Annotated in this window: 52 protein-coding genes and 1 tRNA gene (1 of these 53 cut by a window edge); 28 read left to right on the top strand and 25 right to left on the bottom strand. The window is 42.8% G+C overall.

From position 1 onward, the window contains the following. Positions 1 to 285: 285 nt before the first annotated feature. From H6G86_RS07255 to H6G86_RS07235, 5 genes are all read left to right on the top strand, one after another. Positions 286 to 1269 (top strand): alpha-ketoacid dehydrogenase subunit beta, encoded by a 984-nt coding sequence (locus H6G86_RS07255; protein WP_012410204.1) that lies wholly within the window; start codon positions 286 to 288, stop codon positions 1267 to 1269. A 176-nt stretch (positions 1270 to 1445) separates the two neighbouring features. Further along, a complete protein-coding gene (gene secD / locus H6G86_RS07250) occupies positions 1446 to 2858 on the top strand; it encodes a protein translocase subunit SecD (RefSeq protein ID WP_190933830.1) in 1413 nt (470 codons plus the stop codon). Then, positions 2855 to 3841 (top strand): protein translocase subunit SecF, encoded by a 987-nt coding sequence (gene secF / locus H6G86_RS07245; protein WP_190933749.1) that lies wholly within the window; start codon positions 2855 to 2857, stop codon positions 3839 to 3841. The genes secD and secF overlap by 4 nt, the downstream gene beginning before the upstream one ends. A 72-nt stretch (positions 3842 to 3913) precedes the next feature. Then, positions 3914 to 4327 carry a hypothetical protein gene (locus tag H6G86_RS07240; RefSeq protein WP_190933748.1) on the top strand — a complete coding sequence of 138 codons (414 nt, stop codon included), beginning with the start codon at positions 3914 to 3916 and terminating at the stop codon, positions 4325 to 4327. Positions 4328 to 4424: 97 nt separating this feature from the next. Next, positions 4425 to 4895 carry a GNAT family N-acetyltransferase gene (locus tag H6G86_RS07235; protein ID WP_190933747.1) on the top strand — a complete coding sequence of 157 codons (471 nt, stop codon included), beginning with the start codon at positions 4425 to 4427 and terminating at the stop codon, positions 4893 to 4895. Here H6G86_RS07235 and H6G86_RS07230 read toward each other — a convergent pair. The 6 genes from H6G86_RS07230 to H6G86_RS07205 all read right to left on the bottom strand — a co-directional run bounded on the left by H6G86_RS07230 (position 4858) and on the right by H6G86_RS07205 (position 9788). Beyond that, complete coding sequence (locus tag H6G86_RS07230; RefSeq protein WP_190933746.1) at positions 4858 to 5796, bottom strand: sensor histidine kinase; 939 nt, start codon at positions 5794 to 5796, stop codon at positions 4858 to 4860. The genes H6G86_RS07235 and H6G86_RS07230 overlap by 38 nt on opposite strands. Positions 5797 to 5900: 104 nt before the next feature. Further along, the gene (locus tag H6G86_RS07225) at positions 5901 to 6503 is read right to left on the bottom strand and encodes an L-threonylcarbamoyladenylate synthase (protein WP_190933745.1); all 603 of its coding nucleotides are present in this window, start codon (positions 6501 to 6503) and stop codon (positions 5901 to 5903) included. A gap of 79 nt (positions 6504 to 6582) precedes the next feature. Next, positions 6583 to 7470, bottom strand: coding sequence for a peptide chain release factor N(5)-glutamine methyltransferase (prmC, locus tag H6G86_RS07220; protein WP_190933744.1), 888 nt, complete (start codon positions 7468 to 7470; stop codon positions 6583 to 6585). Positions 7471 to 7495: 25 nt separating this feature from the next. Further along, positions 7496 to 8305 (bottom strand): Tic22 family protein, encoded by an 810-nt coding sequence (locus H6G86_RS07215; protein ID WP_163929244.1) that lies wholly within the window; start codon positions 8303 to 8305, stop codon positions 7496 to 7498. Between the two features lie 581 nt (positions 8306 to 8886). Next, positions 8887 to 8960 (bottom strand) — tRNA-Pro (locus tag H6G86_RS07210). Between the two features lie 279 nt (positions 8961 to 9239). Beyond that, the gene (locus H6G86_RS07205; protein ID WP_114081160.1) at positions 9240 to 9788 is read right to left on the bottom strand and encodes a GNAT family N-acetyltransferase; all 549 of its coding nucleotides are present in this window, start codon (positions 9786 to 9788) and stop codon (positions 9240 to 9242) included. Between the two features lie 506 nt (positions 9789 to 10294). Between H6G86_RS07205 and H6G86_RS07200 the strand changes: the two genes are divergently transcribed. Then, positions 10295 to 11014, top strand: a complete 720-nt coding sequence (locus tag H6G86_RS07200; protein WP_012410214.1) for a hypothetical protein — start codon at positions 10295 to 10297, stop codon at positions 11012 to 11014. A gap of 158 nt (positions 11015 to 11172) precedes the next feature. Then, positions 11173 to 12084, top strand: a complete 912-nt coding sequence (locus H6G86_RS07195) for an alpha/beta fold hydrolase (RefSeq protein WP_190933743.1) — start codon at positions 11173 to 11175, stop codon at positions 12082 to 12084. 34 nt (positions 12085 to 12118) lie between these two features. Here H6G86_RS07195 and tsaD read toward each other — a convergent pair whose 3' ends face one another. Further along, positions 12119 to 13168, bottom strand: coding sequence for a tRNA (adenosine(37)-N6)-threonylcarbamoyltransferase complex transferase subunit TsaD (gene tsaD / locus H6G86_RS07190; RefSeq protein WP_190933742.1), 1050 nt, complete (start codon positions 13166 to 13168; stop codon positions 12119 to 12121). A gap of 267 nt (positions 13169 to 13435) precedes the next feature. On the opposite strand from tsaD, the gene H6G86_RS07185 reads away from it, so the two are divergent. The 3 genes from H6G86_RS07185 to H6G86_RS07175 all read left to right on the top strand — a co-directional run bounded on the left by H6G86_RS07185 (position 13436) and on the right by H6G86_RS07175 (position 14914). Next, positions 13436 to 13930: a Photosystem I reaction center subunit III gene (locus H6G86_RS07185; protein WP_114081157.1), complete on the top strand. Its 495-nt coding sequence runs from the start codon at positions 13436 to 13438 to the stop codon at positions 13928 to 13930. Between the two features lie 39 nt (positions 13931 to 13969). Further along, the gene (gene psaJ / locus H6G86_RS07180; RefSeq protein ID WP_012410218.1) at positions 13970 to 14119 is read left to right on the top strand and encodes a photosystem I reaction center subunit IX; all 150 of its coding nucleotides are present in this window, start codon (positions 13970 to 13972) and stop codon (positions 14117 to 14119) included. Positions 14120 to 14392: 273 nt separating this feature from the next. Beyond that, entirely contained in the window at positions 14393 to 14914 is a 522-nt protein-coding gene (locus H6G86_RS07175) for a photosystem I reaction center protein subunit XI (RefSeq protein ID WP_190933741.1), read from the top strand. Positions 14915 to 15008: 94 nt separating this feature from the next. Here the strand turns inward: H6G86_RS07175 and gmk are convergent, their stop codons facing one another. The 5 genes from gmk to tyrS form a co-directional block, all read right to left on the bottom strand. Further along, the gene (gmk, locus tag H6G86_RS07170) at positions 15009 to 15605 is read right to left on the bottom strand and encodes a guanylate kinase (RefSeq protein ID WP_175586660.1); all 597 of its coding nucleotides are present in this window, start codon (positions 15603 to 15605) and stop codon (positions 15009 to 15011) included. Between the two features lie 165 nt (positions 15606 to 15770). Then, positions 15771 to 16037 carry an extracellular matrix/biofilm regulator RemA gene (gene remA, locus H6G86_RS07165; protein ID WP_012410221.1) on the bottom strand — a complete coding sequence of 89 codons (267 nt, stop codon included), beginning with the start codon at positions 16035 to 16037 and terminating at the stop codon, positions 15771 to 15773. A gap of 765 nt (positions 16038 to 16802) precedes the next feature. Further along, positions 16803 to 17513, bottom strand: a complete 711-nt coding sequence (locus H6G86_RS07160; RefSeq protein WP_199338180.1) for a hypothetical protein — start codon at positions 17511 to 17513, stop codon at positions 16803 to 16805. Further along, positions 17510 to 18229, bottom strand: a complete 720-nt coding sequence (gene pyrF / locus H6G86_RS07155; protein WP_190933740.1) for an orotidine-5'-phosphate decarboxylase — start codon at positions 18227 to 18229, stop codon at positions 17510 to 17512. The genes H6G86_RS07160 and pyrF overlap by 4 nt, the downstream gene beginning before the upstream one ends. A gap of 42 nt (positions 18230 to 18271) precedes the next feature. Then, entirely contained in the window at positions 18272 to 19459 is a 1188-nt protein-coding gene (gene tyrS, locus H6G86_RS07150) for a tyrosine--tRNA ligase (RefSeq protein ID WP_190933739.1), read from the bottom strand. A gap of 173 nt (positions 19460 to 19632) precedes the next feature. Between tyrS and H6G86_RS07145 the strand changes: the two genes are divergently transcribed. Further along, the gene (locus H6G86_RS07145) at positions 19633 to 21558 is read left to right on the top strand and encodes a transglycosylase domain-containing protein (RefSeq protein WP_190933738.1); all 1926 of its coding nucleotides are present in this window, start codon (positions 19633 to 19635) and stop codon (positions 21556 to 21558) included. 71 nt (positions 21559 to 21629) lie between these two features. On the opposite strand, the gene H6G86_RS07140 is transcribed toward H6G86_RS07145, so the two are convergent. Both H6G86_RS07140 and H6G86_RS07135 read right to left on the bottom strand, forming a co-directional pair. Next, the gene (locus tag H6G86_RS07140; protein ID WP_190933737.1) at positions 21630 to 21953 is read right to left on the bottom strand and encodes a DUF1825 family protein; all 324 of its coding nucleotides are present in this window, start codon (positions 21951 to 21953) and stop codon (positions 21630 to 21632) included. A 126-nt stretch (positions 21954 to 22079) separates the two neighbouring features. Beyond that, positions 22080 to 23003 carry a J domain-containing protein gene (locus tag H6G86_RS07135; RefSeq protein ID WP_190933736.1) on the bottom strand — a complete coding sequence of 308 codons (924 nt, stop codon included), beginning with the start codon at positions 23001 to 23003 and terminating at the stop codon, positions 22080 to 22082. Positions 23004 to 23186: 183 nt separating this feature from the next. On the opposite strand from H6G86_RS07135, the gene H6G86_RS07130 reads away from it, so the two are divergent. Both H6G86_RS07130 and H6G86_RS07125 read left to right on the top strand, forming a co-directional pair. Beyond that, positions 23187 to 23561: an NINE protein gene (locus tag H6G86_RS07130; protein WP_012410228.1), complete on the top strand. Its 375-nt coding sequence runs from the start codon at positions 23187 to 23189 to the stop codon at positions 23559 to 23561. A gap of 14 nt (positions 23562 to 23575) precedes the next feature. Continuing rightward, entirely contained in the window at positions 23576 to 24109 is a 534-nt protein-coding gene (locus H6G86_RS07125; protein WP_190933735.1) for a ComEA family DNA-binding protein, read from the top strand. Between the two features lie 127 nt (positions 24110 to 24236). Here H6G86_RS07125 and lepB read toward each other — a convergent pair whose 3' ends face one another. Beyond that, entirely contained in the window at positions 24237 to 24809 is a 573-nt protein-coding gene (gene lepB, locus H6G86_RS07120) for a signal peptidase I (protein ID WP_190933734.1), read from the bottom strand. Between the two features lie 1701 nt (positions 24810 to 26510). Between lepB and H6G86_RS07115 the strand changes: the two genes are divergently transcribed. Then, on the top strand, positions 26511 to 27428 hold the full coding sequence (locus H6G86_RS07115) for a polysaccharide deacetylase family protein (protein ID WP_190933733.1): 918 nt from the start codon (positions 26511 to 26513) through the stop codon (positions 27426 to 27428). Positions 27429 to 27618: 190 nt separating this feature from the next. Here the strand turns inward: H6G86_RS07115 and gltB are convergent, their stop codons facing one another. Beyond that, the gene (gene gltB / locus H6G86_RS07110) at positions 27619 to 32304 is read right to left on the bottom strand and encodes a glutamate synthase large subunit (RefSeq protein ID WP_190933732.1); all 4686 of its coding nucleotides are present in this window, start codon (positions 32302 to 32304) and stop codon (positions 27619 to 27621) included. A 761-nt stretch (positions 32305 to 33065) separates the two neighbouring features. Here gltB and H6G86_RS07105 point away from each other — a divergent pair. The 9 genes from H6G86_RS07105 (at position 33066) to H6G86_RS07065 (ending at position 42690) form a co-directional block, all read left to right on the top strand. Continuing rightward, a complete protein-coding gene (locus tag H6G86_RS07105; RefSeq protein WP_190933828.1) occupies positions 33066 to 35078 on the top strand; it encodes a phosphodiester glycosidase family protein in 2013 nt (670 codons plus the stop codon). A gap of 329 nt (positions 35079 to 35407) precedes the next feature. Then, positions 35408 to 35827: a cupin domain-containing protein gene (locus H6G86_RS07100; RefSeq protein WP_179075585.1), complete on the top strand. Its 420-nt coding sequence runs from the start codon at positions 35408 to 35410 to the stop codon at positions 35825 to 35827. A gap of 228 nt (positions 35828 to 36055) precedes the next feature. Then, positions 36056 to 36385, top strand: coding sequence for a HesB/IscA family protein (locus tag H6G86_RS07095; RefSeq protein ID WP_114081150.1), 330 nt, complete (start codon positions 36056 to 36058; stop codon positions 36383 to 36385). 125 nt (positions 36386 to 36510) lie between these two features. Then, positions 36511 to 36894 carry a 30S ribosomal protein S12 gene (gene rpsL, locus H6G86_RS07090; RefSeq protein WP_012410236.1) on the top strand — a complete coding sequence of 128 codons (384 nt, stop codon included), beginning with the start codon at positions 36511 to 36513 and terminating at the stop codon, positions 36892 to 36894. A gap of 526 nt (positions 36895 to 37420) precedes the next feature. Continuing rightward, entirely contained in the window at positions 37421 to 37891 is a 471-nt protein-coding gene (rpsG, locus tag H6G86_RS07085) for a 30S ribosomal protein S7 (RefSeq protein WP_012410237.1), read from the top strand. A gap of 138 nt (positions 37892 to 38029) precedes the next feature. Next, complete coding sequence (gene fusA, locus H6G86_RS07080) at positions 38030 to 40108, top strand: elongation factor G (protein WP_190933731.1); 2079 nt, start codon at positions 38030 to 38032, stop codon at positions 40106 to 40108. Positions 40109 to 40131: 23 nt separating this feature from the next. Beyond that, the gene (tuf, locus tag H6G86_RS07075) at positions 40132 to 41361 is read left to right on the top strand and encodes an elongation factor Tu (protein ID WP_100899834.1); all 1230 of its coding nucleotides are present in this window, start codon (positions 40132 to 40134) and stop codon (positions 41359 to 41361) included. Between the two features lie 179 nt (positions 41362 to 41540). Beyond that, positions 41541 to 41858, top strand: coding sequence for a 30S ribosomal protein S10 (rpsJ, locus tag H6G86_RS07070; RefSeq protein WP_008232935.1), 318 nt, complete (start codon positions 41541 to 41543; stop codon positions 41856 to 41858). A 184-nt stretch (positions 41859 to 42042) separates the two neighbouring features. Beyond that, on the top strand, positions 42043 to 42690 hold the full coding sequence (locus tag H6G86_RS07065) for an LON peptidase substrate-binding domain-containing protein (RefSeq protein ID WP_190933730.1): 648 nt from the start codon (positions 42043 to 42045) through the stop codon (positions 42688 to 42690). Positions 42691 to 42782: 92 nt separating this feature from the next. Here the strand turns inward: H6G86_RS07065 and pheA are convergent, their stop codons facing one another. Continuing rightward, positions 42783 to 43658 (bottom strand): prephenate dehydratase, encoded by an 876-nt coding sequence (pheA, locus tag H6G86_RS07060; protein WP_190933729.1) that lies wholly within the window; start codon positions 43656 to 43658, stop codon positions 42783 to 42785. 627 nt (positions 43659 to 44285) lie between these two features. On the opposite strand from pheA, the gene H6G86_RS07055 reads away from it, so the two are divergent. Beyond that, positions 44286 to 44873 (top strand): DUF1997 domain-containing protein, encoded by a 588-nt coding sequence (locus tag H6G86_RS07055; protein ID WP_190933728.1) that lies wholly within the window; start codon positions 44286 to 44288, stop codon positions 44871 to 44873. 8 nt (positions 44874 to 44881) lie between these two features. Here H6G86_RS07055 and H6G86_RS07050 read toward each other — a convergent pair whose 3' ends face one another. From H6G86_RS07050 to H6G86_RS07035, 4 genes are all read right to left on the bottom strand, one after another. Further along, a complete protein-coding gene (locus tag H6G86_RS07050; protein ID WP_190933727.1) occupies positions 44882 to 45538 on the bottom strand; it encodes a ribonuclease HII in 657 nt (218 codons plus the stop codon). An 8-nt stretch (positions 45539 to 45546) separates the two neighbouring features. After that, positions 45547 to 47706: a ribonuclease E gene (gene rne, locus H6G86_RS07045; RefSeq protein WP_190933726.1), complete on the bottom strand. Its 2160-nt coding sequence runs from the start codon at positions 47704 to 47706 to the stop codon at positions 45547 to 45549. Positions 47707 to 48558: 852 nt separating this feature from the next. Then, positions 48559 to 51216 carry a TIGR03960 family B12-binding radical SAM protein gene (locus H6G86_RS07040; RefSeq protein ID WP_190933725.1) on the bottom strand — a complete coding sequence of 886 codons (2658 nt, stop codon included), beginning with the start codon at positions 51214 to 51216 and terminating at the stop codon, positions 48559 to 48561. Positions 51217 to 51354: 138 nt separating this feature from the next. Continuing rightward, on the bottom strand, positions 51355 to 51705 hold the full coding sequence (locus H6G86_RS07035; protein ID WP_190933724.1) for an STAS domain-containing protein: 351 nt from the start codon (positions 51703 to 51705) through the stop codon (positions 51355 to 51357). A gap of 471 nt (positions 51706 to 52176) precedes the next feature. Here H6G86_RS07035 and H6G86_RS07030 point away from each other — a divergent pair, with 471 nt between their 5' ends. Continuing rightward, on the top strand, positions 52177 to 52380 hold the full coding sequence (locus H6G86_RS07030) for a hypothetical protein (protein WP_094331166.1): 204 nt from the start codon (positions 52177 to 52179) through the stop codon (positions 52378 to 52380). 347 nt (positions 52381 to 52727) lie between these two features. On the opposite strand, the gene H6G86_RS07025 is transcribed toward H6G86_RS07030, so the two are convergent. Next, complete coding sequence (locus H6G86_RS07025; protein WP_012410248.1) at positions 52728 to 53072, bottom strand: hypothetical protein; 345 nt, start codon at positions 53070 to 53072, stop codon at positions 52728 to 52730. Between the two features lie 282 nt (positions 53073 to 53354). Here H6G86_RS07025 and clpS point away from each other — a divergent pair, with 282 nt between their 5' ends. From clpS to H6G86_RS07010, 3 genes are all read left to right on the top strand, one after another. Next, positions 53355 to 53636, top strand: coding sequence for an ATP-dependent Clp protease adapter ClpS (gene clpS / locus H6G86_RS07020; protein WP_012410249.1), 282 nt, complete (start codon positions 53355 to 53357; stop codon positions 53634 to 53636). Positions 53637 to 53702: 66 nt separating this feature from the next. Continuing rightward, positions 53703 to 54536, top strand: coding sequence for a CPBP family intramembrane glutamic endopeptidase (locus H6G86_RS07015; RefSeq protein ID WP_190933723.1), 834 nt, complete (start codon positions 53703 to 53705; stop codon positions 54534 to 54536). Further along, entirely contained in the window at positions 54533 to 55360 is an 828-nt protein-coding gene (locus H6G86_RS07010) for a pentapeptide repeat-containing protein (RefSeq protein WP_190933722.1), read from the top strand. The genes H6G86_RS07015 and H6G86_RS07010 overlap by 4 nt, the downstream gene beginning before the upstream one ends. 140 nt (positions 55361 to 55500) lie before the next feature. Here H6G86_RS07010 and H6G86_RS07005 read toward each other — a convergent pair whose 3' ends face one another. The 3 genes from H6G86_RS07005 to H6G86_RS06995 all read right to left on the bottom strand — a co-directional run. Beyond that, positions 55501 to 55734: a hypothetical protein gene (locus H6G86_RS07005; protein ID WP_190933721.1), complete on the bottom strand. Its 234-nt coding sequence runs from the start codon at positions 55732 to 55734 to the stop codon at positions 55501 to 55503. Positions 55735 to 55804: 70 nt separating this feature from the next. Beyond that, positions 55805 to 56443 carry a pentapeptide repeat-containing protein gene (locus H6G86_RS07000; RefSeq protein ID WP_190933720.1) on the bottom strand — a complete coding sequence of 213 codons (639 nt, stop codon included), beginning with the start codon at positions 56441 to 56443 and terminating at the stop codon, positions 55805 to 55807. Then, positions 56440 to 57671, bottom strand: the 3' portion of a protein-coding gene (locus H6G86_RS06995) for a DICT sensory domain-containing protein (RefSeq protein WP_190933719.1). Its footprint extends 166 nt past the window's final position; the window shows 1232 of its 1398 coding nt (coding positions 167–1398); the start codon falls outside the window, past its right edge; it ends in the stop codon at positions 56440 to 56442. The genes H6G86_RS07000 and H6G86_RS06995 overlap by 4 nt, the downstream gene beginning before the upstream one ends.

Below are 57671 nucleotides of genomic sequence, written 5' to 3'. Positions count from 1 at the left end.
AAGACGCAGGGTAGTGTTTTGGTGCTTGGCGTGAGACTTTTTTATACATTCCATCTAAGTTTTATTACATAAATAAATCAGCAGATTTGCCAGAGTGAGAGGCGATCGCTCATAAAACCTCTAAAATCTAAATTAAATAGCTTTGATATAGTTATGGCAATTACTCGCTCTATGTTTGGGGTAGTTCGTTTAAAAAACCCAATCTCTAACTAGTGCGATCGCTCACCGTATTTGCGACAGCAGCACGATAAAATTCTAAAACCATAATCGTACTAAAAGGTCTAAATGGCAGAAACACTATTCTTCAACGCCTTACGCGAAGCCATTGATGAAGAAATGGCACGTGATTCCAGCGTATTCGTTCTCGGTGAAGACGTAGGACACTACGGCGGTTCCTACAAAGTTACCAAAGACCTGTACCAAAAATATGGCGAACTCCGCATTCTAGACACCCCCATCGCTGAAAATAGCTTCACTGGCATGGCTGTAGGGGCAGCCATGACAGGGTTGCGTCCCATCATCGAAGGCATGAATATGGGCTTTTTATTGCTCGCCTTCAACCAAATATCCAACAACGCTGGGATGCTGCGCTATACTTCCGGCGGTAACTTTAAAATTCCGATGGTAATTCGCGGCCCTGGTGGTGTAGGAAGGCAGCTAGGTGCAGAACATTCCCAACGATTAGAAACTTACTTCCAAGCTGTGCCAGGCTTGAAGATTGTTGCCTGCTCGACACCAAGAAACGCTAAAGGACTACTAAAATCAGCTATCCGCGATGATAATCCCGTGTTGTTCTTTGAACACGTTTTGCTTTACAACTTGAAAGAAGATTTACCAGAAGAAGAATATTTACTACCCTTAGATAAAGCCGAAGTTGTGCGCCAAGGAAAGGATGTCACAATTATCACTTATTCTCGGATGCGGCATCATGTGCTGCAAGCAGTAAAAACACTTGAAAAACAAGGTTACGATCCAGAAGTTATTGATTTAATATCCCTCAAGCCATTAGATTTTGATACAATTGGTGCATCAGTACGTAAAACCCATAAAGTCATTGTTGTGGAAGAATCCATGCGAACTGCGGGTATCGGAGCAGAAGTCATCGCCTCAATAAACGATCGCTTATTTGATGAATTAGATGCGCCAGTACTGCGGCTTTCTTCTCAAGATATCCCCACGCCTTACAACGGCAATCTGGAACGACTAACAATCATCCAACCAGAGCAAATCGTAGAAGCTGTGGAAAAAATGGTGGCGTTGCGGGTTTAAGGGAATAGAGAAGAGATTCAACTACTACTTCTGACTTCCCATCCATTACTTAGGGAGTAGGGAATGGGGAAGAAATTCAACTACGACTTCCCACTCCCAACTTCCCACTCCCTATTTCCCATTCATAACTCCTCAAAAGAGCGCTATTATAGCGTTTGTCAGTTGCGAGTTATGGTATGCAAAGACAGCGATCGCTATTAATTTTGATTTTAGTCCTGATAATCGCCGCTTTTACGGTGATTGCGACAATTCCGATACCCCTGGGACTGGACTTGCGGGGAGGTTCACAGCTAACAATTCAGGTGAAACCATCAGCAGAAATTCCCAAAATCACCGAACGAGAATTGGAAGGTGTGAAGAAAGTTGTCGAAGGCCGGATTAATGGTCTGGGTGTTTCTGAGCCACTGATCCAAACAGTCGGCGCAGATAAAATATTGGTACAATTGCCAGGGGTTAACGATCCAGAACAAGCCGAACGGGTGTTAGGGGGGACGGCGCAGTTAGAATTTCGTACCCAAAAGCCAAATACAGAAATCCCACTGCGTGCTTTCCAAACATCTAGAGCCGAATTGAAAGTCAAGCAAGAAGAGTTGAGAAAGAGTAGTGACAAAGCAGCAATAGCTAAAAATCAAGAAGATTTACAAAAAAGTAATCAAGCGATCGCAGAATTGTTTGAAAGTACTAATCCACCACTAGGTGGCAAATACCTCAAGGATGCTTATGGTGAACCCACTCAAGGTAACAACTGGCACGTTACCATTCGCTTCGACCAAAAGGGTGGTGAACTGTTTGCCAATTTGACGAAGAATCTTGCCGGTACTGGGCGGAGTATTGGTGTTTTTCTAGACAATGAACTGATCAGCGCTCCTAGTGTAGGTATAGAATTTGCCGCCGCAGGTATTACTGGTGGCTCTGCCGTAATTACAGGAAGATTTACCGCACAAGAAGCTAATAACTTGGGTGTACAGCTACGTGGTGGCGCATTACCCGTACCAGTAGAAATCGCAGAAAGGCGGACAGTAGGGGCAACATTAGGTAAAGATAGTATTCAAAGCAGTATTTATGCTGGGGTTGGTGGTCTGACTTTAGTATTAATCTTCATGGTGTTTTACTATCGATTACCAGGACTGATTGCGGATGTATCACTAGTGATTTATTCCCTTTTAACTTGGGCAACCTTTGCTTTATTGGGTGTCACCCTAACTTTGCCGGGAATTGCCGGTTTTATCCTCAGTATTGGGATGGCAGTTGATGCCAATGTACTAATTTTTGAACGGACACGGGAAGAATTACGAGCAGGTAAATCTCTGTATCGTTCTGTAGAATCTGGTTTTTACCGAGCATTTTCTAGTATTTTAGATAGCAACGTCACTACATGGATTGCTTGTGCTGCCCTGTTTTGGCTGGGGTCTGGTTTAGTCAAAGGTTTTGCTCTTACCTTAGCTTTGGGGGTGGCTGTGAGTATGTTTACCGCAATTACTTGTAGTCGGACATTGCTGTTTTTGGCAATTTCAATTCCCTCCTTGCGGAAGACAGAACTTTTCTGTCCAAACCTGCCAACATCGAATAAGGCAGAGGTGACTCCATGAAACTGAGTATTAACAAATCGCGATCGCTTTGGTGGACTATTTCTGCTGCGATTATTCTTGCCGGTATCATCTCAATGGTGATTTCTTGGCAACAACCCAATATTCACGCACCCTTACGCCCCGGTTTAGATTTTATCGGTGGTACAAGGTTACAGTTTGTCCGAGATTGCACCAAACCAGGCAATTGTGACAAACCAATTGATATCAATGCTGTTCGGGAAGTAGCAAAAGCGCAGGGACTGGGTGATAGCAGCATCCAACTTGTCTCTGAAAATGGTGCAGAAAATGGTGTACTAATTCGCACAAAAGATTTGACTGTCGATCAGCGCACCAAGTTGCAAAATGCTTTAAGCGAAGAAATTGGCGTTTTTGATCCGCAAAAAAACCAAATTGACTCTGTTGGCCCTACGCTGGGAAAAGAACTGTTGAGGTCTGGAATTTTAGCTCTGATAGTTTCCTTCATCGGTATTACTATCTATATGAGCTTCCGCTTCCAGTTAGATTATGCTGTGTTTGCGATCGTTGCCCTCTTTCACGATATCTTGATCACAGTTGGGGCTTTTTCAATTTTGGGTTTGGTAGCGGGCATTGAAGTAGATAGCCTTTTTATCGTCGCCTTACTTACCATCACAGGTTTCTCGGTCAACGACACAGTGGTGATTTACGATCGCATTCGAGAAACAATTAAAATCAATCCTGAACACCCAATTGCCGAAATTGTCGATGATGCGGTTAACCAAACTCTGACAAGATCCATCAACACGACCTTAACCGTGTTGCTGACATTATCTGCAATCTTTCTATTTGGCGGAGAAACACTGAGATTTTTCGCTCTAGCTTTGATTATTGGGTTCACGATGGGAGCTTATTCAAGTATTTTCATCGCCAGTACTCTCCTTACTTGGTGGCGAGAAAGGGATGAATCCCAAGTGTTAGAAAGCGTAGAGCCGATTGATACATCCGCCAGTTCTCAGGATAGTTAAACTCGTGTGCATTTCACAATTGGGTTAAAGCATTTTAAATTGCTCACCTATGCTTTGGAATTTTATTCTTCTATGGATCAACCTGAAGAACCATTAATCCCTAATCCAGAATTTGAGAACTCTGACGCATCCTTTATTCAACAAGTACAAAGGCTACATAAGCTGACATTATACGGTAGATGGCTGTTTGTCGGCTGTTTGTGGCTCACCATTGCACCTGTTAGCTTGTGGGGTCTACGTGCAGAAATTTCTCTGTGGCAACAATATTTTACCTGGGTAGCGGTGCGATATGGACTCTTCTACCATCCACTGTCTACCTTCGGTTTAGCCTTTTGTATTGGGATGACTGCTGCTGTTTTAGTTTGGCAAAGTCGGAATATCTTATTTGGACTCCCAAAGCCGGAAAAACAACGTTTAGAAAAACAAGTTTATCGGATACGTCAGCAGGGGCCAAGTCATCCCCTGTGGAAGTGGGTTTGTCATTAATTTTTCTTTTTCGTTGCATATACATATACACGTACAGCAATTTTTAGCAAAATATGACTTAAATATACAAAGATATTGCCAAAAGTGGATGCCATAAATGAACGAGTCTGAGATTCAATTTAGCGAACGCAAATCTGAAATTGACCTTTACCAACTCCAAGAACTGTTAAACGTTTCAGCTTTCTGGGCAAAGGGACGCAGTATTGAAGATTTAGGTATAGCCGTTGCCAATAGTGAACCAGTGATTTATGTCTTGGATAGCGATCAACTCATTGGCTTTGCTAGAGCAACATCTGATGGCATATATCGCGCTACTATTTGGGATGTTGTCATTCATCCAGATTATCAAAGTAGCGGGTTGGGAAGCAAGTTAGTAGAAACCGTTTTGTGTCATCCCCGCATGAGGTGGGTTGAGCGCGTTTATCTGATGACTACTCACCAGCAAGGCTTCTACGAAAAGATGGGTTTTCAAACTAACACCACCACTACAATGGTGCTACACAACCTAGCTAACCGTGTTTTTGTTGCTGCTACAGAAGTTCAGCTTCAGGAATCACTAGGGGGATAGAGATTTGTAGTCTGGTAATCTCCTGATGTGGTTCCTTGGCAATGGTCGAAGGTAGGATTTCTAACTTTCCTCCCATAACTTCCACTAAAGTCTGATTGATTAATAACCTCATTCCTGGGGAAAGAGCAGCCTTTTGATCAATTTGGAGCTGCTGCTCATCAGATTTGAGCAAATCAATCGGCTCGCTTGAGGGTATAGCATGAGTTGGAACATCCAGCCAAATGGTTACAAAATTATTTGTAGGTAAGATATTGCTAGAAATACAAATACTGCCTTCCTCCATTTGAGTAATGGCAGTGTCTATTAAACTGATCAATATTTGGCGGAGCCAGAGATAATCTGCTAAAACATAAATTTCTGGATCGGCGGGTAACAATTGCAAAGGAAAATTGCGATTAGCCGCCAGCATATAAGTTAATTTATGAACCTCTTCCAAAATTTGCGCTAACGGTCGGGGCTGAATATCTAATTTATTAGTACCGTGTTCCGTTCTCGCAACGGTGAGAATTTCATCTATCAGCTTGAGTAGCTTCAGCGTTCGTTCGTGAGCTTGGCCAATAAATTCTCTTTCTTCAGCCGGATCTTCACATAAATCTGACAAAATTAATTGATGCAAGCCAATCAAACCATTGAGAGGCGATCGCAATTCATGGGTAGTTCGTGCCAAAAAACCAGCTTTAAACTGGCTCATTTCCCTTGCCATAAAGTATGCCAGCTGCGTTTGCTGTAGCTGTTGTGATATCGATGGCATCTCTTCTTGATCTAATGGCGCTATTAGGGATGAGCTAGATGAAACATTTGCTGATGCCTGCTGCGGGCGTAGCCATAGCATAAATAACCTATAGAAAATTATACCTAGTGCGAGTCCTGCTCCTAGATATATCCAGTTGATCCAATTCATAATTTGGCAATTATTAACTTGTTAATTGACCACAACAGCGCAGACTAAAGTTCCAGATTTCTCTGTTGTGAAAATCAGGAAAACAACATTATAACGACCTATATCTATTTATCACTCGAAATATCTAACTTTATCGCACCTTGTCGTAAAATCTGCCAATTTATGCCTGTCCATTTAGCAACGGTGGAAGGTATACCCATTGCTGCTGTTTCACCCTGAGATTCTGTCGTTGTTAAAGTCAAAACCTGGGGAAACTGGGTCTCAATTTCTGCCATCGTTTGCAAAGGTGGCTGACCGGAAAAATTAGCGCTAGTGGTAGCAAGCGGGCCTGTTTGCGCCAAAATAGTTCGAGCGATCGCACTGTTCGGGACTCGAATGCCAATTGTCGTTGGATCGATAGGGTTCATAACTTTTGGCAATCGTTCACTTGCTGGCAAAACTAATGTCAGCCCTCCAGGCCAATGTTTCTCAACTAGTTCTTGCCAAACTTTATACTCGTTTTCACTACCTTTAACATAGAGCCACAAATCTTCAGCACTAGCAGCCATCAAAATCAAAGGTTTGTCTTGACTGCGTTGCTTCGCCGTAAAAATTAACCCAGCTTTTTCTGGTATCGCTGCAAGTGCAGGAACAGTATCAGTAGGAAAGCTTACCAAAAGACCAGCCCGTGCACCAGCTATTAGATTTGTTAAAGAAACTTGTGTCATTTTTATGGGTACAGGTATAGAGTATGGAGCATTTTCCCTATGCGCTATGCCCCATGCTCCATACCCCATACCCTATTTCCTAACTTTTGTAGGCAAGGGCAAAGCGTTCAATTCCAGCTAAATCAGCGTGAATTTGAATCTTACAATAGCTACCTTGATTTTGCAAAAGTTCTCGTACTGCATCCGCCTGTCCTGCCATCATCTCAATTAACCATACACCGCCAGATTGTAAATAACTGGGAGAAATTTCTATCAAATGGCGAATGCAATCTAAGCCATCACCCCCACCATCCAAAGCTAGATGTGGTTCATGGTTAACTACTTCTGGTTGCAGTGTAGGTAAGGTGCTGGTGGGTATGTAAGGAGGATTCGACACCATACCACTAAACTGACCTTTGAGAAATGCTAGTGGCTCCCACCAAGAACCTTGATAAAATTTAATCCGGTCAGCAAAACCCAAATTAGCAGCGTTGGTTCTGGCGATCGCTAGAGCTTCTAAACTGTAATCAACTGCATGAATTGTTGCTGTTGGCAAGACATCTGCTAATCCTATGGCGATCGCTCCACTTCCACTACCTAAATCTGCCCAATGTCCTGATACACCGCTTGCTGCTAAAGCTAAATCAATTAAGCTCTCTGTCTCTGGTCTGGGAATCAAAACGGCACTTGACACCGCGATTTGAAAGTTACGCCAAGGTGTCACTCCGGCAATATACTGCACTGGTAAGCGATCATTTAATCGCCTCTGCCATAGCTGGTCTAACTTTTCTAGAGGTAATTGCAGCTGAATTTGCGGCCAGTTTTTAAAGGATTCCAAACGCAGTGCCAAGCGGTCTAACCCAGCAACTTCTAAGAGTAGCCAATCTACCTCCATTGTTGGCACATCAGTGGCGATCGCTGCTTCAAGGGCTGTATTTCGCCACTGCCAAAGTTGTAAACCAGAAACTATCAGATGCTTCTCCCCCATGCCTCAACCTTGGAGTACATAACCGTTATTTTTTCGGAGCGGGCGCAGCAGCTGGCGATTGATTCGGCGCAAGTGAGCGAATAAAATTGATGGACTCCCGTGATGGATACAGAACAATTTTATTGATACTAGGATCGGTGCTGCTATTAAGAGCCTCCATAACACCGTACAAATCCACTACCTGAATTTCAGTGTTCTCTGCTTCCTTGGGTACGGCTTTTTTGAATTGGTCTAATAGAGCCACTGCTTGCTCTTTTTCAAAGAAAAATGGGATGAATCGCTCGTTGCCTTTTGCCAGGGGAATGGTCAAATAGCTATTATCTTTCTTAAATTTGGGTACAAATAAGGGAATCCCATTGAATTGCTCCCCTTTTTTACCATTTTGATTCAGCATACTTGTTGCTGAAGCTACCTGTGCTTGCGTCGGGACTAAAGTATAAATTACAGAGTCTGATTTCTTTTTGCTTTCTTGGACTATTTTATAGTAGTCTGCCAGGGATAAAGGTCTCACCTGTAAAGTGCTGGCCAATTGGGGATTTTCTTTTTTGAGCCGATTATCAAGGAATTTTTGAGCATCTTGCTTGCTAATAAAAAATCCTACTTGTGAGATCGGCTTGGACGCGTTGTTTTTCCTCGAAAGAACTACGAATTCGCCTTTAGGATTAGTCAGGGTGAATACAGGTACTTCTTGGAGCTTTTTCACTATCTGATCTTGTGGCAACGCTACCGCCTCTAGATTGCCTATTCCCGGTAGATTGCCTATTCCTGAAAGTCCCGCTAAAAATACACTGCCAGCTATACCCAATGTTGCGCCTAAGCGAATAAATGATTTCATGACTGCTCCTCGCATCAATAATCTAATTAAATTAAACAAATGGTTGGATTTGCACAGCACCAACTAGCTTTAGTTATATAGCAATCTATTTCAGTTGGGAAAAATTCATTGTGCGCGTTGAGGTTTAGTGTTAAGCATCAACGGTCAAAATCCAATATTCCCCAGCTATTGAGGGTTGCTATAATCGGTTTCACAAATCGACAGTACTAAAGTTGTGTTCTTCTCGATTTCGCTTTGCTATTCACCACGAAATGCTGTAGATGCCTAGTATATGTCTTCTCAAACGGTGAAAAGTCTCTTAGTCTCTCGACCTTAGATATGATAAATGCCATTCTATCGGCTTTCTCTAAGATCGGGTGACGCTATTACTTAATCAATCGTTCCATCGTGTTTGCTTTAATATCTTCTCAAATCGATACAAAGTCCAGTATCAGCAATATCTTACTGCTTCAGGGTGAAATTTGCTTGTTAGGCTTCAACATTTAACCCAACACTATAACAGGCAAATTGCTATTATCCGTAAAAATGTACAATTTAATTGCATCGCCTAGCAAGTAAACTTTTAAATAATATCACTTAAATCGGGATGACAGGATTTGAACCTGCGGCATCCTGCTCCCAAAGCAGGCGCGCTACCAAGCTGCGCTACATCCCGGTTATACTCATCTACTTTTGGAAGTTTGGTTTTAGTTTCCCATTAAAGCGATCGCGCTTTACCAAAAGCATTAAGGTCACTATATCACATCATACGGCTTATGCCTAATCTTTTTTCCTTTACCAAAAACAAGATAGATTAGATTTTTACACCGATAAAGGTTTTTTGCCGACTTAGTTCTACAAGATATATACTTGCGCCCTTGTCGGCTGAACCTTTCAAAACTACATCAAAATAATAGATTTTCTTATGCAAATCGGGTTTTATTTTGATTGAGCGCTAGTGAGGATACCAGAACATGCCTTTAATGCCTTCTGGATCAGCCATAAACCCCATAGTCCGGTAGAAATCTACAACATGGGGATCTGCAAAGAGAGTGACATTACTAATTTCTTCACTTCTCAGTTTTTTGAGAACGTATTTCATCAGTGCTTTACCCAGTCCTTGACTTTGAAAGTCTGGGTGAACCACGACATCCCAAATAGTGGCATTAAACGCGTGATCTGAGGTAGCGCGGGCAAAACCAATGAGCCGCTTTTGGTTTCCTCTCACCTGCCACATTGAGGCGACAAGAAAACTATGCTCAATAGCTTTTTTCACTTTTCTTAGAGGACGACGCGACCAACCAACTGCATCACAGAGTTCTTCTAGCTCATACAGGTCAATATCTCGCTCCGTACTGAAGACGATGCGAGTTTCCTTTGAAGAAGCTTCGCTAATGCTGCTGGGGTTGGAGTTGCCCGCAGCATCCACACGTTCTTCAAAAGGGTTTGTCCTAGTTGTCGCTACAGATTCAGGAGTACTAAACCAAGTTTTCCAAAAACCCATGCCAACGTGGTTCGGGTAGTATAACTAAATTGGTTTCCACTCTCAGGAGTGTTGATTCACGTTTAATATAGCTACCTCCATTTGCTACCCCTTACACTCAAAATTTTTCGGTTGTTTTCGGGATTTGCAATGGTAACAGCTATTTAGAGCGTGTTTCACACCAATCATTTTCAACTTTAGCATTTTGTTGTAAAGGCTAGGAGAAATTCCCCAAAAGTAAGGATATAAACTAATTCAAAATTCAAAATCACTTCCTATTCACTCATCCTCTTGTTGGCTAAAGGAATTGGACACCGAAGTTATGATGGTCAGAAGTCTCTGCTTAGAATCAAAATTTAATATGGAAAACCAAATCCTGATAATTGCTCGTATAGAGCTTAAATGCAGGTTAGCTTAGGAGTGAATTGTATACAAGAGATTGAGTATTTGGGAAAATTCTTCCCTAGTCCCCAACATCCAGCCCCTAGTCCCCAGGTGATGAAAGCAAGCGAGTCTTACCCTTAACAATGGCTTCTGGTTTAAAATCTTCAACACTGGAACTTCTAAAGCGCTTTAACCGAGCGTTTCCCCAGTTTTATGAGCAATTCGTCAGCAGTGAGATTCAACTGCAAAATTTGCGCCTAGCCTACCGTCTGTATAAAACTAGACGCGCTGTGATTGAACTGAAACCGGAAGGTAGTAAAAGTGCTTTGCATTTTGCTTACCGTAACCAGTCTTTTCTCCTCAGCGATATTTTTGGTGTACTAGCAGCTTATGGGTTGACTATTCACGGTCTGAGCCTATACGGTCAGATTCGTCCGCCAATGTTAGTTTTTATCAAATTGTTGGTATCTCGTGGTAGTAAAGCCTTGACCGAGAAAACCGCAGAAAATGTCTGTCGTGCCATCCGAGAGGCTTTAGGAGGTCGGTTTGAGGTAGAAGAGATGCTGGCTGTAGAATTTAATCTTGATACTGGCTTAGAGCAGGTACAAACTGAGTTCTATGTCGATCCGGTCTTTCATCTCCCTGCCTTGGTGATTGAAGCCGATAATCAACCAGGATTATTCTACAAAGTGATGTACGCCATCTGGCAGGAAGACCTGCTGGTAGTCAATGCCAATTTATTGGTTTGGCGTGGACGTACACGGCTAATTCTCTACTTATTGGGGCCAAATGAAAGCCTTATTCCTGAATATCTCGGTCACAAAATTGCCGAAGGAGTGCGACAGAGGTTGCTGGGGAAATGAGAAAATTGAGGAGTTATGAGTTAAATAATTCGTAATTCATAATTTGTAATTAAAAATTAACAATTCCTAACTCTTAACTCCTGTAAAGACGAGATTAATCACGTCTCTCTTCCTATTCCGTATTTAGTCGCACCCGCCCTTCGGGGTACGATATAAACATGGCAACTATCGAAATCTTGGGCGTTCCACACGCATACGAGCTAACGGCTCCCACTTCCTGCCCCCACGCTTTAGTATTTATCCACGGTTGGCTCAATAGCCGTGGATATTGGCAACCTGTGATTTCCCGCCTATCAGATGATTTGCAGTGCCTTTCCTATGATTTGCGGGGTTTTGGTGAATCCCAGTCCCTGGTACAAACCGATTTTAGTCGGGCACAAGCGTCTCTAAGTCTGATGCCCATCTCGAATAGTGCGGTTGGTTCACCAATCGATTCTCTTTATACTCCTGTTGCTTATGCTCAGGATTTAGCCATTCTCCTAAAACAGCTGAATATTACTAGTGCTTGGCTAATTGGTCACTCCTTGGGAGGTACGATCGCGCTTTGGGGAGCAGATCAAATACCTGAGTGCGTTAAGGGAGTTATCTGTATCAATGCTGGCGGTGGTATTTACCTGAAAGAAGCCTTTGAGCAGTTTCGCTCGGCAGGTCAGAAATTTTTGCAAGTCCGCCCGCGTTGGCTCTCCCAAGTGCCTTTGATTGATTTGCTGTTTACGAGAGCCAGTGTAGTGCGTCCTTTAGACCGCCATTGGGCACGTCAGAGGCTGATTGATTTCGTTGTGGCTGACCCAGAAGCAGCGTTAGGAACTCTGTTAGATTCCACAACGGAGGAAGAAATCAATCGTTTACCTGAGCTAGTATCCCAACTGAAGCAGCCAGTTTATTTTTTGGCTGGTGCTGAGGATAAGGTTATGGAACCCAAGTATGTACGCCATTTAGCTAGCTTTCACAGATTGTTCCAATACTGTGGTGACAATGTTTTGGAAATTCCTAATTGCGGACACCTAGCTATGTTGGAACAGCCGGATGAAGTGGCTGATCGCATTCGGTCGATAGTCATTAGTCATTAGTCATTGGTCATTGGTGGTTACTAAGGACAAATAACTACTCAACAGGGTGATATAACTTCATCACTTGGGTCAGCGCTAACCTAGATTCAACGCCTAATGTAAGAGGCGACGTATGACCATGAGATAGATGATCGGCGGCGGCACAGCCGATCATAGCGGCATTATCGGTACAGAATTTCAGAGGTGGGAATAGGACACGGAGGTTATGTTTAATGGCGGCAGCTTGGAGGTTTTTTCTCAACCCACTATTAGCTGCTACACCGCCGCCAATGGCAATTGTGTCTAAACCATAGTCTAGGGCACAGGCGATCGCTCTTTTGGTTAGCGATCGCGCTACAGTTTCCTGAAAGCTAGCTGCTACATCTGCCACTGGCACTTGTCCACCATCTTTCTCTAATTGCTGCACTAAACGCAATACAGCCGTTTTTAACCCACTAAAACTCGCATCATAACGATGAAACCCGCCGCCAGGTAAAGAAACTTTTCCTTCTGGAAGAGCAAAGGCTTGGGGATTTCCTTGTTGTGCCAACTTGTCAATTACTGGCCCACCGGGATAACCTAGCTTTAATAATCGCGCCACTTTATCAAAGGCTTCACCCGCAGCATCATCACGAGTTTGCCCCAGTGTTTCGTAATTACCACAATCTTTGACGAAAATCAAGCTTGTATGTCCGCCAGAAACTAATAAACTCAAGAAAGGGGGATTTAGACTTGATTCGCTCAAGTAAGTTGCATAAATGTGACCTTCGAGGTGATGAACTCCCAAAAATGGCTTGTTGTGTACCATTGCTAGGGTTTTGGCAGCAGTTAACCCCACCAAGAGCGCTCCTACGAGTCCAGGGGCGCAAGTGGCGGCAATTGCGTCAATTTGTCCCCAGTCTAGCTGGGCTTGCTCTAGGGCTTGTGCGATCGCAATATTTATCGTTTCCAAGTGCTGGCGAGATGCGACTTCTGGCACTACCCCGCCATACTGCTGATGGACTGGAATTTGCGAGGCGACAATACTGCTACAAACTTTACGATTGTTAACAATTGCGACGGCAGTTTCATCACAACTGGTTTCTATAGCTAAAACGGTTGTCATTTAAAGTAATGAGTGCTGAGTCTGGAGTCCAGAGTAATCAAGAGAAAATCTTGCTTCTTTACTACCCTACAACAACAATTCTTCTACTCAGCACTCAAGACTTCACACTCTATTTTGGTTGAGAAGCTTTAACTTTTATTTACTTAAACTTTACTCGGTTCCCACCCAAGAGTATGATGACTTCCTAGTTATGCAAATAAACAGCTGTACAAGCCGCTTCGTTTTGTACAAAGAACTTCTTGTTTTGTAATAAAAGGAAACAACTCTATGCGACGATTGTTTGCTTTGATGTTAGCGATTTGTCTTTGGTTCAATTTTGCCTCCCCAGCACAAGCTTTAGGGGCTAATTTGACACCGTGCAAGGACAATCCCGCTTTTCAAGAGCTAGCAGCTAATGCCCGTAATACCACCGCCGATCCCCAATCAGGGAAAAAACGGTTTGAGCGTTATTCTCAGGCGCTGTGCGGTCCTGAAGGCTATCCTCACTTAATTGTTGATGGTCGTCTAGATCGGGCTGGTGACTTTTTGATCCCCAGCATTCTGTTTCTATATATTGCTGGTTGGATTGGCTGGGTAGGTCGTACTTATCTGCAAGCAATCAAAAAGGAATCTGATACTGAACTCAAAGAAATCCAAATCGATCTTGGTTTGGCACTCCCTATAATTGCGTCAGGCTTTACTTGGCCTGTAGCAGCACTGCAAGAGTTTCTCTCTGGAAAATTAGCAGCCAAAGATTCAGAAATCACTGTTTCCCCACGCTAAATCAGCTTAACTAATTCATTCGTTTTGGAGAATAAATTCATGGCAGACAAAGGCGATCAATCATCATATTTGATTAAGTTTATTTCCACAGCACCTGTGGCAGCTACCATCTGGCTGACAATCACAGCAGGTATCTTGATTGAATTCAACCGCTTTTTCCCCGACTTACTTTTCCACCCACTGCCATAGGTAGAAAATGGAATTTAGCACAGTTGAATTTCTTGTGTTTTTCCTAAAATTATGTAGTTGATGTATTCAGCTTAGTTAAGCAGAATTATCACCAAAATAGGCAGCACAAAGAGTTTTTTGAAACTCGCGATCCTGTTTACAGATCGCGAGTTTCACACTTTTAAAATTAGCTAAATTAATTTTTCTAAACTTCTTAGCCAAAAGACATCTTTAGCTACAATTATTATTAATATAAAAATGCCACCATTTTAAATTTAGAGGCGAACATAAAATATGGCACAAGCTGTAGACGCATCAAAAAATCTCCCCAGCGATCCCAGAAATCGGGAAGTTGTTTTCCCTGCATTTCGCGATCCCCAACTGGGAAACCTAGAAACTCCGGTTAATGCTTCTCCCTTGAGCAAGTGGTTCATTAATAACTTACCTGCCTATCGCCCAGGTCTGTCTCCTGCTAGACGCGGTTTAGAAGTTGGCATGGCTCATGGTTACTTGCTATTTGGCCCCTTCGCAAAATTGGGCCCACTGCGGGATACAGCTAATGCTAATTTGGCTGGGTTACTGGGAGCCATCGGCTTGGTGGTTTTGCTCACCGCTTGTCTATCCTTGTATGCTAATAGCAATCCACCCAAAGCACTTCCTAGCGTTACCGTACCTAATCCCCCGGTAGATGCTTTTAACTCTAAAGAAAGCTGGAACAACTTTGCCAGTTCTTTCTTAATTGGTGGTATTGGTGGTGCAGTAGTTGCTTACTTTTTGACTAGCAATCTAGGGCTAATTCAAGGTCTATTTGGTTAATTTAGAAATGAAGAGTTAGGAGTTAGGAGTTGGGAGTGTAAAATTCATAACTTCTAACTCCCGTACAGACGCGATTAATCGCGTCTCTCCAAACTTATTTAAACAAAACCGTTTCAATGTCATTTAAAGCAGTTTCAAAATCGTCATTAACGATTTGAATATCAAATTCATCTGCGGCCTGAATTTCTTCTTGGGCGCGGAGTAAACGACGCGCGATCGCTTCTTCAGAGTCTTGGGCGCGAGAGCGTATCCGTTTCTCCAGTTCATCAAAAGAAGGCGGTAAGATAAAAATGCTCAGGGCACTGGGGAAGGAAGCACGAATTTGTCTTGCGCCTTCTAACTCAATTTCCAGCACTACCAACTTGCCAGATTGAATTTGGTTAAGTACAGCTTCACGGGGAGTGCCGTAATAGTTACCAGCAAATTCTGCCCATTCTAAAAACTCACCTTCAGCCACTAATTGTTCAAATTTACTAAGGCTGACAAAGTAATAATTTTTGCCATCGATTTCTCCTGGACGGGCAGAACGAGTCGTTGCGGATACGGAAAAATAAAGTTCTGGATGACGTTGTAGGAGCGATCGCATTAAAGTGCCTTTACCAACCCCACTAGGGCCAGTCAAAACAATCAATCTGCCTAAATGTAAGCATTCTTCTGTGGTAGCACTACTCTGTATGGGTAAAACTGGCATTATCCCCTCAACCTGTGAATCAATCAATAGATATTATTCATTAGTCTTGTGTTCCCGGCCAAGTCCACTAGTGACTAAGGAATTTGTAGCAAGGGTGACAGAAAACTTATCTAATTCACATCGTACTGCTGATACGGTACAAAGAGGAGTAGGAATAATCTAGTGTTAATTATCTACAGTTTGATGATCGCGGGAAATTACAAAGCGATTCGCTACCGTTTCCGGCTGAATTGCTGACAGAATTACGTGGCTGGAATCGGTGATAATTACAGCCCTAGTCCGACGACCGTAAGTTGCATCAATCAGTTGACCTCTGTCCCGCGCATCGGTAATAATCCGCTTAATCGGGGCAGACTCTGGACTGACAATTGCAACTACTCGGTTAGCAGACACAATGTTACCAAAGCCGATGTTGATTAATTGAATCTCCATAAAAAAAACTCACGCCAAAGGCGGTTTGAGAAGCTCGAAATAAACCTATTTCTATGTTATCGCCAAAAAACGGGAGTTACAACGCATAAATTCAAGCCAGCCTTTGTTTTTAAATAATGTCTGCTTTTTTTCGCTGTTTATTGGCTAAACTTGCTGAAAATCTTCCCAAAGGCATAGGCGCAATTACACTGATACAAGCTAGTTGGATGATGTACATTTATTTTGTTTGAAACAAGTATCTAGCTCGGAAATTAATGAGAGCAAAATCGACTGTTTGCAGAAATAGGGAAAAGGGAAAAGGGTAATAAAAATCTCTTTCTCCCTCTTGCAAAAGCTACTTTTAGTGCTTTTCGTTTGTATGCAATAAACTCTGTTCCCTCTGCGAGAAGGCTACAGTGTACATACAAGTAATACCGCAGCCATACCTTGTAAATCTCGTACTGCGTTTTCATCCCCACAGGGGTAGAAGTCGCGAAGCCAACCAACGCACTGGTTTCTCTGCGTTAGCCTGGGGGAAGCCGCTACGCGTCTAGATTATTTCGTTATCCCCTAACTTGTGCGTAAGTCCTATAAATCAATACGGTTCAGTTAAGGCTAAAACTCTTTATCAAAGTCAAATTTTTTAACGAACCGCAGAGGCACAGAGGGAACACAGAGAAGAAAAAAATGCCTAACTGAACCGTATTGTCCTATAAATGATCAGATCAATTCATTCCACTTGAGTGGACTTTGGCTATCAGCTCATAACTTCAGTTCTGGGCGGGATTATTTTCCACCATTCACAGCACGCATCCGTCGGACACTTCCAGCTTGGCAATCGCGTAACCAAGTATTCACCGCTTGGGCAACAGTGCCATTACTACTATCGCGTGGCGGGGATAATAGCTGCTGTGCTGAATTGGAACCAGTTTGAGAAAACATCATCACTAAATGCCAACCAGTTGAAGTTTTAGTCAACAACAGCCAGTGGAATTCCTGCAATTCGATCGCTTTCTTTCCTATGTACTGGCGCTCCAAGGTAGTAAAGAAAACTTGCTCAACTCCTGATGCAGAGCTTTTAGATGCATCTGCACTATATTCTTCAAGGTTAAGGGGCAGAGGAGTAAACTCAGGTCTTCCTGCCACTAACATATAACTGTAAATATCGCTACTTCTGCTGAGGCGACGGGCGCGTTGACTGGCGCGATTAGTATAACTAGGTAAATCTTGGAGTAGCTCTATAGTTAATGTTTCTAAATTTTGCTCAGAACAGAAAGATTTCGCCCCGTCGTTGATCTTTTCTCTTTCTGCTAGCGCCGAGGAGTTAGGGGTAAGGCTTTTCGAGAACGCTGGGTAAGTAAAGCTATTTGATACTAAAATCCAAAAGCCACAAGCTACAAGCCAACTATAATTTTTCTTCTTGAGTGAAGAGGCAAGATTTTTCTCCCCTACACCCTGCACTCTGTCTCCCAGTTTCTCACTGACTCTTAGCTTCATGCCACCGTGGTTAACTCCTCAGAAATCCTCTTCCAGGCTAACTCTGGCTCAGTAGCAGTAGTAATGGGACGGCCAATTACTAAATAATCTGCACCAGCTTTCATAGCTTGTGCTGGAGTGAGCGATCGCTTTTGATCGCCAATATCAGCCCAAGTTGGTCTAACGCCCGGACAAACTAGCAAAAAGCGATCTCCACAAGTCTCTCGTAGCTGTGCCACCTCTTGAGGCGAACAAACTACCCCATCCAAACCACATTCTTGAGCCAGTAGGGCCATTTCTAGGGCATATTCTGGCAATTCCAGAGGTATTTTTAAATCAAATGCCAACTGCCTAGCCGAAATGCTCGTCAGCAGGGTAATAGCAATTAACTTTGGCGGTTGTACACCCGCTTGGGCTGCCCCTTCGTGTGCCGCTTCAATTGCAGCTTTCAGGGCATCTCTACCAGCAGTAGCATGAATTGTCAGCAAATCGACTCCGTATCTAGCTGCACTCCGGCAAGCACCAGCAACGGTGTTGGGGATATCATCAAACTTTAAATCTAAGAAAATGCGCTTTTCCTTAGACTTTAGGACTTCCAGAATTTTGGGGCCAGTGCTGGTAAACAACTCTAAGCCGACTTTCCAAAAACCGACTTGCGGGAGTTGATCTATAAGAGCGATCGCAGCTTGCTCATCTGGTACATCCAAAGCGACAATAATTTTTTCTTCTGCATTCATACGTGGTTTCTTGCTAACGACTTCCCAGTCTCTAGTTCCCATTTAAGGTACTAGGCGTACAAACTTATTTTTCCCAACTTGTAAAACCTTACCTTGTAACTGGGCAGAATCGTCAAAAGTAGTATCAACATCGGTAATGCGATCGCCATCTAAGCGCACTCCACCTTCTTGAATTTTCCGCTTACCTTCCCCTGTACTTTTGCATAAGCCAGTGACATTGAGAATATAGGCTAATTTAGCGGGATGCGATATCTCAGTTAGAGAAAATTCGGGAACTGCACCTTCTTTTCCGCCACTTTGGGCTGCTTCTTTGGCTTCTTTGGCGGCTGTTTCGCCGTGGTACTGTTTGACGACTTCCCATGCCAGGAGTGTTTGGCGATCGCGGGGATTTTCTGGCAGATTATCCAAAGGTAAATCCGTCAGCAGTTCAAAATATTGTGACAGCAGATTATCTGGAACCCCTTGCAACTTCTGATATTTTTGACCCGGATGTTCTGACAACCCAATATAATTACCTAGAGATTTGGACATTTTTTGCACCCCATCTGTACCAATCAAAATTGGCAGCAGCATCCCAAACTGGGGCTTTTGACCAAAATGGCGCTGCAAATCTCTGCCCACAGCGATGTTAAATTTCTGATCAGTCCCTCCTAATTCCACATCTGCTTCCACGGCAACGGAATCGAAACCTTGCATTAATGGGTATAGGAACTCATGGATAAAAATCGGATTCTCTTTTCTATAGCGATCGGCAAATCCTTCCTTAGCCAACATCTGCCCCACCGTCATTGTGGAAAGTAACTCCAAAATTTTCTCTAAGTTGAGCTTAGAGAGCCATTCGGAGTTATAGCGCACCTCTAACCTTCCTGGTGTGTCAAAATCCAAGATAGGACGTACTTGGTCAAGATAAGTCTGGGCATTTTGGGCGACATCTGCTTCTGTAAGCTGGCGGCGCACCTCAGATTTACCAGTCGGATCGCCAATGCGTGCTGTAAAATCGCCAATAATTAGAACTGCTATATGGCCTGCATCTTGAAACGCTCGCAGTTTTCGTACTGGTATGCTATGACCTAAATGAATATCAGTACCAGTCGGGTCAATCCCCAACTTGATCCTTAAAGGTTTGTTTGTAGTTGCCAAAAGCTTTTCTAGACTTTCACTGTTAACATCTACTGGTTGTGGAAAAACTTCTACAACACCACGACGCAGCCAAGCAAAATCTTGCGTCATACTAGAAAATCCACTGTTAGCTATGTTTTGCCCACTAGAAGTTAAGTTGGTTATAAACACTTGCAATTTATCCACTTTCTCATCTGCCAAACTACTATAATTGCAAAAAATTAACCGCCTTGCTTCATCCAATCAATTACAGTTAAATTTATAAGTGAGGAAGTGAAATCGCCGTGTCGTCTTCTAGGACTTTTGAAGATAAACAGCCACAACGTCGGGCTTCATCAGGTTTTGAGTTTTTGAAAGGAGTTGGTCAGGTAACTGGGGGTACTCTGCTCTCAATTACCATGTTGGCAAGTTCCATTGTAGCCGGAGGACTGGTTGGTTTAGCCATTAGTTTCCGTAATTTGCCAGATGTAAGACAGCTACGTAACTTCTTTCCCTCAGAAACAACTTACATCTATGACGTTAAGGGTAAACTTTTAACGAGTATCCACGGGGAAGCTAACCGGGAAGTCGTACCCCTGGATAGAATTTCTCCGAACTTAAAACGGGCGGTATTAGCAAGTGAAGATAGTCACTTCTACGATCACCACGGTATTAACCCCACTGGTGTTGGCCGCGCTATAGTAGTTAACGCTGTAGCAGGTGGAGTCAAAGAGGGTGGCTCTACTGTTACTATGCAATTGGTCAAAAACCTGTTTTTGTCTCAAAAGCGTGCCTTTACCCGCAAGTTGGCGGAGGCCGTGCTGGCAATTAGGTTAGAGCAAATTCTCACCAAAGACCAAATTTTAGAAATGTACCTCAATCAAGTTTATTGGGGTCATAACAATTATGGTGTACAAACGGCAGCCCGCAGTTACTTTAATAAGTCATCAGAATATTTAAGCTTGGGTGAGTCAGCAATGATGGCGGGTTTGATCCAAGCACCAGAAGAATTCAGCCCCTTTGTGAGCATGAAGCTGGCAAAACAGAAACAAAAAGAAGTGCTGGGGCGGATGCTGGAATTAAACTGGATCAACCAGTCTGAGTATGACGATGCCCTCAAGCAGGAAATAAAACTTGGTAGAATCAAATCTTTTCAAGGTAGTGCCCTACCTTATGTAACCAACACCGTAGCGCAGGAATTGGCTAAGAAGTTCGGGCGTGAGACACTACTCAAGGGTGGGATGCGCGTCCAAACTACAGTTGATGCCAAGTTCCAAATCATGGCAGAGGAAACTGTCGTTAAGTGGCATAAAACACTTTTAGATCAAGGATTATCTAAGAACCAAATGGCTCTGGTGTCTATCGATCCGCGCACGCATTTTATCAAAGCACTAGTGGGCGGTATAGATCCTAAGACCAGTGAATTCAATCGTGCGACTCAATCTCAACGTCAGCCTGGATCGTCCTTTAAACCCTTTGTATACTATACTGCTTTTGCTACTGGGAAATATGCACCAGACTCAACGGTGGTAGATTCCCCAGTCAGTTATCGAGATGGTAACGGTTGGTACTTTCCCAGAAATTATGATGGTGGTTTTAGCGGAGCTATGCCAATCCGTAGAGCTTTAGCCCAGTCACGTAACATTCCTGTAATCAAGATTGGTAAGGCTGTGGGGATGAATCGAGTGATCGAAACTTGTCGTACCTTGGGTATTATGAGTCCGATGGAACCTGTTACTTCCTTGCCTCTTGGTGCAATTGGCGTTACACCTCTGGAAATGGCTAGTGCTTATGCAACTTTTGCTAATTATGGTTGGCAGTCACCACCAACTGTAATTGCCCGTGTCACTGATAGTAGTGGTAACGTATTGCTAGACAACACTCCCAAGCCTCAGCTAGTTCTCGATCCTTGGGCATCGGCAGCAATTATTGATGTGATGCGATCGGTAATTTCTGAAGGTACTGGTAAAGGTGCTGCTATCGGTCGTCCAGCTGCGGGTAAGACCGGAACAACATCATCCGAAAAAGATATTTGGTTTGTTGGTACTGTGCCACAGTTAACAACTGCGGTTTGGGTAGGCAGAGACGACAACAGACAACTAGCTGACCATGCAACAGGTGGTGTTATGGTTGCTCCCATCTGGAAAGACTTTATGGAGAAGGCACTTAAGAACACACCAGTAGAAAACTTCAAGCCACCTTCCCAGTTTTCTCGCCCCAAGTCACAATAACTTTGGATTTTAGATTTTAGATTTTGGATTTTGAATTTTGGATTGGCAATTAATCCAAAATCTAAAATTAACTAAGCCTGTTTTTCTAGCTCGGATTTCATCCGTTCTAAAGTCAGGTGCATTTGGTCAAACATTTGTTGCGGGGTGACACCGAATTGACCTAATTGCGTTTTCAGCTGTTCTACGGTCATTTGTGCCATAAAATCTTCTGATAGCTCGAAGCGCTTCATAAAGATGCGATACCGATCCATCATGGCTTCCATTTGCTCAATAAACAGCTTTTTGCCATCTCGGTCAAATTTGCCGTAGTTGTTACCAAGCTTGATTAGCGCTTGATAATCTTCAAACAGTTGTTTTGCTTCTTGCTGAACTATCTCAGAATCGAAGAATCCCATATTGCTTATATTAAACTGAGCGCCCAGACTCAGTAGCTTAATAGTTTTACTTCTATTTATTATTTTAGTCTAGGTGAGTAATCTAGTGACGAAGCTTCGGTTTTAGTACGGTTTGTTACCGAAATTTCAACACTTGACTTGAGAACCTTTTCGCTGTGTAAACCGACTTAATAAAGCCGCAATACTCATAGCTTTAGCCATTGATTTAGGATTGGTGTTTTCACCCAGTTGAATTTTCAGTTCGGGAGCGTATTTTAAGGCTAGTGAATTTTTTGGGTTAAGTTTTAATGCTTGACAGATGTAAACCCTAGCCATCCCCATAAATTTTTGTTTGAGATGCACCAAACCTAATAAGGCATAATAGTCGCTGTTATTCGGCTCTAATTTTATGGCATCGCGCAGTTCTTGAACAGCTATAGTCCATTTTCCTAGCCTGACATACTCAATAGCTCGCTGGTAGTGACGTTGAGAGTAGTTTGTCAAAACTGGTTTGACATCAGTTGATGTCAATTCAACTGGGTTAACTTTTACTTCAGAGATTATGGGAACAGTTTTTTGTGGTAAGAAGAGGTCTGGTTTATGCAACCGTAGGTATACTAAATTCAGTATAGTAATTTGTTGCGTCACCTGATAAAACTGATCTAGTGATTTGTATTGAGCTTCTGCATAACAGGCGATCGCTTCTTCATAAAACAATTCTGCTTCGGGTGTAGACATTTTCATAATTTCCTGAGCTATGGCACTTTGAGAAGACAAAGGCTTCTGCTCTAAAACTCTTGCATCCGATCGCAGCATAGCGATCGCAATCAAGCGCTTCTGTCGATGCTTCAGTTGTTGATAAGCTGGGTTGATTAAATGGCTAAATATTGCCGTTGCTAATTTTTGGTCTGGATTGGAGTTTTTGGCATGGCGATCGGGATGTAGCAGCTTCGCTAAAGTGTGATAGCGTTTGAAAATCTGGCGATCGTCAGCAATTACAGAAATTCCTAGCACAGCGTAAGGATCACAAAGCTTTTCAACCCATCCTGGCGGTAGCAAGGTCTGTGACATAGTAGTAATAAAGCTGTTAAAAACTTAAAATTAGCATCAAAGCTCAATGCACAGTCATGTGAAACTTACTCAAATTTCTTCAAATACTAAATTGTGTGGGAACTTTCGAAAGTCTGGAGAGCAAGCCAGGGTAGTTGACTGTTTGATTGTAGGAACTGTGGTATTGGTAGATTTATTAGAAATATGTTGACTAAGCGCAAAAGTCGAAGCGTTGCTGCTGTTTTAGCTTTTTCTGGCACGCTGACAATTTCAGGATTACATAAATTCTATCTGGGACAGCCTCTGTGGGGTGTTTTGTATGTATTACTTTCCTGGACACCTATCCCCAAGGTAGCTAGTGCCATTGAGGGAGTTTGGTATTTAGCTCAAGACGAAGAAGCTTTTGATCGTAATTTTAATCTAGGCAAGTCAGCGACAAGAAATTCACAAAAGGTAAGTAATCAGGTAGGAGCGATGGCTGACGCAATGCGAGAATTAGATGCTTTGCGTCAGGATGGACTGATTTCAGAGTATGAGTTTGAGCAAAAGCGCCGCCAATTGCTAGACCAGATTTCTTGAGGTAAGCGAGAATCATGAATAACTGGCTACCTTTGAATCCCAGGCTGCAAAAACTCCGCGCCAAGCTCCTCAACGATCCCTACTATCGCTTACAATCTGGGGAAGAAATTCAGCTAGCGGCCAAATTAGGTATTCGCATTGATGCCAATCAAGCCACTGTAGACGATTGGTTACGCCTACCAGGTTTGTCAATTCACCAAGCGCGATCGCTTGTAGAACTTTCGCATTCTGGTGTTAAATTTTACTGTATTGAAGACATCGCTGCGGCTTTGGCTATACCAGCGCCGCGTCTGGAGCCATTAAAGCCTCTGCTGAATTTTATTTACTATGACCACGAATCTTTAGAAAGTGCTACACATTTAGTCAATCCGAATACAGCAACAGTCGAAAAGTTAGCACAAATTCCATTTATAGATTTATCTTTAGCGCAAGCAGTGGTTCAAAATCGGCAATCCTCCGGGTCTTACCGTAACCTAGCTGATTTCCAACGACGGCTGGAGTTACCTGGTGATGCGATCGCGCAACTGATGTACTATTTAAGGTTTTAAGTTAGAAGTTATTTTAAAACTTCTAACTCTGCTAATTTTAGATTTTGATTCGAACCTTTGGTGCGCTTACAGCGCAACTTGGATTGAAAGAAAAATCTAAAATCCAAAATCCAAAATCCAAAATTGATTAAATGAATCCAATGCGATCGAGAGGCCAAAAACGAAATGTTGCCCGACCAATGACGTTTTCTCTGGGTAAAAAGCCCCAATAGCGAGAGTCATTACTATCATTGCGGTTATCTCCCATGACAAAAAATTCGTCTTCTGGGACTTTCACTGCTTGATATGGCTGATTTGGTGGTTCAGCAATGTAGTCTTCTGTTACGGGTTGACCGTTGAGATATACTTTGCCAGAATCAACACTAATTACCTCACCAGGCTGGCCAATAACCCGCTTGATGAAAGCTTGGTCTTTAGGATATCCCCGACGTTGTAGTTCTGCGGGTGGCTGAAAAACAATAATATCCCCAGTTATAGGAGGGTGAAAATGGTAGGATATTTTTTCAACTACCAAGCGATCGCCAGTATGTAAGGTTGGCAGCATCGAATCCGAAGGTATATAGCGGGGTTCGGCGATAAAAGTTCTGATCAGAAATGCTAAACATAATGCGATCGCAATTAAAATCAGATTTTCTTGCCAACTACGCAATACTTTTGACGACGCACGTTCTTCTTTTGCATCACTTTCGTGAGGAATCATAAAAATTTGTAGCCAGTTTCAGAAGTGGGACAAATACCTTGATTATTTTGACTCAAAAGGTATACTAGTAAACAATCTAGGTTCTGCATAAACCCATACATATATTAAACAATACAGTTATTACGTCTACCAAACATAAGTAAAAGTACTGTAAATAAACGATTACCTCTTTAAGGGAATATAAGCTAATGATTAAGATTCCTCAATAATTTAAGAATCCTAATTCTAATTGCTGCAATTATAATATAAGGCAAGTTATTAGATAATTTTCAGTTTTACTGCGTTCTCCTAAAAAAGCTAGTTACCGATTGATAAAGCAATACATACAGTCGGTTTTTATTTGAGAAGAAAATTGGTCGTTAAGTAGCAAAACTGCTTACGACATATATAACAGTATCTGCTTCACTTCACAAAAAAAAGCCGAGGTCAGTCTTGGTAGTTGAGTTAAAATCAAATATATTTGATATGTATTATTAAATCATATTACATAAAATCAACTACTATTACAATGTAATTTTAAACACAGAATTACAGCCCTAACAATTGATAGCAGTAAAAAATATTACGTTTAAATGTAGAATTCAATAGTATAAATGTTATGTAGAACCCATATTTGATTTTTGAAAAAACTCAGTACAACTGACAAAGCCTTCTTTTCTATTGACTATTGTCTACCTAGGCACTTAGATTCAGAAATCTCAGAAATCGAAGCGAATTCCTAATATTATGATGATTTTAACAACTTAGCTTATATACACGCGAATTTTTCCGTAATTACACGGTGACAGTACATATTAAAGTGTACTATTAATAAGATATAAATCTCCATCATTATCGAGAAAAACATTAACCGACAAAAGTCATTAGCAATTTAATTTAAAGTATCAGCATTAAAAATAGAATTAAACTGCCGATAAAATTATTTTTGCTAAATTGGTCAAAAGTATCTAGATTAACGAATAACTGCCCCTTGGCAATGAGAAACTATATTGAATCAATTTTCGTCTGGTCTATTTCCTAGAAAGTACAAGGTAATATTCTGTCAGTTGAAAATTTAACTTTTTCTTAAAAAAGAAGCAATAGCAGCAGGCAGTAGAATATATCTTATCAACAATAGAACTAACAGTTTGCTAGACTCATTTTTGAAAGATACTCCGCCCTTTGTAAGTAGTTTTGTATGTTAATCACATAATTCACTAAGTTGTATAATTTACAACTTTAGTGTCACAGTGTCTGAAGATAACAACTTCAGTCCGCGAAAACTACAAATTGAATACGCGACAGTCTAGCTCATCTTATTTGTGAAGCTATAAAACTTGAAATGATAATGCTGCCTTCGCTGTGAAGTGAAAGACAGAAACTAATTCAGAACTCCTGTTAAGAGGATTTTGGGGTGTGGCTAATTATCTAATTGTACTCCTTCTTAGAGCTAGAGGTAAGAATGTGGAAATGCAGACCTTGCCTTTTATGAATGGGTTGACATTACACGGTACCAAGTATTGTGTAAGCATTGATTCTCATTGAAATCTCAAGTATGTAGGTTCAGTTAAAGCCATATAGTCTATTGTGAATCTTCGTTAGCCCAAATTCCAATTTTCAGAATTACCAGTAACTAACTGGTATTTAAGATATCTAAAAAAATGTACTATGACGTACCGTCATAACCGTGGTTGATGGTTCGATCTTTGAAGGAGCTATGAGGTGGAAAACAATAAGTCGTTTCTGTGGCCAGAAGGAATATTAATTGCACTGCTTGCTTTAGGTGGTGTTTTTAGCCTTGCTTTCATGATGCTTCTGAGGCCAAATGCCTCAGAGGCTCAGAGTAGACAAAATCAAAATATCGATGTCAAAGATGTGGCTGCAAATGTAGGAACTCAGCAGCGTATTGAAAAATTAAAGGCGGCCATGTTTACAAGTTGGCAGCAAGAAGCCCAAACAAAAGGGCTATCCTACGCTGTGCCATCACGTTTTCAAGGGGCAATAATTGAAGAGGCAAAACTAACTCAGGGTGAAAAAGTGATTGCTCTCACCTTTGATGATGGCCCTTGGCCTGACACTACAGAGCAAGTGCTAGATATTCTGAAATCAAATAATATCAAAGGAACGTTTTTTGTTGTTGGGCAGAACCTAAAAAATTATCCAGAAATAGGAAAGAAAATTGTAACTGAAGGTCATGTCATTGCTAACCATACTTGGCATCACTGGTATCACTTTTTTAATCAACAAGCAGCAGCTTTTGAAATTGATCGCACAACAGACCTAATTTATCAAATCACAGGCGCTAAAACAAATCTCTTCCGACCGCCTGGTGGGAATCTGCACAATGGATTGTCTGCTTATGCTAGAGGACAGAAGTATGCTGTGATCATGTGGTCGGCTGACTCAACAGACTACAAATTACCGACTGTACCAAAGTTGATAAATAACGTAATTAAAGATTCGAAACCTGGTGGTATTGTGCTAATGCATGATGGTGGTGGGAACCGTTCTCGAACTGTACAAGCCTTACCAGAAATTATTAGCAACTTTAGAAAGCAAGGCTATCGCTTTGTGACTATTCCAGAACTTTTAGAAATAGAAGATACAGGTCAAAAGTTGCTTGCAAATAAAAAGCAATAATTATGGTTAATTGGTCAATAATAATTGGCTAAAAACTAAAATTATATTTTTTGTTTAAAATACATTATTTTTGAATCACTTAAAAAAAGATTCCCCTTATAAAGGGGAATCTTTTTATATCTCTACTCTATTCTCAGAAGTTAGTTCATGTGTCTGTCTTAGCAATCCAAAGAATTTTTCGCTGAAGTTATTAATGACTAGTTACTAAACTAAACTCAGTTGTTTTTTCAGGATTAGCTTCTGGACTATCAGCTTCAGAAGGCGGAACCAACTGCCAGAACTTCGGCAAAAATTCTTGCCAGTTTTGCAGAATTTTCTTCGCCTTTGGTGAACCAGTGCGTTCCGCATGAGTTTGGATTAACTCTTGCAGTTGTTTTGCACCTACTTCCGTAATCACCCGTTGGATTTTGACTATTTCCGGATTGACTAACTCACGAAATGAGTCATCTTCATCTAAGAAGTATGCTAGTCCGCCAGTCATGCCAGCAGCGACGTTGCGTCCTACTTTACCGAGGACGACAATCACACCACCAGTCATGTATTCACAGCAGTGATCCCCAGCGCCTTCAATCACTGCGATGCCTTTGGAGTTTCTCACCGCAAAGCGCTCTCCTGCTTGTCCATTGGCAAATAACATGCCACCAGTAGCACCATAGAGGCACGTATTACCAACTATGACATTTTGTGATGCGTTATAGGTAGCATCAGTTGGAGGTTTGATGATGATTTCACCACCATGCATCCCTTTACCTACGTAGTCGTTTGCTTCTCCTTCTAAGGACAAACTTATGCCGGGGAGGTTGAACGCACCAAAGCTTTGCCCAACACTACCTGTGAACTTGAGATTAATTTGTCCATCAAAGCCACTGTCACCATATTGAGAAGCGATCGCTCCCGCTAATCTTGTACCCACTGTTCTGTCAGTATTGACAATAGGGTAAGTTTTTTTGACAGAGGACTGATCCCTAATGGCAGCCTGAATGTCGGGATCGGCAAGGAACTTGTCATCCAAAACCACACCGTTGCTGTGAACTTCTTCATGCACTAACCAGCTACGATTATCTCTGGTATCTGGTAGCTTGAGCAAACAATCAAGATTTAGTGATTGTGTTTTGGTAATTTTTGCCTCTTGGCGCAGTTTCAACAAATCTGCACGTCCAATGATTTCTGACAAAGAACGGTAGCCAAGTCGTGCTAACAAACTACGTACTTCTTCAGCGATGAAGTAAAAGAAGTTGACAACCTGTTCCGGTATTCCCGTAAACCGCTTGCGGAGTTCTTCTTTCTGGGAGGCAACACCCACAGGGCAATTATTCGTGTGGCAGATCCGTGCCATGATACAGCCTTCAGCAATCATGGCGATGGAACCGAAACCAAATTCTTCAGCACCCATCAATGCACCTATTACCACGTCCCAACCACTCTTCAGACCGCCATCTACACGTAAAACCACGCGATCGCGCAGGCTATTTTCCATCAAAACCCGATGCACTTCACTTAAACCCAATTCCCACGGCGACCCAGCGTGTTTAATCGAGCTTAGTGGCGATGCACCTGTACCACCATCATGACCAGAAATTTGGATGATATCAGCGTTTGCCTTGGCTACACCAGCAGCGATCGTCCCAATGCCAACTTCTGAAACTAGCTTCACCGACACCTTTGCTTTGGGGTTAATTTGGTGCAGATCAAAAATCAGTTGCGCTAGGTCTTCAATAGAATAGATATCGTGATGCGGTGGTGGCGAAATCAGCGTTACACCTGGCTTAGAACGCCTTAACATCGCAATGTATTGGCTGACCTTGGGCCCTGGTAGTTGTCCACCTTCGCCGGGCTTGGCACCTTGGGCAATTTTGATTTCAATTTGTTTGGCGTTGACTAGGTACTCTGGTGTGACACCAAAGCGTCCCGATGCAACTTGCTTAATAGCACTATAGGCTTTATCACCATTCCGCAATCCTTTTAAATGAGGTAGGGTTGGTGAGTTACCAGACTCATCGACATCATCTAAAACTTTATAGCGCACTGGATCTTCGCCGCCTTCTCCAGAGTTAGATTTACCGCCAATGCGATTCATAGCGATCGCTAAAGTTTCATGGGCTTCTCTTGACAAAGCGCCTAAAGACATGCCGCCCGTACAGAAACGTTTGACAATCTCAGCTACCGACTCTACTTCTTCTATAGAAATTGGGGTACGCTCACCTTGGAAATCTAGCAAGTCTCGCAATGCAGTTACTGGTCTGCCTTGGAGGTGCTTTTTGTAAACTTCGTAGTGGTCATAGTTTTTGCCATCTAGAGCCTTATGCAGCGCCTTGACCATTTCGGGGCTATTCATGTGGTACTCGCCGCCAGGACGATACTGCACAAACCCCAGGTTTTCTAACTTCTTGGTCGTTAGTTCTGGGAAAGCCTTACTGTGGAAGGAAAGTACTTCATCAGCGAGTTCGCTAATACTCAAACCACCAATGCGGGAAGTCGTACCACGAAATCCTAGTTCGATTAAATCTCCACCAATGCCAATAGCTTCAAAGATTTGGGCTGCTTGATAGCTGGAGAGCAGAGAAATTCCCATCTTGGAGAGAATTTTGAGCAAACCTGACTCTACCGCTTTGCGATAGTTTCCTAAAGCTTGTTCTACGGTAAGGGTGGGAATTTTTTGCACCCCCATTAACTTTTGGGTTCTGGGATCAATGCACCAATCACGTACTGTATCTAAAGCCATATATGGGCAAACGGCACCAGCCCCATAGCCAATAAGACAAGCAAAGTGATGAGTACTCCAGCATTGGGCAGTATTAACAATTAGGGATGTTTTCATCCGCAACCCTTCCCGAATCAGGTGATGATGTACAGCACCGACTGCTAACAGGGGAGGGATGTAGGTATATTCTGTGGTGATACCGTCATTTACCTTATCGGTTAAGATTAAAATCTTTGCACCTGCCCGGACTGATTCAGCTGCTTGTGCTTGTAAAGATTCGACTGCGGCTTTCAATCCTTCAGGGCCGTTGGCGATCGCAAATAGGGTTGACAACTCGGCTGTGGCAAATCCTGACAGCTTTATTGCCTCTAATTCACCATCCGTTAACACTGGCGACTCAAGTTTCAATCTCCGAGCATATTCTGGCTTGGGTTCTAATAAGTTACCTCGTTCACCCAATTCGACTTTCAAAGACATCACTAGCTTTTCCCGCAGGGGATCAATTGCCGGGTTTGTCACCTGAGCAAAGCGCTGTTTGAAGTAGTCATAAAGCAGGTGGGGCTTCGTTGACAGCACTGCTAAAGGAATATCATCCCCCATACAGAAAGTCGGCTCTGAACCTGCAATCGCCATTTGCTGAATCACCATTTCCACATCTTCTGTGGTGTAGCCAAAGGCGGTTTGAAGTTGAAGCAAGGTTTGCTTGTCAATAGTCAATTGTCCTGAGTCATTTGTCATTTGTCCTTTGCCATTGCCATTTGCTAATGACGGATGACTAATGACTAATGACTTTAATTCTTGACGATACTGTTGAAGCCATTCTCCATAAGGGTGCTGCTTGGCAATGCGCTGCTTAATCTCCCAATTCTTCAGCACTTCATGGTTGACTAAATCTACAGCAATCATTTGCCCAGGTCCGAGTCTACCTTTCTCGACAATATCGGCTTCTGGAAAGTCTACTACACCAGCTTCGGAAGCTACAACAATGTAGTCATCTTTGGTGATTAGATAACGAGCTGGTCTTAAGCCATTACGATCTAATGTTGCACCAACTTTTTTGCCATCGCTGAATACCAAAAGTGCTGGCCCGTCCCATGCTTCTTGCAAACCACTGTAATATTCGTAGAAATCAACAATTTCTGGAGATTCACGCAAAGAAGGCTGATTTTGGTAAGCTTCTGGAACCATAATCATTAAAGCTTCCAAGGGGGTGCGTCCAGAACACACCAGTAATTCCAGTACGTTATCTAGGGTAGCTGAGTCGCTGTTATCAATATGAACTAATGGCTTGAGTTCCTTGATGCGATCGCCCCATACAGGATGATTCAGGCTAGCTTCTCGTGCCATCATCCAGTTGATGTTGCCCAATAAGGTATTAATTTCGCCGTTGTGACCCAAAAGCCGCATCGGTTGAGCTAGGGGCCACTTGGGCATCGTGTTGGTACTAAAGCGGCGATGATAGACAGCAAAGGCGCTTTTGTAAGCTGGATTTTTTAAATCTTGATAAAATTCTCCCAATACGGCAGAACGCACCATGCCTTTGTAGACAATTGTGCGATTTGACAACGAGCAGATATAAAATTCTTCTGAGATATTGGTTGCGATTTTACTAATTCGGCGGCGGGTAATGTACAACTGTCGTTCTAATTCATCGCCACTTTTGTCAACAGAAGCTAACAAAACTTGTTCGATCTGGGGTTGATTTTCTCTTGCTTGTACACCCAATAAATCAGATTGCACTGGCACTACTCGCCAACCCAGTACAACTAATTTTTCTTCAGTAGCTACTTGCTCAACTGCCGCTCTAGCTTTTTGTGCTGCTTCCTGGTCTTGTGGGAGAAATATCATCCCCACAGCTATATTATTGGTGGATGGAAATTCCTTCCCTCTTTGGGCAAAGTCTTGTTGGAACAAATCCCAAGGGATAGCTGTCAGTACTCCAGCCCCATCACCAGAGTCTTGATCGGCGCTACAACCTCCCCGATGTTCTAAGCAGGTTAGAGCAGCTAGGGCTTTTTCAACAATTTCGTGGCTGGTATGATTTTGACGATGAGCAATAAAACCGACACCACAGGCATCTCGTTCTTCTACTAACCACTTTTGCCCCTGATAGGTATCTCTTGAGTTGATATTTGCTGTGATTTTCTGCTCTTGATTCATCGGTTGATTATTCATACCCTGTTCCTGAAGTATTGAGTTACCAATTTTGCCACTACTTACGGGAAAAATTTCTAAATTCCACGATGGAGAAATATATAAGCACCGAAATTTAGGGAAAAAAAATTTTAACTTCGGTTTTACTTTCTTAGTTTACCCGTGTTAAAATAGTTGCGTATTTTTTATGTATTTATGCGGTGTCAGAAAATTTACCTCCGCCAAGACATGATTATTGTCCTGACAGTTTCTTTTTTATATTTTGAAGGTAAGTATTTTTTCAATTCCCTTTTTCCAGATGCACGGTAGCTACCCACAGAGCCTATTTCGGCTCACCTGAAACCAAACTCAATGCTGTCTTATGTTTGAAAGCCAAACTCATCCCGATCCGGCAATAAAATCAGCGTATTACAATATATACCCATTTGACAATTCCCAAATATTTTTGTTGTTGTCTGGAGTTTTGCTGCTTACCAGTTGCTTACTATTAACTAGACCTCACTGAAAGTAGCAAAGTTCAGTCAGGATCGACTATCTTAATCCAGTTTTGATAACCAAGACTACCGTGTATAGTGTGGTTAGGATTAGTGCCAGTTAAAACACTTCTTTGCAGTGGCTTTAGCGTCTAAATTTATTTCTGTTTAAAAGAGATAATTAGCCAATATACATAATAGCATCTTTTTTAAGAAATAAAGTCATGTTTTTTTAATATTTTCAAATAATTAGTTAGTTTATACCTTGGGGTAATAGTTTTCAAAAGTACCTAGTAAATTATGGTAAAAATGCCGAGTTGTTGCCAATCAGGGATTAGCGAACGCAGATTCTTCCGGGCTACTGTGTCACCAATACTTTTAACATTACTGTGTTTAACTACTACTGCTGCTAGCAACGCCCAAGAGTTGCCAAAAAACAGCAAATCACTAATCTCCCAGTCACCTGCACCTCCTTTAACAGGGATGGTATCCTCTGGGAATCAAATTTTCCTCAATGGTCGTACTTTACCAGGAACTTGGTTGCAACGGCCGGGAAAATCTGGTCAGATGACAACTCATCTCAGTGATGGGGTATTTAGGCAATTAATCGGAGTAAATTTCTTAAACAGTAGTAGTTCGGCGAAACAACCAATACAGTGGTTTTCGTCGGTGACAACACCACTGGTTTTAGCCACCAGGCTAGTAGGAGCATATCGCTATCTGGATATCACTAATTTTGCTCAAACATCTGGATGGCAAATCCAAGCCAATGGGAACACCTTGGTGATTACTACCCCAAAAGCACAAATTACGAATATTGTTCAGAGCCAGGAACCTCCAGAGGCAAGTGCCCCTTTGCAACAAACTCGCATACTTGTAAATCTAGATCGTCCGACTCCCTGGCAAGTTGCACAAGGATCAGCGATCGCAAAACCGCAAACTCCATCTTCCGATCCAGACACACCAACCCCAAAACCCACTACACCGCCAAATCGAGAGTGGACAATTACCCTGGATGGAATAGCCGATCCACTTTTGATAGAACGCTATACTCCCCAGCCACCAGCAGCAGCGCCAACATTGCTGCCAAACCTGTTCAAACAATTATTACCAGTTACACCAACACAACCAATACCACCAGCCCCTGAACCACTTATTCGACAAGTGCAGGTGGTGAAAAACCAAACGATTATTAGTCTGAGCGTTCCCTTTGGTCTATCCCCTCAAGTGAAGACTATCGCTAATCCCAATCGGCTAATTATCGATATTCGACCCGATCCTCTAGAAGAACGAGATATTACTTGGGCCCCAGGATTACGCTGGCGACAGCATTATGTCAACTTAGGCACAGAACGCTTTCCGGTGGTTTGGTTAGAAGTTAATCCCCGTAAATTTGGGCTAACCTTGAAACCTATGTGGGCTAGTCCTGATGGGCTTGGGGGTACTGCTCCCTTAATTCAAACAGCACAACGTTACTTAGCAGTAGCTGGAATTAACGGTGGTTATTTTAACCGCAATAACAGATTGCCATTGGGTGCGATTCGTCGGGATAGTCAGTGGTTATCAGGCCCCATTCTTAACCGGGGTGCGATCGCTTGGAATGATTCAGGTCAATTTTACTTTGGTCGTCTCACCTTAGAAGAAACTTTAATTACTGCAAATAACCAGCACTTACCAATTTTGTTTCTTAATAGTGGCTACATCCAGAGTGGCATTGCCCGTTACACCCCAGTCTGGGGAGCAACTTACACACCCTTAACGGATAACGAAATTATCCTAGTGGTACAAAAAGACCAAATTACTCAGCAGCTACCAGGTGGCAAAGTTGGTGGGACGGTCGTTCCCATTCCCCAGGATGGCTACCTACTAACTTTACGCGCTAACAGCGTTAGCGCTGCCTCACAGTTACCGATTGGAAGCGCAGTACGTATTTCTAGCAGCACTACTCCCACTGATTTTAGTCGTTATCCCCACATTATCGGAGCCGGGCCGCTATTAATCCAAAATCGTCAAATTGTCCTTGATGCCAAAGCTGAAAAATTCAGCAATGCCTTTATTGCAGAAAAGGCTATTCGTAGCGGTATTTGTACAACTGCAACAGGCACACTGATGATTGCTGCCGTCCATAATCGTGCTGGCGGTTATGGCCCTACATTGGCAGAACATGCCCAATTAATGCAACAGATGGGCTGTGTGGATGCCTTAAATCTAGACGGCGGTAGTTCTACCAGCCTTTATTTAGGAGGGCAACTACTTGACCGATCGCCTAGTACTGCTGCTCGTGTTCATAATGGAATTGGTATCTTCCTGAAACCACGTTAATCAGGGATTAAGGAGTAGGGAGTAAGGGAAAAGAGTTTTGTCCTCAGCATGAGCAGCACCCCGCCCCTCTGCCTCTTTTCAATTCCCAATTCCCAATTCCCAATGCCCTATCTTTTTTAAAGTTTAGAACAAGCTGCCGCTTTGCTTGATAAAGACTTAGTGTAAACCTAAGAGTTTTAATAGTGATGGTTTACACCATCAGGTTTGATTTTGTTATGTTTATCAAGGTGCGAAAAAATTGCTGATTTTCAACGTTGGAACATAGCGCCAGATTTTTTATCAATAGTTAAGAGTACAGACGGTTTGTTATGTCTTCAAATGAGGTAATTATGGCTCGATATCAAGAAACTACACAGACTGACACTCTACACCTACCTTCAACTATCACTTCCAGAGGCGTTGCTGCAACTGAGTTACGTCCTTGGGGTGCTTTTACAGTTTTGGAAGAAGGGCGCGGATACAAAATCAAGCGCATCGAAGTTAAGCCCGGACACCGCCTCAGTTTACAGATGCACCACCACCGCAGCGAACACTGGATTGTCGTTTCAGGTACAGCTAGGGTAACTTGTGGCGAGAAAGAAGTATTACTGAGCAATAATGAGTCAACTTATGTACCCCAATGTACATCTCATCGTTTAGAAAATCCTGGCGTGATTACCTTAGTGTTAATTGAAGTGCAAAATGGCGAATACTTGGGAGAGGATGACATTATCCGCTACCAAGATGACTATGCCCGAACTAAGGACTAAAGCTCTAATCTAAAAACTGAATACATTTTTGTGCCAATCGTCTTTGCGAACCACTGCACCCCAGAAGTCCCTACCTAGTTAAGGTGGGGACTGAAGTTTGTTGTGCTATAAATGTAGTAATAGCGATCGCGCTGATGGCTTCGGTAATTTGGAATTTTCGGGAAGCGAGAGTTAACCCATCTGTCTGTAAAATGAAGATGGGGTATTCAATTGCAAAAAACGACTTCCATGATTCATCTGAGTCAAGCAGCCGCGAGTGAAATTGGGCGAATAAAGTCCAAGCAGCAGCCAAATGTCTTGTTTCGATTGGCAGTCAAACCAGGTGGCTGTTCTGGGTTATTTTATGATATGTCCTTTGATGAAACGATAAAAGTTGGCGACCAGGTTTTCAACTTGGACGAAATTCAAGTAGTCATAGATGCTACAAGCTTAAATTACCTCAACGGTTTGAGGGTAGATTATTCAGAAGACTTAATGGGTGGTGGTTTTCGCTTCCACAATCCCCAAGCGATCGCAACCTGTGGCTGTGGCAATTCTTTTTTGACAAGCAATCAATAGTCCTTAATTAGCGCTCAATCGCTAATTACAAAGGAAAAATTACAATTGACATAAAACACTAAAAAACGATATAATCAGGATTTGTTAAAACTTAGACATATAAGCAGCTTTACGCGCTGTAACTCATGCCAACAATACAGCAGCTAATACGTAATGAGCGCGAGCAAGCGCGTCAGAAAACCAAGTCCCCGGCTCTGAAACAATGCCCTCAACGTCGGGGAGTTTGTACCAGAGTATACACGACCACACCCAAGAAGCCTAACTCAGCTCTACGCAAAGTAGCAAGAGTCAGACTGACATCTGGATTTGAAGTCACAGCTTACATTCCAGGTATTGGTCACAACTTACAAGAACACTCAGTTGTGATGATTCGTGGTGGTCGGGTTAAGGATCTACCAGGCGTGAGATACCACATTATCCGTGGCACCCTAGATACAGCCGGAGTTAAAGACCGTAAACAAGGGCGTTCCAAGTACGGAACCAAGCGTCCGAAAGAAGCGAAAAAATAGGATTAGGCGATTAATCGCACCCAACACGGTTAATCGTCTATCTTATAAAGCGCCCAAGGACAAAAAACTATCAGGGTATGTGTTCTAAGAGCAGTTATAAAAGCTGCTCAGTCTGTTAAAAAAATCAAGCAAGCTACACCTACACTAAGCGAGCAAGTGTAGAAGTTCTGAGGAGAATGCTGTAACCCACAGCAGAATTCTAATCTGGACATTAAGGTTTAGAATCTTGTCACCTTAAGTATTTAATTGCAGGTAGCAAGTCAATGAATTTTAGATTTTAGATTTGCAATTTTGGATTGGTCGAACCCACAAGGGGATGAGGCTTAAAGACTTTTGATTTTTTCCAATCCTTGTGGTCGGAACGTCTACCAAAAACTCTAATCCAAAATTGGCAGTCAATAGGTCAGCCTTGCTGCAACAGTCGAAAACAAAATTGAAAAAGTCTGAGGGTTGGGTTCCACAGCTTTTAGTTTCCGGTGTCTGATAGCATATAATTTCGTTGCCAATTCCGAATTAAAGGTGAAGTATGTCTCGTCGTGGTGTTATTCAAAGGCGCCCAGTTCCGTCTGACTCTGTATATAACAGTCGCCTTGTGAGCATGATTATCAGGCGGATCATGCGTCATGGCAAGAAATCACTTGCCGCACGAATTGTTTATGAAGCATTGAAAACTATTGAGGAACGCACTGGTAATGGTGCTTTAGAAACCTTTGAAAGAGCAGTGCGAAATGCCACACCTTTAGTAGAGGTGAAAGCTAGGCGAGTAGGTGGAGCAACCTACCAAGTACCAATGGAAGTGCGTTCAGAACGGGGCACTACCTTAGCACTGCGTTGGTTAGTGCAATATTCCCGGTCTAGACCAGGCCGGACAATGGCAAGCAAATTGGCAAATGAGTTAATGGATGCTGCTAATGAAACTGGCAATGCTATTCGGAAACGCGAAGAAACGCACCGGATGGCGGAAGCTAACAAAGCATTTGCCCACTATCGTTATTAAGTAGAAAAGCGATATATCGCCTTGCGGAAGCGGTATATCGTGGATTTACAAAAAGAAGACGGTTTTCCGTAAAAGTATAGAATCTTAACAAAGAGTAATATACAAGATATCATGAGGCAAAAACTATAGGAGGTAGCTGTGGCACGCACGATCCCGCTAGAGAAAGTACGCAACATTGGTATTGCGGCGCATATAGATGCGGGCAAAACAACAACAACAGAGAGAATATTATTTTACTCTGGGATAATTCATAAAATTGGCGAAGTTCATGAAGGAACTGCCGTCACAGACTGGATGGAGCAAGAGCGGGAGCGGGGAATTACCATTACTGCTGCTGCTATTAGTACCAGTTGGAAAGATCATCAAATTAACATTATCGATACTCCAGGTCACGTAGACTTCACAATTGAAGTTGAACGTTCCATGCGCGTGTTGGATGGTGTAATCGCAGTATTTTGTTCTGTGGGCGGCGTGCAACCGCAGTCTGAGACAGTGTGGCGACAAGCAGAACGCTACAAAGTTCCTCGCATAGCCTTTATCAACAAGATGGATCGCACTGGAGCGAACTTTTATAAAGTTCACGACCAAATTCGCGATCGCCTGCGGGCGAATGCGATCGCTATTCAACTACCAATTGGTAGTGAAAATGACTTCCAAGGTATCGTTGACCTAGTACGGCAACGTGCGTATATTTACGCCAACGACCAAGGAACCGATATCCAGGAAACCGATATCCCGGAAGAATTGCAAGCGCAGGCAGACGAATTCCGCACCAAGCTCATAGAAGCCGCGGCAGAAACCGACGATGCTTTAATGACTAAGTACTTCGAGGGCGAAGAACTTACAGAACAGGAAATTAGGACTGCTCTGCGTAAAGGCACAATTGCGGGCACAATTGTACCAGTACTTTGCGGTTCAGCATTCAAAAACAAAGGCGTGCAGTTAATGCTGGATGCTGTTGTAGATTACCTGCCAGCACCAAGTGAAGTACCGCCAATTCAAGGCTTACTGCCCAACGGCGACACTATTGAGCGACGGGCTGATGACAATGAACCCCTAGCAGCTCTGGCATTCAAGATTATGGCTGACCCTTACGGTCGCCTGACATTTGTTCGCGTTTATTCTGGTGTCCTGAAAAAGGGCAGCTACGTTCTCAACGCTAGTAAGAATAAAAAAGAACGGATTTCCCGCTTAGTTCTCATGAAGGCAGACGATCGGCAAGATGTCGATGAATTGCGAGCTGGTGATCTGGGAGCAGCTCTGGGTTTGAAAGACACCTTAACAGGTGACACGCTCTGTGATGATGGATCGCCAGTAATTCTGGAATCCCTATTCATTCCTGAGCCTGTGATCTCGGTGGCGGTTGAACCCAAAACCAAGAACGATATGGACAAATTGTCCAAAGCTCTGCAATCTCTCTCAGAAGAAGACCCCACCTTTCGTGTTCGCGTCGATCCCGAAACAAACCAGACCGTGATCGCGGGAATGGGAGAGCTACACCTAGAAATTCTAGTAGACCGGATGTTACGAGAATTCAAGGTGGAAGCGAATGTAGGTGCGCCACAAGTAGCTTACCGAGAAACAATTCGGAAAGCTGTGAACAAAGTTGAGGGCAAATTCATCCGCCAAAGTGGTGGTAAAGGTCAATACGGTCACGTTGTGATCAATTTGGAGCCTGGAGAACCCGGTACTGGCTTTGAATTCGTTTCCAAAATTGCTGGCGGTACAGTACCTAAAGAGTACGTTGGCCCCGCAGAACAAGGGATGAAAGAAAGCTGCGAATCCGGTGTTCTAGCTGGATATCCGTTGATTGACGTTAAAGCGACACTAATTGATGGGTCATACCATGATGTAGACTCTTCAGAAATGGCTTTCAAAATCGCTGGCTCAATGGCGATGAAAGAGGCTGTGCTGAAAGCTTCACCTGTCATCTTAGAACCTATGATGAAAGTTGAAGTTGAAGTTCCTGAAGACTATATGGGGAACGTCATTGGCGACCTCAACACCCGCCGAGGGCAGATTGAAAGCCAAAGCACCGAAAAGGGACTCGCGAAGGTAACATCCAAAGTCCCACTGGCGAGTATGTTTGGCTACGCCACTGATATCCGGTCAAAAACGCAAGGTCGGGGTACCTTCACGATGGAGTTCAGCCACTACGAAGAGGTGCCTCGCAGCGTAGCTGAAACTATCATTGCAAAAAGCAAAGGGAACGCTTAGTTAAAATAAGGAAATGAGCATTCATGGCACGCGCAAAGTTTGAAAGAAATAAGCCCCACATCAATATCGGTACAGTTGGCCACGTTGACCACGGTAAAACTACCTTGACAGCAGCCATTACCATGACCTTGGCAGCTATGGGTCAGGCTGTAGCTAAGGGCTACGACCAAATTGATAATGCCCCAGAAGAAAAGGCACGGGGTATTACCATTAATACCGCTCACGTAGAGTATGAGACTGCAAGTCGGCACTATGCTCACGTAGACTGTCCAGGACACGCTGACTATGTGAAGAACATGATCACCGGTGCTGCCCAGATGGACGGAGGTATCCTCGTAGTTGCTGCTACCGATGGTCCTATGCCCCAAACCCGCGAACACATCCTGTTGGCAAAACAGGTAGGCGTTCCCAGTCTGGTTGTCTTCTTGAACAAAGAAGATTTGATGGATGACCCAGAACTCTTGGAACTAGTAGAACTAGAACTGAGAGAACTGCTTTCCAGCTACGATTTCCCTGGTGACGACATCCCCATTATCAAAGGATCTGGTCTGCAAGCTCTAGAAGCAATGACCAAAAATCCTAAGACCCAACGCGGTGAAAATCCTTGGGTAGACAAAATCTACGAATTGATGGATGCTGTAGATTCTTACATCCCCACTCCTGAGCGGGATGTTGATAAACCCTTCCTGATGGCTGTAGAAGACGTGTTCTCAATTACAGGTCGTGGTACTGTCGCCACCGGTCGGATTGAGCGGGGTGTAGTCAAAGTTGGCGATAACGTTGAACTAGTGGGTATCAGAGATACTCGCGCCACTACCGTAACTGGGATTGAGATGTTCAAGAAGAGTCTCGACCAAGGTATGGCTGGGGATAACGCTGGCGTACTACTCCGGGGTATCCAGAAGGCTGATATTGAACGGGGTATGGTCATCGCCAAACCTGGTTCGATTAAACCTCACAATGAATTTGAAGGTGAGGTGTATGTCTTAACAGAAAAAGAAGGTGGTCGTAAGACTCCATTTTTCGCTGGCTACCGTCCCCAGTTCTACGTGCGGACAACTGATGTAACTGGTACCATCAAAGCCTACACCTCCGATGAAGGCAAAGAAGTAGAAATGGTGATGCCAGGCGATCGCATCAAGATGACAGTAGAATTGATCAACGCGATCGCGATTGAACAAGGAATGCGCTTCGCTATCCGCGAAGGTGGACGCACCATAGGTGCTGGTGTCGTCTCCAAAATCATCAAGTAGCACCTTTTTGCTCATAACAAAGGAGCAGAGATGGTATGATTCCTCTCTGCTCCTTTCTCTTCCCTCTATAAATAAGGTAATAGGTTACAGGGGACAGGTAATAGTTTTCTGTAACCTTTACCCTGTAACCTTTAACCTGTAAATAATCCCCTAATTACGCAGAACCTGGAAAATTAAAGATGGCAACTCTACAGCAGCAGAAAATTAGAATTCGCTTACAGGCTTTTGACCGACGCTTATTAGATACATCTTGCGAGAAGATTGTAGACACAGCTAACCGCACCAACGCTACAGCCATAGGCCCAATTCCTTTACCCACAAAACGCCGGATCTATTGTGTGCTGCGATCGCCTCACGTAGATAAAGACTCACGGGAACACTTTGAAACCCGTACCCATCGCCGGATTATTGACATTTACCAGCCCTCTTCTAAGACAATAGATGCTCTGATGAAATTGGATCTACCATCGGGTGTGGATATTGAAGTCAAACTTTAATTAGTCATTAGTACTCAGACAAAGGACAAAAGACAAATCAAATTAGTATGAATTTTTACATAGCCCTGAAGAAATATATCTCAGGGCTTTTATTTAGCTAGGAAACAAATGATAGAATATAGACAAAATACGGGAAAAGCAGAGAAAAAGAAATTTTAAAGATTAAGTTTATACCAAGGTAACAATGACATCATCTTCTAAAATTGCAGTTCGTGAACTACCTCTGTTCCCGTTACCCGAAGTAGTTCTGTTTCCTACTAGACCATTACCTTTACACATCTTTGAATTTCGCTACCGAATCATGATGAACACGATTTTGGAGAGCGATCGCAGGTTTGGTGTTTTGATGTTCGATCCAGTCAAAGGTACAATTGCAAACACTGGTTGCTGTGCAGAAATCATTCATCACCAACGGCTGCCAGATGATCGAATCAAGATGTTGACATTAGGGCAGCAAAGATTTCGTGTATTAGAGTATGTTCGTGAAAAGCCATATCGCGTTGGCTTAGTTGAGTGGATTGAAGACCAACCACCAACAAAAGATTTGCATCCTTTGTCAACTGAAGTAGAACAACTACTGCGAGATGTTGTGCGTCTATCAGGTAAATTAACCGAACAAAATATCGAACTGCCAGAAGATTTGCCCGATCTACCAACAGAACTATCTTATTGGGTAGCCAGTAATCTTTACGGTGTCGCCGCAGAGCAACAGTTATTGCTAGAAATGCAAGATACTGCAACGCGTCTAGAGCGAGAAGCAGAAATTTTAACTTCTACTCGTAATCATTTGGCAGCTCGAGCTGTTCTCAAAGACACCTTTAATGAAAAGTGAGAAGTGAGGAGTTTAGGAGTTAGGAAAAATAACAAAAAATACAAGATCGACAACTTATAATTTATATTGCCTAACTGATAACTCCTAACTTCTCAAGTAAAAGCGCTGATCGGCAAAACATTGTAAGCGCCAAGAATTTTTAAAATCTCTGTGTGGATAGTTAATTCTGCTAAAGCAGATTGCATTTGTGCTTCCTTGACATCTGCTTCTAAATCCATGAAAAACAAATATTCGCCTAGTGATCGCTTCGTCGGACGAGATTCAATCCGGCTGAGGTTAATTCCTAGTTGAGCAAAGATTTGCAAAGGTTTGACTAATGCTCCGGGTGTGTTAGCAGGCATACTAAAAGCTAGCGATGTGTGACTGGTAGGCACTTTTGATGTCTGGTATCCAGCATTTGCTTCACCCTGACTTACTACCCAAAAACGAGTACAGTTTTCTGGATAGTCGTTAATACCAGTGGCAAGTATCGGTAAATTGTAGAGTTGAGCGGCTCTACTAGAAGCGATCGCTGCTGTTGTTGTTTCTTGCTCCAATCGCTGTAGTGCTTCGGTTGTAGAATTGCTAGGAATAATCTGTACAGTCGGGAGAAACCGCTCTAACCATCCCTGACATTGTGCCAAAGCTTGCGGGTGAGAGTAAACAGTTTTAATCTTATCTAAACCAGAGGCGCAGGAAATTAAGGTATGGACAATGGGTAATACCAAAGCCAGCTGAATTCGCAAGCTGTCTAACTGCCACAGTGTATCCAGTGTTGTGGTAACACTCCCTTCAATAGAATTTTCTACTGGCACAACAGCCAGGTGAGCTTGACCATCAGCAACGGCGTGCAGTGACTGTGAGATGGTGGGATAGGGAGATAATGTAGCTTCATCTCCCGTACTTTTAGTCAACCAGTTGACATAAAGAACAGCTGCTTGTTCTGCGTAAGTGCCGGGAGGCCCTAAATGTGCGATCGATAGAGTCATGCCTTTAGCCTTGAGTTGTGACTTTAATGTGTAAACACAGATTATGATATTTTGGCTTTGACAAATATATTCAATATTTACTATTAGTAAAAACTGTTATCTCTAAAATTTACCCACTAAACGAATAGTCTTGAATATGTATTTAGGAAAACAAATTATGAAAATCAGTCTTCTACCAGATAGATTTTCTGGCAGTTTTTTTGGCGAAATTGCTCTGAAACATTCAGAGCAATTATGTTAGTTTTTCACCAAATAAATATTCACATTCTTTCCTTTGTGTCAAGAATTAAATCCTAATCTTAGCCCTTTCAAGGTAACTCGTAAAATCTCTTATTTTTTCTCATCGGTCTCTGTGCCTCTGCTGTTTAAAAGTATTTTTTTTAACCACAGAGACGCAGATGGCACAGAGTATAGAGCTTAAAGAGGAATTTATTGACCAAAATTTTTAACCACCTTGAAAGGGCTAATCCTAATCTATATTTCTTAAACTAAAGATAGTAATGAGCCTACCAAATTTTTGCTAATGCTGTATAGCTGATAAGCAACGCTAATTTTGCTCTTTTCTAATAATCAGATTTAAGTTGTTAAAAAATATTAAAATTAAGAGACAGATATTTTTATCCGCTCATGGCTACCCGGTTTACTGCCTCCCAATCGGTTGAAATCGCTGTTCCAGAGCAGCCTATTCACATTCAGCACTACTTGCGTCAGCCTCAACGTCTGGTTAAGGCTTTGGCTGACAACACCCGAACTCAGCAGCTTTCTGAGGAAGTATTTCGCTTGAAAATGCGTCCACTCACTTTTATGTCATTAAGCATTCAACCGACTGTAGACATGAGAGTTTGGGCAGAATCAAATGGAATAATTTATTTGCGATCGCTAGGCTGTGAAATATTGGGTTTCGAGTATATTAACCAGCGCTTTGCCCTTAATTTAAAAGGACATTTGTCTCCCAAAGAGTTTAGTACTGGCACTCGTCTGCAAGGAAGGGCTGATTTAGAAGTGGTGGTGGATTTACCACCGCCATTTTCCTTTACTCCTAAGCCAATTTTAGAAGCTACTGGTAATGGTTTGCTCAAAAGCGTACTGTTGTCGGTTAGGCAAAGGTTATTAAATCAACTTTTGACTGATTATCGCTATTGGGTGATATCACAAACTAAAGATAGAAGACTTGACAGTGACAGCACCGAATTGCCAATCTTGAATGCTGAGTAATCATTTTATCACTCAGCGTTCAGTACTTTGATTTGGCAAGGACGAAAAGACTGACGATGTAGGGGCGATGGGCCGTATTGTTGCAGAGCCAGCAAATGCCGTTGGCTACCATAGCCCTTGTTACGCTCTAGGTTGTACATAGGGTATTTCAATGCTAGACGCAGTACCAAATCATCACGCCAAACCTTGGCAACAATACTAGCAGAGGCAATAGCGAGCGATCGCTCATCTCCCTTAACTATTGTTTGTTGTGGCAATAGCAAGTCTTTGATTGACTGATTGCCATCAACCAAGCAGATTGCAGGCTGTACCTTTAACTTCAGTACAGCCCGCTTCATTGCTAATAGTGTCGCTTGCAAAATATTTATCTTGTCAATTTCGGCAGTAGAAGCAAACCCAATTTTCCAGTCTATAGCCAGCGCATAAATTTGCTGCGCTAGCTGAGTTCTCCGAGAACTAGACAACTTTTTACTGTCTTTAATTTTAGCTGCCATCAGTATTGGCAAAGCATGATCTGGCAGGATCACTGCTGCCGCCACCACCGGGCCAAATAGAGCGCCTCGCCCTACTTCATCCACACCTGCAACCAATCCTGGAATCCCTGACAAGGTAGAAAACTCCAGCCAATTGGATTGTTCCAAGGGCGTTAGTGATGTTTCTACCATAAACCAAATTAATTATCCTCAATCGCTGAGGAACGACGGCGACGACGGCGGCTAGCAGTGGCGGCGCTGTTTGCATCACTTTCATCTGCGATTGCATTGGCGGCGCTGCTTGAATCACTTTCATCTGCGATCGCTTTGACGGAGGCTTTTGCAGACAAGCTTTCCGAAGGATTGGCAGTCAACTCAGATGGTTCAGCTGTCTCTTCTATCAAAGATTTTTGTTCTGGCTCAATAACTTTTGGTATTGGTGACTTAGTTGCAATTACTTCAGGTGGTACTTTTTGGGCAATAGGTGATTCTGAGACAGATTCAGTGGGAGTTGTTCGCACTTGACCAGGCTGAATCACGTTAATAATCACAGATTTGGTATTTTTAACCTCTTGCTCTAACTTCACCAAGGGAGATATTCCCATCAAGGCAAACATATCCTGTTCCTGGAGGCTCATTTCTACAGTTCTAATCTCCGGTGGTTCTACCACTGGTTTAACTGGTTCTGGCTTAATAACTTTAGCACGCTCTACAGTGCGCTCTACTCTTTCATTCCAACCTGGTTTACCAAGGGTGGGTGAGGGAATTTCTGGTGTAACTCCTAATTCTGGTTCTATATCAAGGTCTAAATCTGGCTCGTTGGCAAAAGCTAATGGATTGGCAATAACCCGAGATTCATCTTTCCCATTTAACCCATTGATGCCAATTCGACTACGGCGAGTACGGGTACGACGCTTATTATCATTCAGTTCTTGATAACTAGGATGATTAATCAGATTTAGGTTAGTCGATTCCGAGTCGCCGTCAAATGCTTCCCCAAACCCGTCGTATGTTTCTCGTGGTTCCGGGACGCGGGCAGATGGCTGACGTGGTTCTCGGTGAGGTAGAGATACAAAACGCTCACGCTCTGGTGTTTCTGCTGGTATTGGTAATCGATTTTCAAGTTCTCCAGGCAGACGCACAGTATGCCCTAAACCGCCACAGGTGGGACAAGTTTCACCAAACAATTCGTAAATATTTTGACCCTGACGTTTGCGGGTCAGTTCTACTAAACCCAGTTCCGTAAGTTGAGCAATCTGGGGACGAGCTTTGTCTGCTTTGAGTCCTTTATTAAAGTGTTCGAGAACTTGCAGTTGGTCACGTCGGGATTCCATATCAATGAAATCAACGACAATCACTCCGGCAATATTCCGCAGACGCAACTGGCGAGCAATTTCTGTTGCAGCTTCACAGTTTGTCCATAAAACTGTTTCTCTGGCTGTCGCCGATCGCGTAAAGGAACCTGAGTTAACATCGATTACGGTTAATGCCTCGGTTGGCTCGATGATAATGTAACCTCCAGAAGGTAGGTCTACTCTCGGTTTTAGGGCTTCTCGAATGGCAGCACTGATGCGGAAGTACTCTAAAATTGGGGAGCGATCGCGGTGATGGTCAATCAACAATCCTTGCGGTGTTTGACCGCCACTCCAATTCTGCAAGTACTGCTTCACGCGCTTCAAACCAGTACTGGAATCTACGACAATCCGATTGACATCCGCGCCGTACATATCCCGCAATACGCGCTGGATAAAATCATCGTCTCGGTTGAGCAGTGCTGGGGCACGGGTAGAATGCGCTTCCTGCTGAATCGCCTCCCATTGCTTTTGCAGCAACTCCAAATCTTCCATAATCGCTTCTTCTGGTTTGCCTTCGGCTTCTGTACGCACGAGCAAACCCATTCCCGCCGGTTTTACCAAAATCGCTAGTGCCCGTAAGCGGTTGCGCTCACTTTCACTTTTAATTCGTCGGGATAAATTTACGCCCCTACCATAAGGCATTAGTACTACGTAGCGTCCAGGTAAGGTGATGTTACCCGTGAGCCTGGGCCCTTTTGTCCCCGTTGGCTCTTTCATAACCTGCACCAAAACTTTCTGCTGTGGTGCTAATAGTTCTGTAATGGCTGCTGCGGTACGCTTGAGTTTCAATGGGCCCAAGTCGGTGACGTGAATAAAACCGTTGCGCTCTGGGTCGCCAATATTCACAAAAGCCGCATCTATCCCAGGCAATACGTTTTCTACTACTCCTAAGTAGATATCACCTATTTGATGATGACCGGTAGCAACAACGAGTTCCTGTATTTGATCTTCGGAAAAGACAGCAGCAATTTGGTGCTGCTCCGCGATGATAATTTGTTTTGGCATTCAATTTCCTCAAAAATTGGCAGCACCAATAGGTCTGGAGGTTTGTTATACCTTTGTTGCCCTTGCAACCCTCAAAAGGCGCTACTGATGATAAAAATCGCAAACCTGATGTTCTAAGTTAAATAGCTATTGGCGCTCTTAAGAGCGTTTTCACGGCGGATTATTCCAGAACGGCTGCATGTTTAAGCAATTAAATCAACCATCTATGGTTGATTTGCAATGCAATACTCTCAATGAAGAGAGTTCTGAGTTGAAAGTTATAAATCCTGAGTGAGTTTTTAACTCAGGAAGCTTTTTTTGAGAGTAACCTACTGAAGTCGTTAAGAAAAAGAAACTATTTCTATTTTCCATTCCCTGGATTTATTCTTAGGGTTATACTCAGCAACGCCAGCTGCTACCCTACTTTTAAGCCGCGCTTTGCGCGTCTCGTGAACGTCTGCAAATCGGCTTAACCTACAGCAGTTGTTTACCCTACGGTAACACCAAGGGCGAACAACTCTAGAAGAGTAACGCACTAGCTCTTGGGCAATACTGTGGATTAGACATTCAGCAGTTGTTGGAAAAGTATGGATTTAGAGAAGCTAACCGAGCCTGCTGTTAGTTACTGATTCACAAGTTAGCTATAAAGAGAGAGTGTGTTCTTTAATCTGCCTCAGTTTGTCTGGGATAAAATCCTAGAAGTTGCACTCTAATATCTTTGCTTTCGCCCCCTGAACACCAGGGTAGTGAACCAGCTAATTCAATGCAGCGCCAGAAAAATTCTCTTCACCCCATTCTAACGCAACCTTGCTAAAAATCAATTCCGACGATGTAACATGTTAGGACAACTACTAGCAAGCTGCCCTACAGGGATTATACCGCTAAAATTAGCCGATTGCGGTGGATGTGCAGGAGTTGAAATTCTCCACTACCCACTATCCCTAGCATAAACAGGATTTGTTCAGGACGCAATAGAAAACCATCTTGGCGATAGCTACCTACATAACGGATAACAGATATAGATTCTGCAATGCCTTTGTGGGTTTCTACTAATTCCAGTTCAAATAAGCGATCGCGCAGATTTATTAACTGGCTCTTGCCTGACTTTGTTGTATGCTCGTACCAAAGCTCATCCTTTGCTTTGATGGTATCAATCCAGTTTTGCCATTGTATGGGTGTTGTTTCTTCAAGTGCTGCTACGGTAATTAAATATTCTGCGGTTTCTAGCAGTTGGGTAGCTGCCGGAGTTTTTAAATCTATCTGCTCCACATTATATATAGGTATGTCTGTGGGCATTTCCCGAACCAATTCTTCTCGAAAAGTATCGATGTCCACTAGTACAGTTAACTCAAAATCCGCAATTTCACCGCTACTAGTAGCACCTAAAGCCAATGCAGTTGCTACAGAAATTCGCGGCATTGGATGAAACCCACCAGTGAAAGCAATAGGTAAGCCTGCTCGCCGCACAACTCGGTCAAACAGACGGATTAAATCTAGGTGGCTTACCAAAGCCATATTACCCTGTTTTCCAAACCAAACTCGGACTCGTTGTGCCTTGGTTGTGTTGGGAACAAAATCGCCAGCGAATTGTGGGATAACAGGTGGTGCAATCACGACGTTATGGCCAAAGTCGGTTCCACATACGCCACAGTGAGAACAACCTTCAAAAGAGCAGTCCGGTACAATTGCGGCTGCTAAGGCACGTTGCAAGTCTTCTTTGAGCCAGTTTTTATCAATTCCGGTATCAATATGATCCCAAGGTAGGGGAGTATCTAGGGAGTGAGGACTGAGGAATTGGACATTTTCCGCATCTGGTGATTTGCTCTGCTCTTGTGCGTGAAACAAATTCCATTCGCCATTTTCTACTTGGCGGTATTTCCAATCTAGATCGGCCCCGGCGATCGCATCTCCCCAAGCGCTAAAAGCTTGATCTAAATTTTCATACCAGGAATCCATCCCTGCACCCAATTCCCAGGCGCGGCGGACTACTTTGCTCAAATTGCGATCGCCTCGTCCTACAAAATCTTCCATTGCCGAAATGCGGACATCGGTAAAATTTACCTTCATTCCCCTCATCCGGCGGAATTCTTGCCGCAATAGGTTTTGTTTGCGCTTAAATTCAGTGGTAGAAACTGAGTGCCACTGGAATGGTGTATGCGGCTTAGGCGTAAAGTTAGAAATTGTTAGGTTAAAGTTCAGAGGTTTTCTGCCTTTGCCTCGGCATTCTCGCTGTAGCCAGCTGACTGTTTCCGCAATGCCCAAAACATCAACATCCGTCTCACCCGGCAAGCCAATCATAAAATACAACTTGATTTTATCCCAGCCTTGCTCCCAAGCGGTTTTTACTCCCCGCAACAATTCTTCATTCGTCAAACCTTTATTTACGATGTCTCGCATCCGCTGAGTTCCAGCTTCTGGAGCAAAAGTTAGTCCACCTTGCCGTGTACCTCCAAGGATATTAGCAATATTCTCATCAAATCTGTCTACCCGTTGGCTTGGTAGAGTCAGAGAAATATTTTCATTTTTTAAGCGATTTTTGATTTCCATCCCCACTACTGGTAGGGACAAGTAATCAGAACAACTCAGAGATAGCAGGGAAAACTCATTGTAACCAGTTGCCCGCATTCCCTGTTCAATTGCTTCTACAACCTTATCGGGTTCTACATCCCGTGCTGGCCGAGTCAGCATTCCTGGTTGACAGAAGCGACAGCCACGAGTGCAACCACGCCGAATCTCTATCGTCAAACGGTCATGCACCGTTTCTACATAAGGAACTAGCCCAATGGAATATGCTGGTATGGGGGTTGCCACCCGTCGCAGAATTCGTTTTGGTACGTCAGAGCGACGAGGATGAACTGAGCCATCTTCTGCCATGTCGTAAAACTGAGGGACATATACGCCTGGTATCTGTGCCAAATCCAGTAATATATCTTCCCGACTCAATCCTGCTTGTTTGCCTTCTTCCAATACCAAACCAATTTCTGGGAGCAGTTCCTCTCCATCCCCAAGGGCGATAAAGTCGAAAAAGTCAGCGTAAGGCTCAGGATTCGATGTTGCTGTTTGCCCACCAGCAAAAATCAACGGAAACTGGGATTGGAGATTCGTTAGTTCTCCCCCTGCTTGTTGCCGTTCTCTCCACGTCAATGGAATTCCAGCCAGATCCAACATTTCTAGGATGTTAGTTGCACCCAGTTCGTAACTGAGGCTAAAGCCTAAGATGTCGAATTCTGTGAGCGATCGCTTTGACTCTACCGCAAACAATGGCGTATTAGTTTCGCGTAGTTTGTCTGCCAGGTCTTTTCCTGGGAGGTAGGCGCGATCGCACAATTGACGCGGTTGGGCATTCAGGATGTTGTATAGGATAATGTGCCCTAAATTAGATGCACCGACTTCATATACTTCCGGGTAGGTTAAGACCCAGCGTATTCCTGCCTTATCCCAAGCTTTGTGTACTGCTAAACGCTCATTACCAAGGTAACGCCCTGGTTTTAAAATATCCGATGTTATTAATTTCTCAACTGCAACAGCCACTGTGCTATCTTCTAGCTACCTTAATTACAGCTACCCAAACCAAACATTAGCATTGAATTAGGTCTCATAACATAGTTTCTCGTTGTAACTTATAACTCCTTTACATAAACTCCATTTTTTAACCGAACTTTTGTGCTTTTACATACATAAAGTTGTAAGTTCTGTTGCAGCTAACTCAACTTCACTATCCAATATTTCAAATACGCTATCGAGTTGCGTTAGTTCAAAAATAATTCTAATTGACGGAGCTACAGCACAAAGTCGCAAACTCCGTTCTAAACTCAGAGCCAGTTTGTGTGTAGATAACAATGCCATTAACCCTGCGCTATCTAAGGATTCTACTGCTGCGAGGTCTACTACCAAGATGGAAATATCATTTTGTACCAACGCTGTGGTCATATCTCGTTCAAATTCCAAGGCGTTTGTCGCATTCAAATACCCTTGGGGGCGAATGACTGCAATTTTGGGATAGTTAAGCACTGCTTGCATAGTTACATCCTATTGAGAATTATTGAAGCGTCACGCTAAGGATTATTTGAACATAAACTCTATTCTGTTGCATCGACCATACGTCTTAGCTCTCTTTGCTGAATCTTTATTTCTTTAGTATCTCTGTTTAAAGATTGTTATAATTCCAGGTTAAAATGTGTTTATATATACTTTTTTTTTATCTCAGTTCAAAAACAATCAACATAGACAGCCATAGAGCAAACAAATCATCAGTAACTATGCTGATAAAACTTGCTTAGTCTATAACCAAGGCTAATTTAGCCAAGTCTTAACGGTAAGTTAAATCTCCTACTTTAGCGTTGCTGATGGCATACGCCAGAGTCATAGCGAATTATCTATTTAATTAATTGATTGTGATCTATGTCACAACTAAATTAGTATTTAGATCGCTCTTTATACTTAGACTTATCTGGGATAATCAGTATCATATTACAGTTGGATGTATTACTTATGAGAACTAAGTACGCTATTCGTAAATTGGTAGAAAAAGCTCTTGACATTAAGAAGCTAACTCCTGAGATAGAAAATGAAATCAATTCAGAACTGACAGAACTGGGTTATATTTCTGATGTTGACTACGAAGCTCTGGAATTATTAATGTCGGAGATGGATGCTGGTAGAATTAAGTTGGTTCCCAGCTTTGGATATTCTTAAATACTTATGCATAGAGGTATATCAAGTAAATTTGATAGATAGTGAAGTAATCAAAATTCCAAGTTAGTAAAACAAGTTTTAGTAAAGGCAGGTGGGATAATAAGAGTGATATTATTGTTTGTATTTTTCTCTGAGGTTGATTATTTCAATAACTAGAATGGCGTAAACCGTGCTAATAACCCTCTACATTATGTAGTTCGCTAAACGCCGAGAAAAAATTCCTCCCTTTCTGTTTCCTGAAATTGTCCACAAACAGAATAAACTCGTTGCGAAGGGAGTTGATATCATCAATATGGCTGTTAGCGCTCCAGATAAACTAACTTCTAGTCATATCCTTTGCCCTATGCCTATTGATATGCTGACCATAGTTGGTGAATAAATTGATTAAGTTGCTGCTTGGCGGCTGAGTCAGGCTCAGTTTTTGGTTCTTTTGCTAAAACTTGACTCAAGAAGGTAATTACTTCGGTGTCTAATGCTGGTCGAAATAAATTTGCAGGCCAAAGCAAGTCAGACGCATCTCGCAAATCGGTAATTAGCGGCGATTCTTGAATCAAAGTAACCATTAGTAAAGGACGCACCCAGCACAACTGGCGGGAAACTACAAATTGAATGACTTCTGCATACAGATTTCTGTCGCCATGCTCTAAAGACACAATTTGTCCTGGTTGAAGAAAATCTAGGCTAATGTCCATGATTATGGAGTTTGGTCAGGGGCAAGGATTATTTTGCAATTTCCTTAATTTTAAAAATGAAAATGCGCTAGGTTTAAGGAAGCTTCTGTAAGATTAGGGTAGCACTCTCACAGCAAGTATGTCTCAGACATCTGCCTCGCAAGTGGCTACGCAAAACTAAGTTGAGCGGTTTTTCTAGCATAGTATCTGAACAGAGATACTATAGAATAGGTAAATAACTGTTAAGCGATCGCTACACAGACACTTTGTAGTAGTGAATCAACAAGAAAAGAGCAAAGAGCCGTGTCAGTTGAAACTATTCAAAAGCCTTCCACAACCCGTAAGCTAGCGCCTCGGTATCGCGTTTTGCTCCATAACGATGACTACAACTCTATGGAGCATGTTGTGCAGTCATTAATAGCCACTGTACCAAGCCTTACCCAACCCCAGGCGGTTAGCATCATGATGGAAGCCCATACTAACGGGCTAGCTTTAGTCATTACTTGCGCTCTGGAACACGCTGAGTTCTATTGCGAAACCTTGATAAGTCACGGTTTAAGTAGCACAATTGAACCTGATGAATAGTTATTGGTTGTTGGTCATTGGTCATTAGTTGAAATATAGAGTATTGGCTGGTGACTTAACATTGGTATGAAAAAAAACCTTGTCCGTTTAGCTGAACGCCCTGCCCCTATTAGGCTGGGTTGTTTTATTTTGACTTTATTGCTGCTATGGTTGCCATTGGCTGCACCAATATACTTACTAGTGGATGATTCAAACTTAGAAAGTATATTGACATTGGTATTGTTATATGCAGTATTTATTTTTCTCCTAAGACTATGGGGTAAATATGTCTACCAACAGCCCCAAATTCTGCGGCATTATGGCTTAGAATTCACGCGACAAAACGGTGTGGATTTACTACGTGGTTTGGCTATGGGGATAATTAATATTCTGATACTTTTTGGGGTAGAAAGTTTGTTGGGTTGGTTGGTGTGGCAACAACCGAAAGTTTTCTTGCTAAAAATAATTTTAGAAGGTTTACTTGTTGGCTTAGGTATTGGATTTGCTGAGGAATTGTTATTCCGAGGCTGGTTGCTAGATGAACTACAACGAGATTACAGCCCGCGTGTCGCATTGTGGACAGATGCAACTGCCTTTGCTACATTGCACTTTATTAAACCTTTAGAGGCAATTATTCATACACTGCCGCAATTTCCAGCTTTAGTGCTGCTGGGGTTAACGCAGGTATGGGGAAAGCGTTGGCGAAGGGGACGCTTGGGTTTACCAATTGGTTTGCATGGTGGTTTAGTTTGGGGCTACTACATTATTAATGTTGGCGAATTAGTGAAATATTCTGGTCAAGTTCCTGATTGGGTAACTGGTGTGAATAATAATCCCCTGCAAGGAGTGATGGGGGTGTTGTTAATGAGTGTACTAGCTTTGTGGATACGAGGGCGAACTGAGCGATCGCGTCATATATGAAAATAAAAATATTAATCGTATCAGCTTTATTACTTACTTTTCTTTCTAGTTGTAAAAATTGTGAGGCTAAAAAAACTTCAAATCCGGCTCATGTGAAGCAGTTGCTAACAACTAAAAAATGCCCCAAGTGTGATTTAGGTGGTGCTGATTTAACAAATACTGATTTAGCTGGAGCAGATTTAAGAGAAGCTGAACTGACAGATGCTAAATTAGATAGTGCAAATTTACAAGGATCTGATTTACGCCAAGCAGAGATGCGATGGACTGATAAATCTGAAGATGATCATGGAGAATCTGGATTCTCAGAAATCGGTGATATTGATTTTAGTTGTAATGTTGATTATAAAGTTTCGTTAGAGAAAGTTAACTTACAATCAGCTAATTTTTCTGATACTAATCTTTCTGGCTTATTTATTTCTGATAGTAATCTCCGTGCTGCGAATTTAAGTGGCGCTAACTTAAAAAGTGCCTACCTTACAGGTTTAGATTTAACGGGAGCAAATCTAAATCAAGCTAATTTATCTTACGCAAGCTTTGGCAATGTTAACCTTCAGTCGGCAAACTTACAAAATGCTGATTTAAGCCACAGCAAATTAATCGTCGATGTAGACTTAAGAAATGTAGATATGAGTGGTGCTAGATTAAATGTCGCAAAATTGGATGGAAATGATTTAAGAGGTGCAAATCTCCGTGATGTTGACTTTACTCAAAGTAGCGTAGATAGAACAGACTTTGTAATGCTAAAAATCTCACAACCGAGCAGATTAAATTGGCAGAAAATTGGGAAGAAGCAGTATATGACGAAGAATTTCGCGCCAAATTAGGACTACCTGCTTGCAAAACTAAGTTAGGTAAATATTTGGGATATCCTTTCATTTTTAGTAAAATCAAGAAAGGATGTTTTCAAAATTAATTAGTTGCCTCGTTCCCAAGAGTACATATTTGTCAGCTACAGCACGCAGCATCAAATATCCTCCCGTGGAAAATTAGCCCATTCTTCACTACGGTCTATATCAATTTCCTCTGTGGAAGGTGCGTTTCCTAAATCAGCACATAGTCCCCACAAGGATTGGCGGGGAAAGGTAGAGAGTTTCTCTGTTAACTCACGTTCTATATCAGGAGCAATTTGCTGGATCAAACGTACTTTGTCCACAGATGAAAGCTGCTTTGCTAGTTTGATAACTTCTTGTAGACTCACAAATTTTTACCTGCTTCATCTGCAAAAATTTTAACAATAGCCAAGGATACTGGGCTTTTTGGTGCAATCTTTACGCAAGCGTCTCAACCACAGTACCCACCACACACGCTTTATTCAAATTAACGCCGCTCAAATTTGTACCTTCTAACTCTGCACAAAGTAAATTAGCTCCTGTCAAATTCGCCCCTGCCAAATTCGCCCCCCGCAAATCAGCTTCTTCCAGGTTCGCTTCACTCAACAAAGCACCTTGCAAATCGGCGCGACTCAAATCTGCACCTTTGAGATTTGCCCTAGTCAGGTTTGCACCGCGCAAGTCAGCACCGCGCAAATCAACGCCTTGTAAATTGACGTTCATCAAGTTGGCACCACTCAAGAAAGCACCCACCAATGACACATCACTGAGTCTTGCTCCCATCAAGTTAGCGCCGCGTAAATTACTACCCCGCAAGTCAGCACCCGTTAAATCTGCTTGCATCAGGTTTGCTCCCATCAAATTCGCCCGTAAGTCAGTTTCTTGGAGGTTGGCTCCCATCAAATTTGCCCCCTCCAAATGCCCTCCTTCGAGTTTAGAACCAGCGAAATTAGTGCCGACAAGGGTAGCGCCAGCAAGATTAATCCGGCTTAAATCCAGTCGGGAGAGTTCCTCGTCTTCTAAATTTGCCCCTGGAAGTTGTTTGAGTTTTCCTAATCTAATGGCTTCAATATTCATGTAAAGTAACTACCAATCTCTTCACTGATCTTGCTGTGGCTATCCCATTGGGAATCCAGTATCCAGATACCGGCGCTGACTTTGGGTGTCATGATGGGTAAGTCGAGTCCCTGTTGTAAACCCATAACTAATAAAGTTAGGGTATCTACAAGTTTAGGGTCAAAGCGGTTAGATTGTTGCTGTTTGCACTCATCTAAAGCTTGAGTAAATATCTGTTCTCGGCTTTGATTTGACGATTTTCGCTCATTAACTCGCCACTGAAAGTCTGCCAATAATGCCAAAATTCTCGATTCTAAGGGAATTTCATCTCCAGCTAAACCTGCTGGTTCCCCTGTGCCATCCCACCACTCGCTTTGGTGAGTAATAATTTGGGCAACTGCTCGTAATCTTGGCATAGTTCGCAATACTTGTGCCCCTGGTACTAAGGGACAAGTTAAAGGACAACTAGGGGCATCTTCTTGGTAGCGTGTGGATATACCGCCAGTGAGAACGCTTTCTGCTTTTTGTAACGGATCTATGCGATGTAGCAAAGCCGCCAAGCGCAATCTTTTAATCTGCCATGCGGGAAGATCCAAAAGCTGGGCGATCGCTTCAGCAAGAACTACTACTTCCGCAGCTGCCATTGGATTGTTCACATCTGCCATATCCATCAGTTGCGCCATTCGCAAAAAGGCTTGGATTTCGTTAGAAACCAAATTGCGATCTAGCGTTTGTTTCTGAGGTGCTGTGGGGATGGATAAATTATCTTGTCCTGTTTGGAGGTAATCTACGACACGAGAGACAACTGCACCTAAATTTTCCGATCTGGCCATTGACGGTACAATTTGTTCTTTATCAACTGTGAGTTTTCTTGCCAGTTCTGGGTTGTATTTTTTGATGTGAGCGATCGCTATTTCTGCTGTCTCTTGGACTAACTCCGGCTCAAATGTCCACAAACCATAGAATTTCCGCTCTAAGTCTGATGTCGGGACTCCAGTGCTGCCATAATCAGCTTCTGATAATTCTTGACAAATTACCATTGCTGTGTATTTAGGCGATAAAATAATTAAGTGCCACTCCTGTTCAACTGGATCGCCTGCATCTAATCCTACTAAGTCTACATTGGGTAGCTGGCTGGTAGGATGTTCAGCAAAGCCAGATTCAGAGGCGGCCATAATGGCAATTTGGCGGCTACGCTGGGCGATGTCTGCATATCGTTCAGCTTCTTGTAGATACCATTTCCCCTGTT

Origin of the sequence: Nostoc sp. FACHB-133, assembly GCF_014698055.1 — a bacterium.
GTDB lineage: Bacteria > Cyanobacteriota > Cyanobacteriia > Cyanobacteriales > Nostocaceae > Nostoc.
The sequence above is the reverse complement of the archived record's forward strand: the minus strand, read 5'-3'. Positions and strand labels throughout refer to the sequence as shown.

Coding starts and splice junctions, on each gene's coding strand:
- H6G86_RS07200 (WP_012410214.1), top strand. CDS start 10,295: ATGGCTTCTGGTTTAAAATCTTCAACACTGGAACTTCTAAAGCGCTTT.
- H6G86_RS07205 (WP_114081160.1), bottom strand. CDS start 9,788: ATGGGTTTTTGGAAAACTTGGTTTAGTACTCCTGAATCTGTAGCGACA.
- H6G86_RS07215 (WP_163929244.1), bottom strand. CDS start 8,305: ATGAAATCATTTATTCGCTTAGGCGCAACATTGGGTATAGCTGGCAGT.
- H6G86_RS07050 (WP_190933727.1), bottom strand. CDS start 45,538: ATGGTAGAAACATCACTAACGCCCTTGGAACAATCCAATTGGCTGGAG.
- H6G86_RS07010 (WP_190933722.1), top strand. CDS start 54,533: ATGAAAATAAAAATATTAATCGTATCAGCTTTATTACTTACTTTTCTT.
- lepB (WP_190933734.1), bottom strand. CDS start 24,809: ATGATTCCTCACGAAAGTGATGCAAAAGAAGAACGTGCGTCGTCAAAA.
- rne (WP_190933726.1), bottom strand. CDS start 47,706: ATGCCAAAACAAATTATCATCGCGGAGCAGCACCAAATTGCTGCTGTC.
- rpsG (WP_012410237.1), top strand. CDS start 37,421: ATGTCTCGTCGTGGTGTTATTCAAAGGCGCCCAGTTCCGTCTGACTCT.
- pheA (WP_190933729.1), bottom strand. CDS start 43,658: ATGACTCTATCGATCGCACATTTAGGGCCTCCCGGCACTTACGCAGAA.
- H6G86_RS07175 (WP_190933741.1), top strand. CDS start 14,393: ATGGCACAAGCTGTAGACGCATCAAAAAATCTCCCCAGCGATCCCAGA.
- H6G86_RS07160 (WP_199338180.1), bottom strand. CDS start 17,513: ATGAAGCTAAGAGTCAGTGAGAAACTGGGAGACAGAGTGCAGGGTGTA.
- H6G86_RS07135 (WP_190933736.1), bottom strand. CDS start 23,003: ATGTCACAGACCTTGCTACCGCCAGGATGGGTTGAAAAGCTTTGTGAT.
- tsaD (WP_190933742.1), bottom strand. CDS start 13,168: ATGACAACCGTTTTAGCTATAGAAACCAGTTGTGATGAAACTGCCGTC.
- psaJ (WP_012410218.1), top strand. CDS start 13,970: ATGGCAGACAAAGGCGATCAATCATCATATTTGATTAAGTTTATTTCC.
- H6G86_RS07030 (WP_094331166.1), top strand. CDS start 52,177: ATGAGAACTAAGTACGCTATTCGTAAATTGGTAGAAAAAGCTCTTGAC.
- secF (WP_190933749.1), top strand. CDS start 2,855: ATGAAACTGAGTATTAACAAATCGCGATCGCTTTGGTGGACTATTTCT.
- tyrS (WP_190933739.1), bottom strand. CDS start 19,459: ATGACGCAAGATTTTGCTTGGCTGCGTCGTGGTGTTGTAGAAGTTTTT.
- H6G86_RS07065 (WP_190933730.1), top strand. CDS start 42,043: ATGACATCATCTTCTAAAATTGCAGTTCGTGAACTACCTCTGTTCCCG.
- rpsL (WP_012410236.1), top strand. CDS start 36,511: ATGCCAACAATACAGCAGCTAATACGTAATGAGCGCGAGCAAGCGCGT.
- H6G86_RS07255 (WP_012410204.1), top strand. CDS start 286: ATGGCAGAAACACTATTCTTCAACGCCTTACGCGAAGCCATTGATGAA.
- remA (WP_012410221.1), bottom strand. CDS start 16,037: ATGGAGATTCAATTAATCAACATCGGCTTTGGTAACATTGTGTCTGCT.
- H6G86_RS07130 (WP_012410228.1), top strand. CDS start 23,187: ATGTTGACTAAGCGCAAAAGTCGAAGCGTTGCTGCTGTTTTAGCTTTT.
- H6G86_RS07055 (WP_190933728.1), top strand. CDS start 44,286: ATGGCTACCCGGTTTACTGCCTCCCAATCGGTTGAAATCGCTGTTCCA.
- H6G86_RS07000 (WP_190933720.1), bottom strand. CDS start 56,443: ATGAATATTGAAGCCATTAGATTAGGAAAACTCAAACAACTTCCAGGG.
- secD (WP_190933830.1), top strand. CDS start 1,446: ATGCAAAGACAGCGATCGCTATTAATTTTGATTTTAGTCCTGATAATC.
- H6G86_RS07230 (WP_190933746.1), bottom strand. CDS start 5,796: ATGAATTGGATCAACTGGATATATCTAGGAGCAGGACTCGCACTAGGT.
- H6G86_RS07015 (WP_190933723.1), top strand. CDS start 53,703: ATGAAAAAAAACCTTGTCCGTTTAGCTGAACGCCCTGCCCCTATTAGG.
- H6G86_RS07225 (WP_190933745.1), bottom strand. CDS start 6,503: ATGACACAAGTTTCTTTAACAAATCTAATAGCTGGTGCACGGGCTGGT.
- prmC (WP_190933744.1), bottom strand. CDS start 7,470: ATGGGGGAGAAGCATCTGATAGTTTCTGGTTTACAACTTTGGCAGTGG.
- H6G86_RS07105 (WP_190933828.1), top strand. CDS start 33,066: ATGCCGAGTTGTTGCCAATCAGGGATTAGCGAACGCAGATTCTTCCGG.
- tuf (WP_100899834.1), top strand. CDS start 40,132: ATGGCACGCGCAAAGTTTGAAAGAAATAAGCCCCACATCAATATCGGT.
- H6G86_RS07035 (WP_190933724.1), bottom strand. CDS start 51,705: ATGCAAGCAGTGCTTAACTATCCCAAAATTGCAGTCATTCGCCCCCAA.
- H6G86_RS07140 (WP_190933737.1), bottom strand. CDS start 21,953: ATGGGATTCTTCGATTCTGAGATAGTTCAGCAAGAAGCAAAACAACTG.
- H6G86_RS07195 (WP_190933743.1), top strand. CDS start 11,173: ATGGCAACTATCGAAATCTTGGGCGTTCCACACGCATACGAGCTAACG.
- H6G86_RS07185 (WP_114081157.1), top strand. CDS start 13,436: ATGCGACGATTGTTTGCTTTGATGTTAGCGATTTGTCTTTGGTTCAAT.
- pyrF (WP_190933740.1), bottom strand. CDS start 18,229: ATGAATGCAGAAGAAAAAATTATTGTCGCTTTGGATGTACCAGATGAG.
- gmk (WP_175586660.1), bottom strand. CDS start 15,605: ATGCCAGTTTTACCCATACAGAGTAGTGCTACCACAGAAGAATGCTTA.
- H6G86_RS07240 (WP_190933748.1), top strand. CDS start 3,914: ATGGATCAACCTGAAGAACCATTAATCCCTAATCCAGAATTTGAGAAC.
- H6G86_RS07235 (WP_190933747.1), top strand. CDS start 4,425: ATGAACGAGTCTGAGATTCAATTTAGCGAACGCAAATCTGAAATTGAC.
- gltB (WP_190933732.1), bottom strand. CDS start 32,304: ATGAATAATCAACCGATGAATCAAGAGCAGAAAATCACAGCAAATATC.
- H6G86_RS07095 (WP_114081150.1), top strand. CDS start 36,056: ATGATTCATCTGAGTCAAGCAGCCGCGAGTGAAATTGGGCGAATAAAG.
- H6G86_RS07100 (WP_179075585.1), top strand. CDS start 35,408: ATGGCTCGATATCAAGAAACTACACAGACTGACACTCTACACCTACCT.
- H6G86_RS07125 (WP_190933735.1), top strand. CDS start 23,576: ATGAATAACTGGCTACCTTTGAATCCCAGGCTGCAAAAACTCCGCGCC.
- H6G86_RS07025 (WP_012410248.1), bottom strand. CDS start 53,072: ATGGACATTAGCCTAGATTTTCTTCAACCAGGACAAATTGTGTCTTTA.
- rpsJ (WP_008232935.1), top strand. CDS start 41,541: ATGGCAACTCTACAGCAGCAGAAAATTAGAATTCGCTTACAGGCTTTT.